Genomic DNA, 55,268 nt, shown 5'->3' with positions numbered 1-55,268 from the left:
CTGCTGCTTCAGTCCTCTTGGCATGGTCGTACGTAGAGGCGTCTTTAACGGCCGCGATTTCTAGGTTGGAGTTTGGCGCTGAGGCCCCGAGTGGATCACCTCTACAGAACATTAAAATTCTAGAAAGTACTGGAGAGTTATCGCCCCAACAATTAGAGCTGCTGCACGATTTGCGTATTTTGAGAAACAAGTTAGCGCACGGCGGCTCGTCAACGAAACGTATCCGAACCGAACAAGCCTACGATTACGCGACGACTGCGGTGGAAATATCGAGATTCTTAGATTCTCTCGAACGCAAAAGAAAAATTTTCATGCTACCAGTCGGTAAATGGATAAAAACTCCGGAAGGCTTTTCCGAACAACCTAAGGATCGTCTCGCGAACTACTGGAGATATGACTGCATTACCCTTCCTGGGAAGAACATTACTGCAGGTTCGGGGCCATGGATAAGAGGAAGTGATATCGTTTACTTCGGAATTGACATAGAAATGCAGAGAAATAGAGGTAGTGCAGTTGTCGCGGAGTTATTAATCGGACTTGAGTACGTTGCTCAGGAGAAGTTGAAAGCGAGTGCAAACGAAATTGTTTCGTACGATGAGATGACCCATACGATTCGGTTTGATCTCGGGAAGTCGATCTTTGAGTATCAATTCGAATAAGGCGATGGGGTCAGGTCTTGCATTTTGCGTCAAGCCGTTGGCTTGCTCACGACGCGTCGGTAGCGCTTTTATCAAATGCGCCGCTTATTGACTGCGAGACGGCGGGGCGATTGAGTCAACGCTTTTCCCGGCCGATAACCGGCTCCCTAAAATCGAGTGTTGAATCGGCGGTTCAGGCGAATTTCGACTTGGGGTTTCGCGCTGCTGCGCGAGTGTCTTTTATTTGCTTGTCCAAATAAAAGTCACCAAAACAAAAGACACCCTGTCTTGCGCCGATGCTTTGCATCGGTGCCCTGCGCTGCTCGCCATGACGAGCGCAGCCGGAACTCGCTTCGCTCAGACATCCGGCTGCTTTTTCTCGTCCTGGCTCCGCTGCTCGGCGCTACGCCCAAGGGGCCCAATACAGGCAAGCTCGCTGTCGCTCGCTCAAGGTCGCGCTCTTTGTGTCGGATTAGGCCTTGGCCTAATCCGACGAGATCGGAGTCGCGTGCTGGACGTCGGCTGGGCGGGTTAGGTGACTCTCGTTCTTGGCTTCACGTCTGTATTCGGGCCCCGTTGCACGGCGACGGAGACACGTAGTGGCGACGGGTGTCCGGCGCACTGCGCCGGTGCGTACAGCATGTCAGAGGATCGCCAAAGCGATCCGAGTTCTGTACGCATCCCGTCGCCGCTGCGTGTCGGAGTGAACCGGCGTAGCCGGCGCTGTGCCCGGGTGTCTTTTTGTTTGCTTACTTTCTTTTGGACAAGCAAAAGAAAGTGAGTCGCACAGCAGTGCGAAACAAAAGGGCCGACGAACTCGTGAGCGCCGAAACACTCGTGGCCTGAAGCCGACAATTCTCGAATCAACGCCCAAAGTTCAACCGACTTGGAGTTTCACGCCGAGGCAAGGAAGCAGACGAGGATCGAACACAACAACGATCTGAATGCCAAACCCAACGTGCGTAGCATGTCGCGTTTTACGGCGGGTAGAGCACGGTAATGATGAGCGATTGGCTGTTTTCGGGCGCGATGCCCTTGTTATGGGTCGGATTCTGCACCGTGGCGCTGTACGCGCTGATCATCGTGTTTGCCCGGTGGTCAGGCGTGCGCAGCTTCGCCGAGATGTCGACGTTCGACATCGCGGTCACCATCGCATTGGGTTCGCTTATGGCCAGCGTTGTCGTCTCCAAGAACCCGCCGCTGGCCCAGGGCGCGGTAGCCGTGGCCACGCTTTATGCCCTGCAGCTTGGGGTGTCACGTCTGCGCTGCCGGTATCGCACCGTCGAGGCGATGGCTGACAACGCGCCGATCCTGCTCATGGGCCCGGGCGGCGAGATCAAGCACGAGAATCTGCGGGTGGCGCGCGTCACCGAGGACGATCTGCGTTGTCACCTGCGCCGGGTCAATGTGTCCGACCCGCGGCAAGTACACGCGATGATCATGGAGGGCACCGGCAACATCAACGTGTTGCACGGCGACCACCACGACCGATCCGATAATCCATGGATCATGCAGGGCGTGCGCGACTACGAGGCGCGCCCGACTTTCAATACGCAGCGGGCCTGAGCCCGCGTCTGCCGATCGTTCACCTCCGTGGTGTCGGCCCCCAAACAGCGGTCAGGCGCCCGCCAATTCTGCCGGGGTCATGCAGAAACGGCCGTAGTCGCGGCTGAGCGCTGGCTGGAACGGAGACCGGTCGCAGCCAACGCATCGGCGACCGCCCGGATGGCTTCCGCGTCGGTATCGCGGCGGCTATCTGCGATGACGATCGAAGCGAAGCAGTCGGGTAGGCGCGGCAGGCCGTCGCGGGATGTGAGTTCGCGAACATCCGGCCCGAGACGGTCGCGATCGAGGATACCGACCGCCACGCCGGCCGCGACCGCAGCTTCGATCGCGGCCATGCTTTCGCTGGTGAACATGTCCTCCCAGGCGCGGCCCTCGGTTTCCAGCGCGTCGAGACCGAGCGCGCGGTAGGGACAGTCCGGCGGGTGCAGGGCAAGCGGTAGCGTGCCCGGGCCGGGCGCGGGCATGGATGCGCCGGTGGCCCAGACAGGCCGGGTCCGCCACAGCGGCGTGCCGCGGTGATCGGCGTCCACGGGGGCCACGATTACGGCGAGATCCAGTTCGCCGTTGTCGAGCGCGCGGCGCAGACTGCCGCTGGCGCCGGTACACACCTGCAGCGACAGATCGGGATGGGCACGGCGCAGGCGCGGCAGCAGCGGGGTGAGCAGGCGCGGCGCATAGACTTCCGGCAGGCCCAGCCGCACGCGCCCGCCGGCGCTGCGATTGGCCAGGCGGTCAATCAGGTCGTCGTGGGCGGCGAGTACGGCGCTCGAATCCGCCTGCAGTTTGAGACCGTCGGCGGTGGGCGTCACGCCCTGACGGCCGCGTTCGAGCAGGCGCCGGTCGAGCAGGGTTTCGAGTCGCTTGATCTGCTGGCTCACCGCGCCGAGCGTGAAATGCCGGCGCTCGGCCACGGCCCGCAGGGTGCCGAGCTGGCATGCGAGCTGGAACGTGCGCAGCAGATCGATATCCAGTTGGCGATAGGCGGATGGGTTTAGCATTGCTTAACCATAACCCAAATATATATAGATTTCGTCTTTATCCGGCCGCGCGCAGGCTTTGTATTCGGTTTCTGCCCCGGATGTTTCATGCCTGCCTATCTCGTCATTCCCTTCGTCAGTCTTGGCCTGGTCGTCTGCTGGAGCTCGGGCTATATCGGTACCCAGATGGCGGCCGACGCGGGCGGTGACCCGTTCGCATTGTTCGGCTGGCGTTTTCTGTTCGCGGCGCTCCTGTGCCTTGCGCTCGTGGCAATCGTCGGTCGGCGGCCGGTGTGGTCGCCGCGCGCGATCGGACACGAACTGGTCGCCGGCAGTCTGAATGTCGGTGTGTATCTGCTCGCCGTGGTGTGGGCGATCCAGCTCGGCGTGAGCCCGGCGGTCACGGCGCTGGTCACTGCCTTGCAGCCATTGATGGCGACCCTGGCCATGAGCCTGCTGCGCGGCGAGCGTATTGCGCCGCTGGGATGGGCGGGCAGCGTACTGGCCGCGGCCGGTGTGGTTGTGTGTGCGGCGGGCGAGATGCGTGACGTAGGCGGCGCGCCGGCCTGGGCGTATCTGTTGCCGGTGGTGTCGGCCGTGACCCTCACCGTCGGCAGCCTGTGGTCCGAGCGCGCGCCGCGCACGCTCGGAAGTGTCGAACGGCTGCTATGGCAGTTGGCGGCGGCGGCCGTGGTGTTTGCGGTCGCCGTGCTGGTGCGCACGGGCGAACTGCCGGCATGGCCGGCCCGCGATGTGCAGGCCTGGCAGGCGATCGTGTTTCTCGTGGTGCTGTCGAGCCTCGGCGGTTACGGTTTCTTCAACGCGAGCCTGCGGCTACGCGGCGTCACCTATACGTCACTGATGTTCTATCTGACCCCGCCGACCACCGCGCTCTGGGCGGCGCTGCAGTTCGGCGATCGCGTCGGGCCGAGCGGCTGGGCCGGGGCCGTACTGGTCGCGGCCGGTGTGGTGTTGGCTTTGCGGGCACTGAATAGGAAATCGACAATCCCGCCGCGCTGCCGCCGTCCGGCTAGCGCCTGAGCGGGCGTGCCGGGGTGTCGGGCGGCTGCGGAACGAGCAATCGCTTGGCGCACGCCTCAGTGGCCGTGCTCGAGGGACGGGCTCGACTCGCCGAGGCGTTGCCTGAGGGCCGCGTTCTCGGTTTCCAGCTCCCGAACCCTCGCTTCAAGCTCGGCAATACGCCCCTGCGCCGAACCGCCACCGCCGCGATTGGCCGCCGCCTTCTCGGCGTGCGCCGCGATATCCACCGGCCCGCAGAGCTGATGCATCAACTCGGCTTCCTTGCGACCGGCGGTGCGCGGCAGCTGCACGAGCAGGGCGCTGTCGTCGTCGCCCATCAATTCGGCAACCGCAGCGGTTACGGCGGCGTTGTCCTCGAAGGTATGCAGCCGGCCGCTGCGCGCACGCAGTTCGCCGGGGGTCTGCGGGCCGCGCAGCAGTAGCAGGGTGAGCACGGCGTACTGGGCCTTGCTCAGCTGCAGATCGTTATAGGTGGTGTTGCACAGACGCTGCTTGTACTTCTCCACGCCGTTCTTGAAGTTCTCCTCGATGTGCACGAGGCTGCGATCGCGCAGGGCGCGGGCGGCGCGCTGCACTTCGGCAGGCTTGAGCGCCATGACAGGCTCGCGCGCTGACTTCTGGTTGCAGGCGTTGGTAAGCGCGTTGAGCGTGAGCGGGTACTGATCCGGCGTGGTGATGGATTTCTCCATCAGGCAGCCGATGACGCGGGCTTCGGTGGCGGTGAGCTGGGGCAGCATGGGTCTCTCGCAGACGTGGAAATCGACAACGGCGCGCGGTGCGCGGCTTCGAGTCTAACGCCTGTCGGGAGCGCCCATGCGCATACGCGTTAAAAAGAAAACGCCCGGACCGCAGGACGGTGCCGGGCGAAGCGGGTTGCTTGATGGTGCCGCTCGGGCGCGTCGGCGTCAGAGGCCCAGCTGCACGAAGAAATAGCCCCACAGCCCACCGGCCACGACGAGCATAGCGATCAACGCCATCCACACGCGCCGGTATTCGCGGATCAGCGTCGCGCCGCTCGCGTCGGCGGCGAGAAAGCGACCGATGGTGATCTCGGACATGCGCTGGCCTTTCATTTCGTTGAAACGCTCGATCTCGTAGGGGCTCGGATTACGCGCGAAGCACATGACGACGAGCGTGATCGTGCCGAGCGCGAAGGCGATCATCAGGTTGTCGATACCGGCCGGATACGAGATCAGCTCGTGGCGTTCGAGCTCGCCGAGCAGGATGAAGCTGATCGAGCCGACCAGCATGCAGGACAGCACAGCCGCGGCGTTGGTCCGCCGCCACTGCATGGCCGCCACGATCGTCGGCAACCAGGCCACGGCGAAGATCGAGCCGGCATAGATCGAGATCCAGTAGATACCGGCCGGGCGCGCGATTGCGATCACGCAGACGATGATCGACACGATCACCTGCGAGATACGTCCGGCGAGCACGCTGCGTTTTTCGTCCAGCTTCTTCTCGAACAGTTTTTCGTACAGATCCCGCGCCAGTGCGAAGCCGGTGAGCACGAACAGCGTCGACGCCGTGGACATGATCGAGGCCATTAAACCGGCCAGGCCCACGCCGGCGAGTACCGGATTCGTGTGATCCATGAAGCCGACGATCATGGCGCGATCGGCCGGCTCGATGCCGGGCTGGATCACCTGCATGGCACCCGCGGCGAGATAGACCATGAGCTGCATGGCCGGCGCGAAGAACACGCCGATGATGGCGACCTTGAGGATCACGAAATCGTTCTTGGCCGGGAACACGCGCGAGACCAGTGCCGGCGTGCAGGCAAAGAACAGGATCCAGACCAGGAACTGCGAGATCGACCAGCCCAGCGCGCGGTCGTTCGCGCCGGCCAGCGTCCAGTAGCCGGGCAGGGTGTCGCCCAGGCCGCGCAGGTTCTCCATGCCGGCATCGCCGATCAGCATGGGCGAGATCACGAACGCGATCGCCAGCATGGTGAAGAACATCATGGTGTCGGTGTAGACCACGCCGTACATGCCCGACAGGCTGCAGAAGATCATCAGCGCGAAGGTGAAGGCGATGATGATCACCGGGAACGGCACGTTGATGATCTCGGCGAGCACGAGCCCCGCGCCGATCAGCTGGATGATGCCGTAGCCGAGCAGCCCGATCACCATGAGGATGAGCGCGACCACGCTCACCCATTTGTTATTGAAGCGCCGATCGAAGAAATCCATCATCGTCCGGCATTCCATCGCCTTCATCTTGCGGCCGATGTAGACCACCGCGATCAGCGTGCCCAGCCACGCGCCGAAGGAGCCGAGCGCGCCGATCACCAGCGGGCCTTCGCTATAGGAGATGCCGGCGATGCCCATGAGCGTGACCGCGCTCAGAAAGGTCGCGGCCAGCGTGCCGGTGATCAGCAGCGTCGAACCCTGCTCGCCCATCACATAGAAATCGTCGCGATTCTTGATGAAGCGGGTCAGGCCGGCGGCCACCAGCACATAGGCGGCCAGCACGGTGACGAAGATGACGAGCGTGATGTTCATGATCGGGCCTCCTGTTCGGAAACGATGAGCAGCGCTAGCCGCGCTTGTTGGCGGCACGCTCGCGCTTGAGGCGCGCGATGGTGGGGCGGTATTCGCGCAGCAGGATCAGCCCGACCACGACACAGCAGATCACAGTGGTCAGCAGGGCATTGCCAAACAGCATCAGAACGTAGGGTTTGAAGTCCATGAGGTGTCTCCGGTGAGAGGCGAACCCGGCTCAGGCGCGGCCGGCGCGAGCCAGTGCGGCGTTGAGTAGCACGTCGGCGCCGATCTTTGCGTGTTCGGGTTCGATCGATTCGGCCTCGTGATGGCTGAGCCCGTCGGCACAGGGGATGAAGATCATCGCCGTCGGGCAGTGTCGTGCCAAATGAAAGGCATCGTGGCCGGCGCCGCTGATCATGTCCTGCCAGTCGCAGTCGAGCGCGGCGGCCGCGTCGCGTACCTGGGCCACGCAGTCGGCATCGAAGGGCAGGGCGGGGCTGCGCCAGTGCACGGACATATCGTAGGCGAGGCCACGGCGTTCGCAGATATCGTTGAACAGGCCACGCAATTCGTCGATCGCGGCGTCGACGACATCGTCCTGCGGATGGCGCAGGTCGAGCGTGAGGCGCAGATCGCCGGCGATGGTATTGCGCGAGCCGTGGTCGACATGGATCTCGCCGATGGTGGCGAGCAGGCCGGAGGTTTCGCCCGCGCGCTGTTCGACAACGCGCATGAGTTCGGCGGCCGCGAACATGCCGTCCCGGCGTACCGGCATCGGCGTGGTGCCGGCATGGCCGGCCTTGCCGGTCACGCGTATGTCCAACCAGCGGATCGCCTGCCCGCCGGTCACCACGCCGATCGTGTTGGCATTGTCTTCGAGTACCGGGCCCTGTTCGATATGCAGTTCGAAATAGGCATCCATATCGCGCCCCAGCCGCATGTCGCCGGCCTGTGCCGTCGCGGCCAGGCTGTCGGCCACGCTGGTGCCGTCGGCATCCACGCGAGCCAGCCCTTCGGTGAGCGTCATCGCGCCAGCGAACACGCTGGAGCCGAGCATCGCCGGCGTGAAGCGCGCGCCTTCCTCGTTGGTCCAGTTGGCGATCTCCAGCGGGGCCCGGGTTTCGATTCTCTTTTCGTTGAGCGTACGCACGGCCTCGAGTGCGGCGAGCACGCCCAGCACGCCGTCGAAGCGTCCGCCTTTCGGCTGCGTGTCGAGATGACTGCCCAGTACCACCGGGGCACGATCCTCGCAGCCGGCCCGGCGGGCGAACAGGTTGCCGATGGTATCGCGCACGACCGTCAGGCCCTCGGCGACGGCCCATTCGACGAACAGCGCGCGCCCGGCTGCGTCCTCTTTACTCAGGGCGAGACGGCTGCTGCCGCCGTTGGCGGTGGCACCGATCTCGGCCATCGCCATCAGGCTGTCCCACAATCGTTCGCCGTTGGTTTCGAGCATGTAACTCCCGGTAATCCCTCGCACACACGGTGGTGCGGCGTTGGTCTGTCGTTTTGTTCGTGATCCCCCCGGATCGCGGCGCATTGCCGCGCGTGGGCCGTCGCGAGCGTTTTTTCGCCTCTCGCTACAAGCGCGACCCGTGTCTTATCTAGCGGCAGAGCGCGACAATTAGTCAAAGCACGCGATATTATTCATATGATTAGCTCTGCTAATAATCGTGAGAACGAGGACGGACGATAACGATGGGCGACCCACCGCAGGAGCACGGCCGGGCGATCGGGCATGGACATCGCGCACTCGCCGCACGCCTGGACTGGAATCTGATTCGCACCTATCTCGTGGTCGCCGAGGAGCTGAACCTCAGTCGTGCGGCGGCGCGGCTGTTCGTTACCCAGCCGGCGGTCAGCCAGGCGATCAAGCGGCTGCAGAGCCAGCTCGGCTATACGCTGATCAAGCGACGCGGCCCGCGTATCTCGCTGACCGCTGCCGGGGAAGAGGTCTTTCGTATCGCCCGTAGCGTGCTTGTCGATGTCTCCAGTCTTGAGATGCCGGCGCGCGGCATGGTCGATCAGATCGTCGGCCGGGTGAAGCTGCTGAGCGTAAGCCGCGTGCATTCGGCGCGCTATAACCAGTTTCTCGTGGATTTCCATCGCCGCCATCCGCGCGTGGAGCTGGAGATCGAGGTGATGCGCGGCCACGATCTGCTGCTCGCGCTGCGCCAGAACGCCGCGTCTTTCGGTATCGGGCTTTGCCGGGTGGCGACGCGCCAGATCGAACGCCGGCTGATCATCCCGCAGCGCTATGCGTTGTTCTGCGGGCAGTCGCACCGCCTCTACGGCGAACAGCACATCAATATCGACACGCTGCTGTACGAGGATCTGGTCACCTTCACCGGCGATCATCTCGGCGACACGCTCTCGCCGTTGACGCTGTTTCGCGAGAACCACGGCTTCCAGGGCCGTCTGGCCGCGTCGTCGTCGAATCTGGAAGAGGTCTGCCGATTGATCATGTGCGGCTACGGCATCGGCTTTCTGCCGGAGGACGCCTTCCGGCGCGAGGTCGAGGTCGGCATGCTGCGCCGCTTGCCGCCCGAAGACGGGCTGGCCGACGTCGATATCCATCTGCTGTGGAACAGCGAGCGGCCGATGCGTCCGGCCGAAGCCGTGTTTCGTGACGAACTGCTGGCTGCTTTCGAGCAGGGCTGAGGCGGCTACTCGCGCGCCGCGGCGCAGTCCAGGCAGCGCAGGGTGGTGGGGTCGTGCAGCAGACGCGCCGGCGCGATCGGCTCGTCGCAGTCGGTACACAGCCCGAAATCCGGGCTGCCGAGCCGCTTGCGCGTGCCGGCGATGCGCTGCAGCGCCTGGTTGGCGCGGTTGCGCGCTGCCTTGCTCATCGCCTGGGCCTGCATGGCATCCATGCGCGACAGTCGGCCCTGGCGGGTCTGATCCAGTTCCACGGCGTCGTCGGCGCTGACGCTATCGGCGAGATAGGCGCGCGTCTGCGTTTCCAGTTCGTCGAGCCGGGCGGCAAGCTGTTGCGGAGGCGGGTGTGAGGTCGAATTGGCCATGATTCGAGACTGCCCCAACGGGCGTGGCTTTCATAGCAGCGCGAAGGGGTCGCATCCATGCCGCACCTCGGGCAGAGTCGCGCTCATGCTTAACTCCTATCGCCCTGTGCGGGCGCTCGCTGTCGTGGCCCTGCTGGGGCTGGCCGGCTGTGCATCGCTGCGCACGCCCGAAACACCACGCCGACCGGCCGCCGACGTGCGCGCTGAACTGATCGCCCTCATGCCTGCCAGCGTGGCCGACCGCGCCGGCTGGGCGGCCGATATCGAAACCGCCTTCGCGGCCCAGAACATCGAGGCTTCGTCGGCGAATCTCTGCGCCACGCTGGCGGTGATCGAACAGGAATCCACCTATCGGGCAGACCCGGCGGTGCCCGGGCTGTCGCGTATCGCCCGCGAGGAAATCGAGCGGCGCGCGTCCGCGGCCCATATCCCCGGCTTTCTGCTCGACAAGGCGCTGAGTTTGCGCTCGTCGAACGGCCAGACCTACGACACGCGTCTGGATGCGGTACGCACGGAGCGCGAACTCAGCGATCTGTTCGAGGATTTCATCCGCAAGGTGCCGCTCGGGGGCTCGCTGTTCGGCGGCCTAAACCCGGTGCATACCGGCGGGCCGATGCAGGTGGCGATCGATTTCGCCGAAGACCACGCCGAGGATTACCCCTACGACGACGCCACCTCGGTGCGCGACGAAGTATTCAGCCGGCGCGGCGGGCTGTACTTCGGTATCGGCCACTTGCTGGGCTACGAAGTGGATTACCCCAGCCCGCTGTATCGTTTCGCCGACTTCAATGCCGGCTGGTATGCCAGTCGCAACGCCGCCTTCCAGCGCGCCGTAAACCAGCTTGCGGGCACCGATTTGGCGCTAGACGGCGATCTGATCGCCTACGGCGCGTTCTCGATCAGCCAGACCGAGCGGGCTACCAAATCGCTGGCCGGGCAGCTGGACATGGGCGAAGGTCCGATCCGGCGCGATCTCACCGAAGGCAGCACGCCTGATTTTCCCGATACCACGCTTTATCGCAGGCTCTATGCCCTGGCCGATGAACAGGCCGGCGAACGCGTGGCGCGCGCGATCCTGCCCGGAATCAAGCTGGAAAGCCCCAAGATCACGCGCGACCTCACCACCGCCTGGTTTGCCGAGCGCGTGCAGTCGCGTTGGGAAGACTGCATGAGCCGAGCCGGGCCGCGCTGAGGCGACAACCGGTCGATGGGGCCCCGAATATGCGAGCTTGTGGCGCTGGACGCTGCTGCCCGCGTTGCACGCGATGTGCTGAAACAGACGAGCCGGCTGTCATACCAGCCGGCTCGCTGTCCTCGCCGTTTTCGAAAAGCCGCCGCGGTCTAACGGCCGCGGCGGCGTTCGCCTGCCGTCTGTCTACGGCGTGACCATGTTGAAGCCACGATTCGGGGCTTCCAGCAGCGAGAAGAAACGGCCGAGGCTGGCCCGGTCTCCGTCCACCTCGAGCTGCTTGGGTGACAGTTGGCCGCCGATCAGGGCGAGCAGGGCCGGGTGGGTCAGATGCACGGTGGCATCGGCATCGTCCGCGGCGGGGCGTTTCCAGTGATGCAGCACGCCGTTTTCGATCTGCAGCACATGGTTTTCGTCGCGATCGGTGAAGTCGAAGTTGATCGTCAGATCGTTGTTCGCGGCCTCGGGGCCTTTCAGGCGGGCGGCCATGGCATCGAAGAAACGCTCGATCGGCACCTGGCGCAGCAGGCCGATGCCCTTGCGCAGATCCAGCGACGTGCCTTGGGCGCCTTCGCGCAGTTCCTTGGCGCCGGTGAGATAGAAATCACGCCACGGACCGGATTCCGCGCGGTAGCCGAGCTGGTCGTAGGTCTTGGCCAGCAGTGTCTTTGCCGCGGCGTTGTCGGGTTCGGCGAACACCACGTGGTTGAGCACTTCGGCGGTCCAGCGGTATTCGCCGGCATCGAAGGACTGCTGTGCCTGTTCGATCACGCGATCGGCGCCACCCATGAACTCGACGTACTTGCTGGCGGACTCGGCCGGCGGCAGCGGGTTCAGGTTGGCGGGGTTGCCGTCGAACCAGCCGAAATACCACTGGTATACGGCCTTGGAATCGTGACTGACCGTGCCGTAGTAGCCGCGGTTGTGGAACGACTGCTGCAGCGAGTCGGGCAGGGTGAGCTCCTCGGCGATCTCGCGCGGCGTCATCCCGGCGTTGGCCATGCGCAGGGTCTGGTCATGGATGTACTTGTAGGTGTCGCGCTGGATCTTGAGATAGTCGACGATCTCGTCGTGGCCCCAGATCGGCCAATGGTGGCTGTTGAACACCACTTCGGCGCGGTCGCCGTACCGTTGCAGCGCTTCGTCGATATAGCCGCTCCACTTGAGTGCATCGCGCACCTTGGCGCCGCGCAGGGTGTAGAGATTGTGCAGGTTGCGGCTGACCAGTTCCGCCCCGCAGAAGGCCTTGAGCTGGGGCAGGTAGAAAGTCAGTTCGGCCGGCGCTTCGGATTCGGGGGTGTACTGGAACTCGAAGTCCAGCCCGTCGACGGTGAGCGTCTGGCCGGTGTGGTCGATCTCGTCGGTGGGCGCGAGGATGCTGAAATGGCCTTGGGCCGGGGCCTTGCCCAGGCCGGAGCCGACATGCCCGCGCGGGCTGCGTTCCAGCGCGCCGCCGAACATATAGGTCGCGCGGCGGCCCATGGCCGGGCCGGCGAGCAGGTTCTCGCTGGTCGACTCTTCCATGAAGCCCTTGGGCGCGATGATGCGCACGCCGTTTTTCTCTGCCTGCTCGGCGCTGATCACGCCTTCGATACCGCCGAAATGATCGACATGGCTGTGGGTGAAGATGACGGCGACGATCGGCTTGTCGCCGATGATGTGCTCCTTGGCCATCTGCCAGGCCGCGCCGGCGGTCTCGGCCGTAATCAGCGGGTCGACCACGATCCAGCCGCTGTCGCCTTCGATCAGGGACATGTTCGACAGGTCGTAGCCGCGTAGCTGATAGATACGGTCGCTGACCTTGTACAGGCCGTGCAGATTGTTGAGCTTGGCCTGGCGCCAGAGGCTCGGATTGACGCTCGCCGGGGCGTCGCCCTCGATGAAGTCGTAGGCGGGCATGTCCCAGACGGTCGAACCGTCTTCTTCCTTGATGACGAGATTGTCGTCGCGGGCGATCAGGCCGCGTTGGGCGGCGTCGAAGTCGCCCTGATCGTCGAGCGGCAGCTGCTCGGCGACCGTCGCGTTGGCTTTTTGCGTCGTGGCGGTGGCTTCGGTGGGCGCGGCGCCGTCCTGGGCCAGCGCGGTGGCGAGGCTGCCGGTCAGGCCGATGCCGGCGAGTGCCGCGATCAGCGCCGTGGCACGGATAGGTTTGTTCATGGTTGTCCTCCGGAGTGGCGGGTTCGCGGGTCGGGCCGCTGGCGCTTGCAGGCCGGCTGTGGCGGTCTGCGATGGCCGCCCGCGATGTTTTTCTATCGAGAGCAGCCTTAATGATCGCGCCGGCGCGTTCGGGCGTATTGACAGTTCGCGCCAATCTTTTAACTTCTGGTGACAAGCGGCAGACGGACTCCGGCATGACGAGCCTGGTCAGAAACAGCGCCCTGGACGGCTTCGGCGCGCTCGTGCACGAATTAGGCGGCGAACCGGGCCGGTTGCTCGCCGTCTGTGGCATCCCGACCGATATCGAAACGCAGGAAGACGCCTTCCTGTCGTACCGGGCGCTGATCGCGCTGCTGGAGTTGTGTGCCGAGCGTCTGCACTGCCCGGATTTCGGCATGCGTCTGGCGCGTCTGCAGGGCATGGAGATCCTGGGGCCGCTGGCGGTGGTGATCCGCCATGCGGCCACGGTCGCCGAGGCTATCGAGCAGGCAGCGAAGTATCTGCACGTGTTCAATCCGGGCCAGCGGATCACCGTGCGGCGCGACGGTGCGCAGGTCTGTCTGCGTTTCCAGATCGTGCTCGACAACGTGCCCTACACCCGCCAGGCCAACGAGCGGGCGCTGGTCTTTCTCAAGCGCACCATCGAACTGGGCGGCGACGTTCCGCCGCCGCGCCGCGTGCTGTTCAGCGACAGCCGGCTTGCGTCCCTTGGCGTTTACCGGGAAGTATTCGGGACGACCGAACTGCACTTCGAGCAGGCGGTCTGCGGGCTGGATATCGACGCCGCCACCATGCAGGCCTCGCTGCACCGCTCGAACCGGCATATCCGGTCGATGGCGATCGCCTTTCTGGAACAGACCGGCGGTGTACGTGAGCGCCAGGTGTCGATGCGCGTGCGCGAGATATGTCGGCGTCTGCTGCCCGCGCGGGGCGTGAGCATCGATCTGGCCGCGGAATATCTCAATCTGAATCGCCGCACGCTGCAGCGCCGGCTGGTCGCCGAGGGCACGAGTTTTTCAGCCGTGCTCGACGACGTACGCGCCGACCTCGCGAGCCGCTATCTCGCCGAACGCGACCTGCCGCTCAGCCACGTTGCGGCGCTGCTCGGCTATACCGAGCAGAGCGCTTTCAACCGGGCCTGCCGGCGCTGGTTCGCGGCGACCCCCCGGATGTGCCGGGAACAGATCCTGGAAACTGATCAGAACGTAAGCCGCTGAGTGACCGTCGATATGCGGGCGACAGGCGGGCGGGGCGCCGATATGGAGCCGCATGCCGTGCGAATGTCGCATTGCTGGGCATGGGCGCCAATATGGCAGACTCGTTGCAGGGGAAACCCCGCTAATCACAGGGAGCAAGGAAATCGTGAAATCATTAATCGCCCGCCCGGGCCGAATTGCCGTATTCGTTTGTGCCGGGGTGATGGCTCTGACGCTGTCCGCCTGCAGCCAGGACAAGGGCGGCACTGTCGACGGCATCGAGCTCGTCAACGCCGAAGCGCTGACCGTCTGCACCCATCTACCGTACAAGCCGTTCCAGTTCACGGATTCGAGCGGTGAAGTCGTCGGCTTCGATGTCGACCTCGTGAAGCTGCTGGGTGATGATCTGGGTGTGGAAACCAACGTGATCAGCACCGACTGGAACCAGATCACCTCCGGCGCGGTACTCGCTGCCGGCAAGTGCGACCTGGCCATGGGTGGCGCGACCATCACGCCCAAGCGTCAGGAAGCGGTGCTGTTCTCGGCGCCTTATTTCAACGCCACCCAGGCGCTGTTGGTGAAGAAGGACAGCGGTTATGAAGGCCTGGAAGATCTGGACGGCAAGCGCGTGGGCGTGCAGACCGATACCACGGGCGCAATCTATGCCGACAAGCACGCCGAGGAGCACGGCTACACCACGGTGGTCTTCGATGATCTGTCGCTGGAGACCACGGCCGTGAGCGCCGGCAAGATCGATGCCGCCATCAACGACAACGGCCCGCTTTATCAGTACGCCTCCGACAATCCGGATACCGAGATTGCGGCCGAGTTCGATACCGGCGAGAACTACGGCTTTTTGGCCAAGAAGGATGACGAGAACGCCAAGAAGATGATCGATCGTCTGAACAAGCTGATCGCCGAGTCCAAGGAAGACGGCACCTACGACGAGATCTTCAAAAAGTGGTTCGGCCAGGTGCCGGGCAACGTCAACGAGTAAGCACACCGGATGACGACCTCTGAAAACGGCGCGCCGCGGCGGCGATTGAGCCCCCGGCGGCGCGCCCAGCGCATTCGTGCGGTGCAGTATGCGGTGCTGATCGCCGCGATCGGCGCCGCTGTGATGTTCGCCGACTGGTCCCAGGTCGGGCGCACCTTCTTCGATCCGGGCCTGATGCGCGATACCGTCGCGCACGGGCTCTGGCGTGCGCTCTGGAATACGTTGGTCTACACCGCCGGCGGCTTCGTCATCGGCCTGGTGGCGGGCACGTTGCTGGCGTTGATGCGGCTGTCGGACGTGGCACCGTATCGCTGGCTGGCCACCCTCTATATCGAGTTCTTTCGTGGCCTGCCCGCGCTGGTGGTGTTCATGGCGTTCTCGCTTTTGCCGCTGGCCTTTCCCGGCCTGGCGATGCCCTGGCCGCCGTATGGCACCGTCTGGGCGGCACTCGGCATCGTCGGCAGTGCCTACATGGCCGAGACCATCCGGGCCGGTATTCAGGCCGTGCCCAAGGGCCAGATCGAGGCGGCGCGCTCATTGGGCATGTCTTCGGGGCAGGCGATGTGGCGGGTCACGTTGCCGCAGGCGTTTCGCATCATGATTCCGCCGCTGACCAACGAACTGATCATGCTCATCAAGGATTCTTCACTGGTGTTCATCGTTGGCCTGTCGGCAGCCAATTTCGATCTCACCAAGTTCGGCCGCGCGGCGGCCAACAGCAACGTCAACATCACGCCGCTGGTGGTCGCCGGGTTGGGTTATCTGATCATTACGCTGCCGTTGTCGATCATCGTGCGACGCATGGAAGCTGCGGCTTCCAAAGGGCGCTGAATATGGCGGGCAGCGATCCACTGGTCGACATACGCGGCCTGAACAAGCACTTCGGCAGCAATCACGTGCTGCGCGATATCGATTTCAGCGTGTCCGCCGGTGAGGTGGTCTGTGTGATCGGGCCGTCCGGTTCCGGCAAGTCCACGCTGCTGCGCTGTATCAACCTGCTTGAGGAGCCGCAGGGCGGCACGGTTGTCGTCAACGGCGAGGATCTCACCGATCCCGACTGCGATATCGACGCCGCGCGTCGGCATATCGGCATGGTGTTCCAGCAGTTCAACCTGTTCCCGCACCACAGCGCGCTCGACAACTGCGTGCTGGCCTTGATGACCGTGCTCAAGAAGAAGCGCCCCGAGGCCGAGCGGATTGCCAAGGCAAATCTCGAACGGGTGGGCCTGGCCGAGAAGATGGATGCGTATCCGGGGCGCCTGTCGGGCGGTCAGCAGCAGCGCGTGGCCATTGCGCGGGCGCTGTCGATGGGCCCCGATCTCATGCTCTTCGATGAGCCCACCTCCGCGCTGGACCCGGAGCTGGTCGGCGAAGTGCTCGCCGTCATGCGCCGACTGGCCGACGAGGGCATGACCATGATTGTGGTTACCCACGAGATCGCCTTCGCCCGCGAAGTCGCCGATCGCGTGGTGTTCATGGACGGCGGCGGCATCGTCGAACAGGGCAAGCCCGCCCAGCTGCTGTCCGACCCGCGGGAGCCGCGTACACGCGACTTCCTCAAGCGCGTGCTCAAGCCCGCCGAAACCGACGATTGATCGGGTTCTGGTGGGCTGTCGCGAAGTTGGCGGCTAAGTCGCTGGCACCCTGTATGATTCGATGCCGGCCGCAACGCCGATAGCGTCGACACCTGTGTCAGGGAGAAGAGAACGATGGGTTCCAAGCAGAAATCGCAGCAGAAGCTTCCCCGGCAGAGCCTCAAGGGCATCAAGGATGCCGAGCGCGGCAAGAAGCGGCCGAAGAACCAGAGCAAGTATGGGTTCCACGGCTATCGTTGAACGCAGAGCCGCCGGCTGAAACGGGCCTGCGTGCTCCGTGGTTAGTCCAGCGGACAAGCAAGGCGTGACTGGCTCAGCGCGCAGCTAGCCGGCATGGTGTCCGAATTACCCGCCGGAGATATCCCATGCGCGCCCCGATTCTTGCTATCGCCAGTCTGCTGACCTTGGCTGCCTGCACGGCCGCCCCCGATTCCGTGACGGATGGCTCGGAACAGCCGGCGGACACACCCGCAGCACAGATTATCCCCGAAACGATCCAGGGCCGCTGGGGACTGGTCCCGGCCGACTGCGAGCCGGGCCGCGGTGACGCCAAGGGCCTGCTCGTCATCGGCCCGACACAGCTACGTTTCTATGAATCGACCGGCACGCTGGGCAGGATCGCTGAACGCGACGCCAGCCGGATCCGTGCGGAATTCGCGTTCCGCGGCGAGGGCATGACCTGGCGCCGTGACGAAGTGCTGGACGCGCAGGAGGACGGCCAGACGCTGATCCGTCGCGAATATGGCGAGGGTGCCGCGCCCGGGCCGTTCGAATACCGTCGCTGTCCCGCCTGATATCGCCGTCGTGCAGGATGAATGATCCTTGCTGGCGGCTCCCGGCTTTTCCGCCGAATCGCGGTCTGCTCCGAGCTACGGGCCTAGACCAGCTGCCGCAGCTTGCCGCTCCAGGCCTTGAGATCCAGCAATAGCTGCAGCTTGGCCGGCTCGCCCTGGACGCGTTCCATGAGCTGGGCGACGACGTCGTCGTAGTCGTCCAGAGTCAGGCCGCCGTCGGGGGCGAACTCGAGCCGCTTGGACAGCCAGCTGTTCCAGTCGTCCCGCTCGGCGTCGACCAGCGTGTCCGGATAGTGGCGTGCGCGGTAGCGGAAGAGAAGCTCGTTGAGGCGGTTGTCCTTGAACACGATCGCGCCGTCGGCCAGGTCTTTGGCAGACGTCCGACGAACCTGGTCGGCGAGCTTTCGGTCGTCGTTACCGAGAAAGCCGTCGTAGAGCGCGGCTTCGGCATCCCCGTCGGGTTCGAAGCTGTGGGCGTCGAACACGGCGGTGGCCTTGGCTTCGACTTCGCCCAGCTTGTCGTGAATCGCTTTCCAGTTGCGCCGGCACTGGTTGATATCCAGATGCAGCCGCTCGGCTTCCGCCTCTCGCATCATCTCGAACGGTGCGAGTACCGGGCATTTGTTCAGGTGCACGCCCTTGAGCGCGACGCGCGGGGTGTCTTCCGGCAGGTCGGCCGTGGGCGTGAAGATACGCTCGAAGATCTCGTCCGGCGGCAGTTCCAGCAGCGGGGCCGGGTCGACGCGCAGGTCGTAGACGATGATCGCGTTCTTGTTGCTCGGATGCGCCGCGATCGGCATCACCGGCGACAGGCAGCCGTTGGATGCCGGGAACTTGGACGTCACATGTAGCGCGGGCTTGCGCGTGTCCATGTCCAACAGCTTGCGGGCGCTGTGCTTGTCGCGGTTGTTCACGACATAGTCGAACAGCTTGGGCTGCTTGTCGCGGATGAGTTTCGCCAGGCCGATCGTCGCGTGCACGTCCGACAACGCGTCATGCGCGCGTTCCTGCAGTAGGCCGTTGGCGGTGGCCAGATGTTCGAGCTTGAAACTGGGCGCGCCGTCTTCGCGCTGCGGCCATTCGATACCGTCCGGACGCAGGGCATAGGCCAGGCGCACCATGTTGATGATGTCCCAGCGCGAGCAGCCGTTCTGCCATTCGCGGGCATACGGGTCGAAGAAGTTGCGCCAGAGGGTATGGCGGGTGACTTCGTCGTCGAACTGCAGGCTGTTGTAGCCGACGCTGCAGGTCCCGGGCGTGGCCATTTCGGCGACGATGGTTTCGATGAACTCGGGTTCCGGCACGCCGCGTTCGAGTGCGACCTGCGGCGTGATGCCTGTGATCAGCGTGGCTTCCGGATGGCCGAGCATGTCGACCGGCGGCTGGCAGTAGAGCACGACCGGATCGCCGATGACGTTGAAGTCCAGATCCGTGCGGATGCCGGCGAACTGGGCCGGCTTGTCGCGCCGCGGATCGGCGCCGAAGGTTTCGTAGTCGTGCCAGAAATACGTCGGCTGGCTATTGCTGGCGCCTGCCATTACGCGGCGCTCGCTTTCTGGGCTTCGAGTGCTTCGGCGTTCTCCATCCAGACGGCTTCGGCCTTGTCGAGCTGCTTGCGCAGCTTGCCCTGTTCCTGGGACAGCCGCGCAATCTCGGTCTTGTTACCGTAGACGCTCGGCTTGGCCATTTCCTTTTCGATGGCCGCGATCTTCTCCTCGAACTTGGCCATGTCGGCTTCGGCCTGCTTGATCGCCCGGCGCATTGGTTTCTCTTTCTCGCGCTGGGCGGCCGCATCGCGACGCGCATCGGCGCCGCTGCCGCCGGCGGTGGTGGCTTTCTTCGGCTTCTCGCTGCCTTCCTTGGCCGAGTTCTGTCGGCTGAGCCACTTGGAGTAGTCGTCCAGGTCGCCGTCGAAGGGCATCAGCGTGCCGTCGTCCACGCGCCAGAGCTGGTCGCATGTGGCATCGATGAGATGGCGATCATGCGCGATCATGATGACCGCGCCGGTATAGCCGGCGAGCGCGGTTTCCAGCGCGTGGCGCATGTCCAGGTCGAGATGGTTGGTCGGCTCGTCGAGCAGCAGCAGGTTGGGCTTGTCGTAGACCACCAGTGCCAACGCCAGCCGGGCCTTCTCGCCGCCGGAGAACGGGGCGATCGGTTCCAGTGCCTTGTCGCCATGGAAATCGAAGCCACCGAGGAAATTACGAATCTCCTGCTCGGAGGCGCGCGGTGCCTGGCGCTGCAGATGCGTGGCTGCACTCGCGTCGTCGTCCAGCACTTCGAGCTGGTGCTGGGCGAAGTAGCCCACGCGGGTGTACTTGTCGTGTTGCACGTCGCCGCTGATAGGAGCCATCTCGCCCGCCAGCAGTTTCATGACCGTCGATTTACCGGCACCGTTGCGGCCGAGAATCGCCAGCCGATCGCCGGCGTCGATCTGCATCTTGATGCCGCCCACCAGCGGTACGCCGTCGTAGCCGGCATCGGCGTTATCCAGACGCAGCAACGTATCGGGCAGACGATCGGGCTCGCGAAAGCCGAACGAGAAGGGCGTATCCCAGTGGGCCGCCTCGACCTTTTCCATGCGCTCCATCTGCTTGAGCTTGCTCTGCGCCTGGCGCGCCTTGGTGGCCTGGGCACGGAAGCGGTCGACGAAGCCCTGCAGCTGGGCGAGTTTCTTCTGCTGGTTCTCGTAGGCCGCCTGCTGCTGCAGCTTGGCCTCGGCGCGCATCGTCTCGAACTCGGAATAATTACCGGTATAAAGATTGGCGCGCCCGCCTTCCAGATGCAGCGTGTGGCTGATCAGCGCATCGAGAAAATCACGGTCATGTGAAATGATGATGAGCGTGGCAGGATGGCTCGCGAGATAGTCCTGCAGCCAGAACACTGCATCCATGTCGAGATGGTTGGTGGGCTCGTCGAGCAACAGCAGATCGCAGCGGCGCATGAGCGCAGCAGCGAGGTTCAGGCGCATACGCCAGCCGCCGGAGAACGAATCCAGCGGAGCGTCGTGCGTGTCCGGTGCGAAGCCGAGGCCGTGCAGCAGCTTGGCTGCGCGCGCGACGGCGGAATAGCCGTCGATCTCGGCCATGCGGCCGTGGAGTTCGGCCATGGCGTTGCCATCGACTTCTTCTTCGGCCTTGGCGAGCCTGGCTTCGACTGCACGCAGTTCGGTATCGCCGTCGAGCACGAAATCGAGTGCCGACTGATCGCCGGCCGGCGTGTGCTGCCGCACGGTGGCGATGTCCAGATGATTCGGAATCTCGGCTTCGCCGGAGTCGGGCGACAACTCGCCGAGCATCATGGCGAACAGGCTGGACTTGCCGGTGCCGTTCTGGCCGACGATGCCGATACGCTGGCCGGGCTGGAAACGCACGTTGACGTTTTCCAGCAGCTTGCGCGATCCGCGACGAAGAGTGAGGTCTTTGAAAGCGATCATGGCGTTCTATTGTAAAGCAGGGCGCGAAATGAAACGGCCCGCGCGAGGCGGGCCGTTTTGCAGCTACGGGAGGCGGTCGATCAGGACTGGCCGCGACCGCCGCCGCCACCGCCGGAACGGTTGCCGCCCCGGTTGCCGCCGCGGCTGCGGCGCCGCTGCTGATTACGGCCCGGCGCGTTGTTGCCGCCCCCGCCGCGCTTGGGCGGGCGGTTGCCGCCGTTGTTGTTCGGCCGACGCGCAGGCCGGTCGTCCGCCTCGTCTTCGGGCCCGGCGCGCAGGTCCACGCCCTCGACCGTCATGCGCTCGATCTGCTGACCGATGAGCTTTTCGATGTCCTTGAGGAACTTTCGCTCGTCCGGGCCGACCAGCGATACCGCCTCGCCCGAGCCGCCGGCACGGCCGGTACGGCCGATACGGTGGACATAGTCCTCGGAGATGTTCGGTAGCTCGTAGTTGACGACATGCGGCAGCGAATCGATATCGATACCGCGGGCGGCGATATCGGTGGCGACCAAGACCTGGATCTTGCCGTTCTTGAAGCCTTCGAGCGCCTTGGTGCGGGCGTTCTGGCTCTTGTTGCCGTGCAGTGCAGCCGACGGCAGGCCGTCGGTTTCGAGCTGCTTGCACAGGCGATTGGAGCCATGCTTCGTGCGGGCGAAAACCAGCACCTGGTGCCAGCCGTTTTCCTTGATCAGGTGGCTGAGCACCGCGCGCTTGCGCGATTTTTCGACCATCACGACCTTCTGGTCGATGCGATCGGCGGTGGCGTTGCGCGGCGCGACGTCGATCTCCACCGGCTTGTTCAGCAGGCCCGAGGCGAGCTTGCGGATATCGTTGGAGAACGTGGCCGAGAACAGCAGCGTCTGGCGCTTGGCCGGCACGTACTTCAGCACCTTCTTGATGTCGTGGATGAAGCCCATGTCGAGCATGCGATCGGCTTCGTCGAGTACCAGCGTCTCAATGTTGGACAGATCGGCATGGCCCTGCTGGAGCAGATCGAGCAGGCGGCCCGGCGTGGCGACGACGATATCCACGCCTTTCTTGAACTGTCCGATCTGCGGCTGATAGCCCACGCCGCCGAAGATCACGGTCGAGCGAATCGCGCCGGACTTGCCGTAGGTCTGCACGGACTCGTTGACCTGGGCGGCCAGTTCGCGGGTCGGTGCGAGTACGAGCACGCGCGGCTTCTTCTGCTGGGTCTCGCCGAGGCGATGCAGCAGGGGCAGGGTGAATGCAGCGGTCTTGCCGGTGCCGGTCTGAGCGGCGGCAAGCACGTCCTGACCGTTGAGTACGGCCGGGATGGCCTTGGCCTGAATGGGCGTGGGTTCGCTGTAACCGGCGGCGGCGACGGCTTCGAGAAGCGACGGCGCCAGGCCGAGTTGATCAAAGGGCATAGATTCGTTTTCCGTTGAACTGCGGCACATCATGAACACGAAACATCCGCTGCCGCATGGCATGATGGCGTGGGTCGCAGCCCCTTCGGCGAATCCGTGGCGCTGCAGCGGTCGAAGGCTCGGTGGAGCCGGCTTTCGAGGGCGCGCAACAGTGCGCGGGCGATCGACCGAATCGACCATGATACGCGCAGCGCGCTTGCAACGATAGCGACGCCGTCGAACCATTGGACGCATCGCCTGTCCCAAAGGCTGGGGTTCAGACACAAACACACGCACGTGCGCTGGATGGCGCGTGCCGGTAATAGCTTGAATGGCACTACTTTTCGTCTATCTCTTTCTCGCCCTCGGCGTGTCCTTTCTGTGCTCGGTGCTGGAGGCAGTGCTGCTGTCCATCACGCCGTCCTACATTGCGCTCATGCAGAAGGAAGGCGGGCGCGTGGGCGCGCGGGTCGATCGGCTGAAAGCGGATATCGATCGCCCGCTGTCCGCGCTGCTGAGCCTGAACACCATCGCGCATACGATTGGTGCGGCCGGCGTGGGCGCGCAGTCGCAGGCAGTGTTCGGTAACGGTTATCTCACCGCCACATCGGTGGTGCTAACCCTGCTGATCCTGGTCGTCTCAGAGATCATTCCCAAGACGCTGGGCGCGACCTACTGGAAACAGCTGGCCCCGAGCGCGGCGCTGGTGCTGCAGTGGATGACCACGGCGCTCTATCCGCTGGTGGCGTTGTCGATGGTGATTACCAAACTGCTCACGCCGAAGCATTCCGGGCCGACCTTCTCGCGCGACGAATTCCAGGCCATGGCCGATCAGGGCGAGGCCGACGGCGTCTTCGATATCGAGGAATCGCGCATCCTGCGCAACCTGCTGCATTTCCAGTCGTTGCGGGTGAAGGACGTGCTCACGCCGCGCGTGGTGATGATGGCCTTCACCGAAACCCAGAGCGTGACCCACGTGTTCGACACGTTGGGTACGCGTCGCATCTCGCGATTGCCGGTGTTCTCGGAGGATCGCAAGGAGATCACCGGTTTCGTATTGCTGTCCGACGTACTCAGCGAGATCGCCCGCGATCGCCACGACACGCCGCTATCGGCGATCCAGCGCGATGTGCTCGTGGTGCCCGAATCGCTGTCGCTCTACGGCCTGTTCCGCAACCTGCTCGAACGCCAGCAGCAGCTGTCCGTGGTCGTGGACGAGTACGGCGGCATCGTCGGCGTGGCGACGATGGAAGACATCGTCGAGACCATGCTCGGCATGGAGATCATGGACGAGGGCGACAAGGTCGAGGACATGCGTGTGATGGCCCGCGAGCAGTGGGAACGCCGCGCGCGCAAGCTCGGCCTCATCGACGAAGACCTAGACGAGGACGAAGCGGATGCGCGTCGCGAGGCCGCGTCGCGCCACGAATCATCTGCCGGTCCGGCAGTATGAGCTGCGTGCGGCGCTAGAGCCCCATCTGACGCACCGCAAGGTCGCGCATGATCTCCTCGGCGCCGCCGCCGATGGCGTTGACCCGGACCTCGCGATAGATGCGCTCGACCTTGGCGCCGCGCAGGTAGCCGGCGCCGCCGAAGATCTGCACGCCTTCACGGGCACAGAATTCCATGGTCTGGGTGGCCTGGTTCTTGAGCAGGCAGACATCGGCGACCGGGTTGTCGCCCTGTTCGACACGCCAGGCGACCTGTTCGAGAAAGGCCTGGGTCGCACGGATACGCTGCGCCATGTCGGCCAGCTTGTGACGGATCGCCTGGTGGCTGATCAGCGCCGCGCCGAAGGTTCGACGCTCGCTCGCATAGGCCGCGGCCTCGTCGAGACAGACCTGGGCAAAGCCGTTGCAGGCGGCGGACATCCACAGCCGTTCGCTGTTGAAGTTGTTCATGATCAGCCGGAAACCCTCATTCTCGACCCCGAGCAGATGCCCTGTAGGCACGCGACAGTCGTCGAAATAGAGCGTGGCAGTATCCGAACACCACCAGCCCATCTTGCGATCCAGCGGCGTGCGCGAGAAGCCGGGCGCGTCGGTGGGCACGAGTATCAGTGATACGCCGGCATGGCCCGCGCCGCCGGTACGGACCGCTACGGTGACGTAGTCGGCCCGTATCCCGGAAGTGATGAAGGTCTTGGCGCCGTTGATGACGTAGTGATCGCCGTCGCGCACGGCGGTAGTCGCAACGTTGGCGACATCGGAGCCGGCACCGGGCTCGGTGATCGCCAGCGCGCTGATCTTTCGACCGGCGAGGATCTCCGGTACGACCGCCTGCCTGAGTGCCTCGCTGCCGCCTTTCACGATCGGCGGCGTGCCGATGTTGTGGCTGAGCAGGCTGGCGGACAGGCCGCCGGCGCCGGCTCGCGCCAGTTCCTGGGCGCCGATGATCACGAAGAACATATCGGACTCGATGCCGCCGTACTGTTCCGGAAAACCGAGCCCGAGCAGGCCGATATCGGCGGCGCGTTGGTAGAGCTCGCGCGGGAAGCTACCGGCTTCGTCCCATTCGTCGACATGGGGGGCGATCTCTTCGGCCACCCAGCGCCGCAAGGTGTCGCGATAGAGCGCGTGGGCCTCGGTATAGGCCGGATGCGTTTCGATCATGGTCGACCGTCCTGTTCAGTCGTCGCGCAGCAGACGCGGTGTTTCGGCCAGATGGAAGCCGTTATAGGCCGGGGCCTTGTCGTGGTCGGCCATCGGCCAGTTGGCGCGCGCGTTGGGTACCGCGCCGTCGACCCGGATACAGCTGCCGGAGATGAAGCCGGCGGCTTCCGAAAGCAGGAACACGATCGCTGCCGAGACTTCCGATTCCGTGCCCCAGCGCTTGAGCGGCACGAACTGCGGCAGCGCGCGTAGCATCGGCTTGATCTCTTCGGGGTAAGTGTCCATGCCGGAAGAGGCGATCCAGCCGGGTGCGACCGCGTTCACGCGCACGCCCGCGTACTGCCATTCGACGGCCGCGGTTTCGGTCAGGCTGAGCATGCCGGCGCGGGCCGCACCCGAGTGGCCCATGCCGGGCATCGAACACCACATGTCGGCAATGATGTTCACGACCGACCCGCCGTCGTCTTCCATCCACTGGGTGAAGCATTCGCGCGCCATGAGAAAGCCACCGGTGAGGTTGTTGCGCACCACCGTGTCGAAGCCTTTCTGCGAGATATGCTTGAGCGGCGCGTGGAACTGGCCGCCGGCGTTGTTCACCAGGCCGTCGATACGGCCGTGTTCGGCCAGCACCGCGGCAACGGTTGCCGTAACGGCCTCTTCGTCGCGGATATCGCAGCTATGGGTGCTCGCTGACGGGCCGCCGGCTTCGGCGATTTCTTCGGCCACCGCGACGAGCTTGGACTCGGTCCGGCCGATCAGGGCCACGCGCGCGCCGAGTGCCGCCAGCTCGTGGGCCGTGCAGCGGCCGATGCCGCTGCCGCCACCGGTGACGATGACGTGCCGACCGGCAAACAGATCGGGACGGAAGACAGAGGAATAGGTCACGGTTTCTCCTTCGCGTAGTCGCCGGCTAAAGTGCGGCGATCAATTGTTTTATGTTGCGGGCCGCGGGGCGGCGGGATAATGCTGCCATCAGTCGATGGCATCATTTCAGTAATCGTAAATACATGCACGACCCGCATCGCGATCCGGCACGCGGCCAGCCCGGTTTGTGGCATCTTGGCGGCCTTTGCATGCCGACCGGTAATTTCTCATGAGCGACGCCTTCGCAGCTCTGCATATCGCGGTACTCACCGTATCCGACACGCGTACCGAAGCCGACGACAAGTCGGGCCGGGTACTTGTCGATCGCCTGGAAGCCGCCGGCCATGTGCTGCACGAAAAGGCGATCTGTGCCGACGACGTGCACGAGATCCGCGCCCGTGTCGCGCGCTGGATCGCCGACGACAGGCCCGATGTGGTGATTACCACCGGCGGCACTGGCCTGACCGGGCGGGACGTCACCCCGCAGGCCCTCGAAGTGCTTTTCGATCGACGTATCGACGGCTTTGGCGAGATGTTCCGGATGCTGTCGTACGAGTCGATCGGCACGTCGACCTTGCAATCGCGCGCGCTCGCGGGCGTATCCAAGGCGACCTTCATCTTTTGCCTGCCGGGTTCCTCCGGCGCCTGCGCCGACGGCTGGGACAAGCTCATCGCGGCACAGATCGATGCCCGCACCAAGCCCTGCAATCTGCAGGAGCTGTTGCCGCGGCTGACCGAACGCTAGCTGCGAGTAGCAAGGCTCGATCAGATACCCCCGGGTCGGCCTTCGCTATGCATCGTGTGCCTGCGCCATGCCGGTGCGGGTTTTTGGCCGTGCATTAGAAAGTATTCGTATTCGACTGATGGTTAAGTCAAATCCCGAGACTGCATTATGTATTTTTTGTAGTATGGCGGCGTAGCGTGGGGCTACATACCGTTCAGGGGAGTATCATGAAGACATCAAACGCATGGCGTGCACGCGTGATGACAGCCGTGGTCGCGAGTGCCGCGGTCTATGGGCCCACGGCCGCGATCGCCCAGACCAGTAACGATGAGCTCGCCGATCTGGTGCGCCGTCAGGCCGCCCAGATCGAACGTCTGGAAGGCCGTATCCAGGCCCTCGAGAGCGACGAGCAGGGCACTGCACCGAGCAATGCCGGCATGGCCTCGCAGTCCGACAGCGCGGCGCAGGACAGCAGTCGCAACGTGGTCGACAGCCGCCAGCAGCCGAAATCGGGCCCCGGCGCGACCAGCCCGCAGGCGTCGACCGGCTCCATGGCGAGCATGCAGGAGCAGATCGATACGCTGAAGCAGAACAGCGTGCAGGTCGACTGGAAAACCGGTTCGCCGAAGTTCTCCAGCCGCGATGGCGATTTCACCTTCCAGCCGCTCGGCCGTTTGCAGTACGACTATTCCACCACCGACGGTTCCCGTTATGCCGATCGCGAGATCGACGGCAGCGAGTTCCGGCGCCTGCGTATCGGTTTCCAGGGCCAGCTCATGGAGCCGATCCTCTACAAGGTCGAGTTCGACTTCGCCGAGGAGAACGTCGGCGTGCGCGATGCCTATATCGCCACCAAGAAGGACTTTGCACTCGGCCAGGGTGTGGTCTATGTGGGTAACAAGTTCGCCGATCGCAGCCTCGATGGGGCGACCTCGTCGAAATACATCTGGTTCCTGGAGCGCAACCCGGTCGCCAACGCGATCATCCCGGAATCCGGCTACTACAACCTTGGCGTCACCAGTGCGTTCTACGGCAAGGACAACTGGCACGTGTCGGCCGGTGTGAGCAAGGGCGATCTCGGTAACAGCAACACCGAATCGGACAACACCACGCTGATCTCGCGTGCCCATTTCAACCCGTTCGTGACCGACAACGCGATGATGCACGTCGGCGCCTGGGGCTTTTACGAGGACTTCGCCCGCGGCAACCAGGACGACCTGACCGACAGCGAGCGCTTTGCCTCCCACTTCAACGACAACGTCCGTGTCTATTCCGACACCATCGACGAGCCCGAAACCAGCACCGGCTACGGCGTCGAGCTGGCGGGCCTCGCGGGGCCGGTCGCGGCCGGCGCCGAATACGGTCGCCGGACCATCGATACCCGTGCCGGCGACGACACCGACTACGATGCCTACTCGGCCCAGATCGGCTACTCGCTGACCGGTGAGCAGTTTGGCTACTCGACCAAGAACGGTGCCTGGAGTGCGCCCACGATCGACAACCCCGTCACCGACGGTGGTTGGGGTGCCTGGCAGGTCATGGCCCGTTACGACGCGCTGGACTACGAGAACAACGGCCAGTTTGCCGGCGGCACTGGCCACGGCACGACGCTGGGCGTGAGCTGGTATCTCAACAACTACACCCGCTTCATGCTCAACTGGATCAACTGGAACACCAACAACCGCGTGCCGATCGCGGGCGATCCGACCGATCGCGACTTCACCGGCTCGGACGATGGCAACACCATCAGCGCCCGGGCCCAGGTGATCTTCTAGGCCCCGGTAAAACCACCGGGCATATAAAAGCCCCCGTCCGGTTCGCCGGGCGGGGGCTTTGTTTCGACGGGCCGCAGTGTTTTATACCGCGGCTGTCGGATCGCTGCGATTCAGCCCTTGTTGTAGGCCTCGATCGACTTGGTGATCTCGGCCTTGGCTTTCTCGACGCCTTCCCAGCCGGTGATCTTGACCCACTTGCCTTTCTCTTCGTCCTTGTAGTGCTCGAAGAAGTGGTGGATCTTGTTCTTCAGACGATCGTCGATGTCGTCGAGATCGCGCACGTCCTTGTAGTAGTCGGTGCTGATCTTGTCGGTCGGCACGCACAGGATCTTGGCGTCCAGGCCGGACTCGTCCTCGGTGCCCAGCACCGCGACCGGGCGGCACTTGATCACCGCGCCCGGCACGATCGGCTCGGGGGTGAGTACCAGCACGTCGACCGGGTCGCCGTCGTCGTACAGGGTCTTCGGCACGAAGCCGTAGTTGGCCGGATAGTGCATGGCCACGTTCATGAAGCGATCGACCATCAGACAGTTCGTGTCCTTGTCGACCTCGTACTTGACCGAGCTCGAGCCTTCCACGATCTCGATGATGACGTTGATTTCCTCGGGCGGATTCTTGCCCGGGGTGAGTGCTTCATAACCCATTGCGAAACCCCTGTAATGGTGGATATTGCTTGAATTCAGGTGCGACAGTGTAACCGAAGAGGCGCGCGGCCCGCGTAGCCAGCCGTGCGCCGCCGTCTGCTAGACCTCGAAGCCTTCCGACAGTTTCTTCTCGACCGCCACGTTCTTCAGGCGGGCGTACTGCGGCAGGCCTTCGGCATAAGGCGGATAGGATTCGCCGGCAATCAGTGGCTTGAGGTAGCGGCGGGCGGCATCGGTGATATGAAAGCCGTCCTCGCTGATGAACTCGCGCGGCATCATCTTTTCGACGTTGGCGACTTCATCGAGCGGTGCTTCGCCGATCGTCCATTCATAGGGTTCGTCGGATTCGCGCACGATCGAGACCATGATTCCAGACTTGCCCTGGACCGCGTATTCGACCGCGGCCCGGCCGACGGCATAGGCCTGGTCGACGTCGGTCTGCGAAGCGATATGCCGTGCGGCGCGCATCAGATAATCGGCGATCGCGTAGTGGTACTTGTGGCCGAGCTTGGTCTGGATGAGTTCGGCGAGTGTGGGCGCCATGCCGCCGAGCTGCTTGTGGCCGAAGGCATCGGTGTTGCCCGCGTCGGACAGGAACTCGCCGTCGGCGTTGCGCACGCCTTCCGAGGCGACGATGGTGCAGTAGCCGTGGCGCTTCACGCAGTCGTCGACCTTGGCAAGGAATTTCTCCTCGTCGAAGGTGATCTCCGGAAACAGCAGGACATGCGGGTCCTGGCCCTCGGACTCGCTGGCCAGCCCGCCCGCGGCCGCCGTCCAGCCCGCGTGGCGGCCCATGACCTCCAGGATGAACACTTTGGTCGAGGTCTTGCACATGCTGGCCAGGTCGAAACCGGCCTCGCGGATGGACACGGCCGTGTACTTGGCGACGCTGCCGAAACCGGGTGAGCAGTCCGTATGCGGCAGGTCGTTATCCATGGTCTTGGGCACATGGATCGCCTGAATGGGATAGCCCATCTTTTCCGAGAGCTGACTGATCTTGAGGCAGGTGTCGGCCGAGTCGCCGCCGCCGTTGTAGAAGAAGTAGCCGATGTTGTGGGCCTTGAAGACCTCGATCAGGCGTTCGTACTGTTCGCGGTTTTCTTCCAGGCCCTTGAGCTTGTAGCGGGCGCTGCCAAAGGCGCCGGCCGGCGTGTGCTTGAGCGCGGCGATGGCGCCGGCGGATTCTTCACTGGTATCGATCAGATCCTCGGTCAGGGCGCCGACGATGCCGTCCCGCCCGGCGTACACCTTGCCGATCTTGTCGCCGTGTTCGCGCGCGGCTTCGATCACGCCGGCAGCGGAGGCGTTGATGACGGCAGTCACGCCGCCGCTCTGGGCATAAAAGGCATTCTTCACGGTCATGGATCCATCCTGGGCTGATCAGATGGGGGCAAAGGATACGTCAGACGGGCGGGTCTCGAAAATTGACTTGCCTTATGGGAATCATTAACGTCGAGCGTTCGCTTGCGCGCGCCCATGGGTGGCCTGCGCGCAGCGACGCTGAAACACCCGATTTTAATAACGTCATTAGCCGTTCGCGGAGAGATCATGCTGAAAATCGTGCTGCTGGGTGCCCCCGGCTCGGGCAAGGGAACGCAGAGTGAGAAGCTGGTGGCCGAATTCGGCGTACCTCAGATTGCGACCGGCGACTTGCTGCGCAGTGCGGTAGCCAACCAGACCGAGCTCGGCAAGCAGGCCAAGGTCGCCATGGATGCCGGGGAACTGGTGTCCGATGATCTCGTCGTCGGCATGATCCGCGAGCGTCTCAAGCAAGGCGATACCGAGAACGGCTTCATCCTCGACGGGTTCCCGCGCAGCCTTGACCAGGCCAAGGCGCTGGACGAACTGCTCGCCGAGATGGACCGCCCGCTGCAGGGTGTCGTGCACATCAAGGTCGACAACGAAGAGATCGTGCAGCGCCTGATGGCCCGTGGCCGCTCGGACGACAACGAAGACACGATTCGCAATCGTCTGAAGGTCTACCAGGAACAGACCCAGCCGCTGGTGAAGTTCTACGAGGACAAGGGCCTGTTGACCGCCGTCGCCGGTGTAGGCGAGATCGACGATATCTACGCCCGCATCAAGGCCGCGCTGCCGGCCGGCTGACCGCATTCGGCGCCGTAACAGGCGCCGGTTGCGCTACTGATCCGGTACGCCGGAGCCGTCCGCGGCTTCGGCGTTTTTTATGGCCGCAAGTACCGGCTCGCCTGCAACCCCGGCCCGCCAGCCGGACAGCAATCGTACATCGCGTGCCCCGTCGACCATGGCTGCGATTTCCTTGCGACTGGCCAGCGCCGACGCGGCGATACCGTAGTCCTCGGCGCGCTGGCCGAGCGTGTCCATGCCGGCCTTGATGCGCCGTTTTTCGGCATTGGTCGGTGGCTCGGGCTGCGGCGCAAGCGCTGCCGGCTCGCGCTCGCCCGCAACGCGCAGAGCTTCCAGCAGCGCGTCGCCGTGCCGGCTCGCGGTCTTGCCGGGCAGGGCGCGAATCGCAGCCAGTCCGTCCGCGTCGCGCGGTCGACGCCGCGCCAGTTCCACTACGGCATCGTCGCCGAGAATCCAGCGCCGGGGCCGGTCGGCGCCCATGGCTTCGCGTTCCCGCCAGTCGGTGAGGGCTGCCAGCGCTTGTTGCTGGCCCACATCGAGCTTGTGCCAGCTCTTGATGCGCCGCCAAGCCTGGCCGGGATCGACGTCGAACCGCCTGGGTTCCACCAGACGTTCGAAATCCTCGACTAGCCAGTCCTCGCGGCTCCGCTCGGCCAGCATCTGCCCGATCGCGTGATAGGCCACGGCGAGATAGCGGACGTCGTCGGCAGCATAGTCGAGCGCGCCGGGAGGCAGTGGGCGTTTGCTCCAGTCCGTCCGGGTATGGCTCTTGGCCAGATCCACGTCGAGCAATGCCTTGATCAGGCGCGCATAGCCCATCTGATCGTCTAGGCCGACCAGGGCGGCCGCGACCTGGGTGTCGAAAAGCGGCGCCGGCATGACCCCGAAACGCTGGTACAGCACTTCCAGATCCTGCTCAGCGGAGTGGAACACCTTGAGAATGGCCGGGTCGCCGAGCAGGGTGGCCAGCGGCGCGAGGTCGTCGATCGCTAGCACGTCGATGAGGCCGACTTCATCGGCGTCGGCGATCTGTACGAGGCACAGCTTCGGGTAGTAGGTGGATTCGCGCAGAAACTCGGTATCGACAACGATCCAGTCGCGCTCGCGCATGCGATCACAGAAGGTGGCGAGGGTCGCCGAGTCGGTAATCGTGGCGACGTCCTCCGGCGGCTTCGGTATCATGCCTGCTGCTCTAATAAGCTTCGCTTTCATAAGGATGCGTCGTCCATGGTTTTTGCGCGCCGGGTTATCGAACTGATGCTGCTGCGTCGCGGCCCCCAGGATATGCCCGGGGATTCGACGACGCTCGTCGGCTGTGCAGCGGCCTATTGTATCCTGCTGTTTCTACAGGTCGGGCTGATCATGCCCGCCGGTCCGGCCGCGTTACAGGCCGGGCTCGCTACGGCGCTACTGGCGTTGTACATACGCACGGTCCTGCGTATCCGCAAGCTGCCCAACCGCTATAACCAGACCGCGATCGCTCTGTTCGCTGCGGGCGCGATACTTACACTGGTGATGCTGGCGCCCACCCACGTCATGGCACCGTACCTGCACGCGATTGCCGAAGCGAGCGACCCGCAGAGCGTGCCCATGCCGCCGAGCTTCGTGACGCTGGCTTATGTCGCGCTCGGGCTGTGGGGGCTGGCGATTTACAGTCACGTCTATCGCAATGCGCTCGACGGCAGTCTGTGGCTGGGCGTCGGTGCAGCGATCGCCTTCGAAGTGCTGCTGCTGGTGATCTTTTCGGTGATCGGCTGATGCATATTCATATCCTCGGTATCGGCGGCACCTTCATGGCCGGCGTGGCTCTGCTGGCTCGTTCGGCCGGCCATAAAGTCACAGGTTCCGATGCCGGGCTCTATCCGCCGATGAGCACGCAGCTGGCCGATGCCGGCATTGATGTGATGGACGGCTATGCCGCGGAGCATTTGAAGCCGGCGCCGGACCAGGTCGTGATCGGCAATGCCATGACCCGTGGCAACCCGGCGGTGGAGCATGTGCTCGATGCCGGCCTGCGTTATGTCTCCGGCCCGCAGTGGCTGGCCGAAAACGTGCTCGAAGGGCGCTGGGTGCTCGCGGTCGCCGGCACGCACGGCAAGACCACCACCTCGAGCATGCTCGCGCACGTGTTGCAGCATGCGGGCATGGCGCCGGGCTATCTGATTGGTGGCATCGCTGCCGATCTGGGCCAGTCAGCGGCGATGGGCGAGAGCGATTTCTTCATCGTCGAGGCAGACGAATACGACACTGCGTTTTTCGATAAACGCTCAAAGTTCGTTCATTACCGCCCCCGCACGCTGATTCTCAACAACCTGGAATTCGACCACGCCGACATCTTCGACGACCTCGAAGCCATCAAGCGTCAGTTTCATCATCTGGTGCGGACGGTACCGGCCTCCGGGCAGATCGTGCATAACGGTGCCGACGAACACCTCGGCGAAGTCCTGACGCGCGGCTGCTGGACGCCAACCGTGTCGTTCGACGCGGCGGATGCGGGCGGCTGGCACGCCAAGCCGCTTGCGGCCGATGGCAGCTGCCTGATGATCCATCATGGGGGCGAGCCCGTGGGCGAGCTCGAGTGGGCGCTGACCGGCGAACACAACGCAGCCAATGCGCTGGCCACCATTGCGGCGGCGCGCCATGTCGGCGTCTTGCCGGCGATGGCGATCGAAGCGCTTTCAGTGTTCCGCGGCGTCAAGCGTCGTATGGAGCTGCGCGGCACGCCCAACGGCATACGGCTGTTCGACGATTTCGCCCATCATCCGACGGCGATCCGTACCACGCTCGCAGGCCTGCGTGCGGGCAACGGCAGCGGCCGAATCCTGGCGGTGTTCGAGCCGCGTTCTAACACCATGCGTCGCGGCGTGCACGCAGACACGCTCGCGGCTAGCTTCACCGATGCCGACCATGTGTTCGTCTATGACGCCGATCTGGACTGGGATGCGGCGGCCGTATTCGAAGGCCTCGGCGATGCGCAGACCAGCCGTTCGGATCTCGATGCATTGGTCGCTGAGGTTGCCGAGGCCGCGCGTCCCGGCGATACCGTCATCGTCATGAGCAACGGTGGCTTTGGCGGCATCCACGGCAAGCTGCTGGCCGCCTTGGAATCGCAGGCATAAAAAAACCGCCGAAGCGGTTTCTTCATCTCCGGGGGAGGAGAATTTCGCCAAGGCCGGACCGAACCACGTCGAGGCACGAGGGGGGACCGGGAGACGCCGGCCCGACCAAAGCGAAAGCGGTGGACTGTGCACGAAGACAGCCCCTGTAAATTTCGCTTTGGCCGGACCGAACTACGTCGAGGCACGAGGGGGGACCGGGAGACGCCGGCCCGACCAAGCGAAAACTTGGGCGCCCATCCAGCGGATGAGCTGATTGTTAAATTTCGCCAGAGCCGGACCGAACCACGTCGAGGCACGAGGGGGGACCGGGAGACGCCGGTCCGACCAGGCGAAAACTGTGTGCAGCTAACGCTGCCTAGAACTCCTTATTCGTCGTCGCTGTTCTGCGACGCCTTCATATCCTTCATGTACGTCTGAAACTCTTCCTTGGTCACTTTGCCGTCGCCGCTTGTATCCATGTCGTCGAACGTGGCTTCCCACGGCGTACCGGCGACTTCCTCGGGAGAAAGCGCGCCATCCGCGTTGGCATCCATCGTGGCCCAGGAGGCAGCTGCGGTTTCCGCGGCAAACGCCTGACTGGTCGACAGGGCGGTTCCGAACGGAATCGCGAAAGCGATGCCGGCGACCACTGCGTAACGTCTTTTCATCTATCGACTGCGTATCGTTTCAGCTCTTGAAACGTACTAGAGCAACCGCCGTGCCAAGATATAAAAAACGTTTTAATACAGCATGATAAGGGTGTTTAGAGTTGCTCTGACCGAGCGGTGCATGCAGAAGTGCCGCAACGCCGCCGAAAGGCGTTGCCTGCAGACGACGCATTGGCCGTAATAAGCGCAAGCCGCTGATTTTGAATGCATAAAATTGTCGCCAAATAGCGACATAAAGCGGCTTGAGACGCTTCGCCGGTGTCGCTAAACGGCAACGCGGCGGATTTAGCGCTTGTAGTCGGCGGGGTCGACTTCGTGTCGGTTGAGCAGCTTGTAGAACTCGGTCCGATTGCGTTTGGCGAGTCGGGCACTGCGGGCCACGTTGCCCTCGGAGATTCGCAACAGCTGAATCAGGTAGTCGCGCACGAAGGCATCGCGTGCCTCGGCCAGCGGTTGCAGGGTGGCGGCCGTGGCCGAACGCCGGCCGTGTCCCGAAAGCGCCTTGTCGACCGACTGCGGCGATATGACGTGGCCGCGGGTGAGAGCGACATTCTGTTCGACGACGTTGGACAGCTGGCGGATGTTGCCCGGCCAGTCGTGTCGGCACAGCCGCTCCATGGCATCGGGCGCATAAACGCGCGCGCGCCGGCCGCTACGGCGCGCGATGCCGTCGAGAAAATGCCGGGCCAAAGGTGCGACGTCTTCGGGCCGCTCGCGCAGGCTCGGCAAGGCGAGCGTGACCACCGCAAGGCGGTAATAGAGATCCTCGCGAAACTGCTGCTGTTCGATCGCCTCCGAGAGGTCGCGGTGCGTGGCCGAAAGCACGCGCACGTTGACCGGCAGTGAACGTTGCGCGCCGACGGGACGCACCTCGCGTTCCTGCAGTACGCGCAGCAGCTTCACCTGCAGTGCCAATGGCATGTCGCCGATCTCGTCCAGAAACACGGTGCCGCCTTCCGCACTGCGAAACAGGCCCTGCTGAGCCTGCTTGGCGTCGGTGAATGCACCTTTCTCATGGCCGAACAGTTCGGATTCGAGCAGCTGTTCGGGCATGGCGCCGCAGTTGATGGCCACAAAGGCGCTGTTCGCGCGTGGGCTGGCATCGTGGAGCGCGCGCGCCAGTACTTCCTTGCCCGTGCCCGACTCGCCGGTGATCAGTACGCTGGTGTCGGTCTCGGCGACCAGGCGTGCCTCTTCGAGCAGGCGGTGCATGAGGGGCGAGCGGGTGACGATCCGCGAACGCCAGACCTCGCGCCAGTCGCCCCCGGCTACGCCGGCCTGGTCGAGTGCCTGGTCGACGCGCGCAAGCAGCACGTCCTTGTCGACCGGCTTGGAGAGAAAATCCAGCGCGCCGCGCTGGGTCGCTGTCACGGCTTCGGGAATCGTGCCGTGCGCGGTGAGCAGAATAACCGGCAGCGTCGGGCGATCGTGGCTCAGGCGTTGCAGCAGGTCGATGCCATCCATGCCATCCATGCGCAGATCGGTGATCACACAATCGGCGTTGAAGCGTTCGAGTGCGCGCAGGGCCGCGGCGCCGCTTTCGGCGGATTCGACATTGTGGCCGGCGCCTTCGAGCCGGAGGGCGAGCAGCCGTCTGAGGCTCGGATCGTCGTCGACGAGCAGGATATTGCCTTGGCGTGCCATGGCAGGTCAGGAACCCGTTTCGCTCAGGCGGTCTTCGATATCGGCGAGTTCACGCAGCTTGCGGTGGGCCTCGTCGAGCTGTTTCTCGAGTGAGCGCACACGCTGTTTGTCCGGCGAGCTGGCTTGCGTTGTCTCCGGGGTAGGAGGCGACGGCGGCGTATCACGACGGGCGACCGTGGGCACCGTGGGCGCGACAGGCTGTGGCTGGCGGGTGATCGTGGCGTAGAGCCGGGCGTAGTCCGCCAGGTACTGCCGCCCTGCAGGGCTCCATTCGATATCGTCGGCTTCGAGTGCCCGCTGGGCATAGCGCGCCGCTTCATCCGGCGTATAGCGCGTCTGGCCGGGGGTGCCGAAGGCCACGGCGAGACGCGCAAAGCTCATGCCGCCCGGCGTTTCACTGGCGCTCGCACGGGCATCGGCCACCGCCTGGGCGCGCGCCTCCGGGCTCGCGTCGTGCAGCTGACCAGCGTAGTCGAGGAGATCGAGAACCGGGTCACGCTCGTGGGTGATCGTGGCGGCCGGCGAAGTCTGAATGTTGTCTTCATACGCGGGGCGAGGCGAGCTGTTCACGCAGCCGCCGAGCATCGCCACGGCGATCAGTGCGATTGGCAGGGCACGGCCGGAGATGGAAAGATCAAAGCGCATGACGATCCGGGATCTCGACGCTGAACCGTGCGCCGCCGCCCGGCGCGTCCTCGACATCGATATGCCCGCCATGGGCCTGGACGCATTCACGTACCACCGATAGGCCAATGCCCGTGCCGCGCAGCGCGCCCTGTGCGCTCGCCTGGGTGGTGGCGCTTTGATAGAAAGCGTCGAAGATGGCGTCGCGTTCGTCCTTGGGCACGCCGGGGCCCTGGTCGCAGACGCGCACCAGCGTGGCGTCCACCAGGCGCTCGGCTTCAAGCGCAACGGTGGAACCCGCAGGCGCGAACTTCACCGCGTTCGCGAGCAGATTGTCGATGATCAGATGCATACGGTCCCGGTCGGCCGTGACGTGTATCGGCTGGCCCGGCGTCGTGACGTCGAGCTTCTTCCCCTCGATCGTGAGCCGTTGCCGGGCCACGATCGCCTCGAAGAGCGCGTTCAGGTCGAAGCGCTCGTACTCAAGTTTAGCGTGTTGTTGCTGCCAGGCTGCAAAGTCGAGCAGGTTGTCGATGAGCTTGGCCAGCTCGAGACTGTTCTGCTGCAATATTTCCGCGACATCGGCCTGCGCACTCGTCAGTTTCCCGACCGTACCGTCGCGCAACAGTTCCGCGCCCTCGCGGATACTGGCCAGCGGCGTCTTGAGCTCATGGGACATGTGGCGAATGAACTGCTGCTTCTCGTTTTCCAGCGTCGCCAGACGGCGGCGCATCCAGTCCAGGCGGGCGCCGAGCGCGTCGAGCTCGGCAGTCGGCGCAACCACACGGATCTGCTGGGAGAAATCACCGTCGCCCATGCGCGTGACGGCGCCTGCGATCTGGCGCAGCGGCCGGGAGATTACTGCGACAAAGAATGCGGTGAGGGCGAGCACGCCGGGGATCAGGGCGAACACGCACAGGAGCAGGAATGTACGCGCGTCTGCGGCAGTCGTCTGCAGCCGGGCGAGTTCACGATCGATGAACAGATTCCCCTGATCGGTAATCAGGTCGGTCTCGCGTTGCATATCGCCGATGTCGCCGATCAGACCGCGGACCTCACCGGGACGTGCGGCGAGCCGTTTCGAAAGCGTGCGGGCTTCGCGGCGCAGCGCATCGAGATTCCAGTCGGGCAGGGTGTCGAGTTGAAGCCCGCCGAGCGCGTCGAGCATTTGATCGAACTCGCGGGCCTGGCGTTCGAAGCGGTCGATCAGTTCCTCGCTTTCCAGCACACCGTACTGGCGCGCGCTGCGTTCCATGCCGATGAGCAGGGTGCTCAGGCGCTTGCTGTAGCGGGTCACTTCCACGCCCTGCAGCACCAGCCGTTCGCTCTGGTTGGTCAGGCGATCGACATAAAGCACACCGAACACGATGGCCACGATCAGTGGCAGCGCCACCAGGCCGAAACTGGTGAGCAGTAGGCCGGTGATCGAGCGCGGTCGGATGAATAGCCCGCGCTTTCGGGTCTGGGCGCGCGGTGTGTCGTTGGCAGCAACGGCAGGTCGTGACATGGCGCTAGCATACCGTGGTGTGCGTCATACGTTGCGTGTGCGCATCAGCCAGCGCTAGTGTTCGCGCCAGATTCACCTGTTAGAGAGACGCCCGCCATGGCCGAGCGCCAGGATATCGAGAACACGTCGGATGCCGCCGAGCGCAGCCTGCCGGAACTGGACTGGCTGAAAGGCCGGACCGAGGAACTGCTGGCGCAGGCAAGGGCCGGCGGGGCAGATCAGGCTGAGGTGGCGTTGTCCGCTTCGCGCGCGTTGTCCGTCACCGCGCGGGCACGCGAGCGCGAATCGGTCGAACACGAAGGCGATCGCGGCGCGAGTATCACGGTCTATTGCCAGCAACGCAGCGGCAGTGCTTCGACTACCGATCTTACCCCCCAGGGGTTGGCCTCGGCGCTGGAGCAGGCCCTTACCGTCGCGCGTTTTACCGAAGCCGACGAGTACGCCGGGCTTGCGGACGACGATCTGATGGCCCGCGACTGGCCGGACTTGTCCTTGTCGCATCCGTGGGCTCTGAGCGCCGAGCATGCACTCGACATGGCGCTGACGCTGGAAGCCGCTGCACTCGATCACGACCCGCGCATCGTTCAGACCGAGGGCGCAACGGTGGCCAGTCAGGACGGCGTGAGCGTCTACGGCAACAGCCACGGCTTCGTCGCCGGCGAGCGCGCCAGTCGGCACGCCATCAGTTGCCAGCCTCTGGCTCGCGTCGGCGAGGGAATGCAGCGTGAGATCGCCTTCTCGCAAGCGCGCCATGCGGATGATCTGGATGATGTCGCCGCCATCGGGCGGCTCGGCGCCGAGCGCGCACTCGCGCGGCTCGGCGCGAAGACGCCGCCGACCACCACCGCGCCCGTGCTGTTTACGCCCCGAGTGGCGCGCAGCCTCTGGAGCCATGTGGTCGGTGCGATCAGCGGCGGCACGCTCTATCGCAACGCCAGTTTTCTCAAGGACCGGATCGACGAGACGATCGCCGTCGATCGGCTGACGCTCACCCAGCATCCGCATCGCCCGCGTGGCTTGGCCAGCGCCGGTTTTGACGGCGACGGCGTGGCCACCGCCGAACGCACGCTGGTCGATGCCGGTGTACTGCGTGGCTACCTGCTCTCGGCCTACACCGCGCGTCGGCTAGGCATGACCAGCACCGGCAATGCGGGTGGCGTGTTCAATCTCGACGTGTCCCCCGGTAACGATGATTTCGATGCACTGGTGGCCGGCATGGGCAGCGGGCTGGTTGTTACTGAGCTGATGGGGCAGGGCGTGAATCTGGTCAACGGCGACTATTCGCGTGGGGCGGCCGGTTTCTGGGTCGAGAATGGTGAGATTGCTTACCCCGTGGAGAACGCCACCATCGCCGGTAACCTGGCTGATATGTATCGCAATATCGATGCGTTCGGTAGCGACGTTGAGCTGGGCAGCGCGTTGCGTACGCCGTCGGTGCTTATCGGGTCGATGACGATTGCGGGTAGCTAGCTGAATCTCGGTCGAGGTTTGCCCATACCGAGTAAACGAGTGTCGTTGATTTGAGAAGTGATGGCTTCGGGTCGCGAGTCTTTCGGCGCTCACGAGTTTGACGGGGCTTTGGTTTCGCACTGCCGTGCGACTTTCTTTCATTTGCTTGTCCAAAAGAAAGTAAGCAAAGAAAAAGACACCCGGCACGGCGCCGGCTGCGCCGGTGCACTGCGATGCTCGCGCCGAAGGGATGCGGCCAGAACTCGGGCCGCTATGGCGGCCGTCAGACAGGCTGGCCGCACCGGCGCAGTGCGCCGGACACCCTTCGCCGCTGCGCGTCTCCGTCGCCACGCAAGGGGAGCGAACACAGGCGGCGAGGCTGCACCCTAAGCTCTAACGGCTGCGGTGGTGAAGTTACCGCGAGCGCCCATGTTCCTGCCGGATTACGCGGATTGCGACTCGGCCTTTAGCGAGCGATAGCGAGCTTGTCTGTATTGGGGCCCCTTGGGCGCAGCGCCGAGCAGTGGAGGCCGAAAGAGATAAAGACAGCCGGATGTTTGAGTCGCGCGTAGCGCGACGAGTTTCCGGCTGTCCTCTTTCGGCCGGAGCCGCGCAGGGCATCGGCGCGAAGCGCCGACGCAAGACAGGGTGTCTTTTGTTTTGGTGCCTTTTATTTGGACAAGCAAATAAAAGACACTCGCGCATCAGCGCGAAACCCCAACCCGAATTCGCCCAAGTCGCTGATTCAGAGCTAGGCAGTTCCGGCTTGCGAGTTGTTTGTCACCAAGAAAACCACGACGCTTGTGGCGATGTATGGAGAACCCTCCGCCCGGCTGCGAAGGCCTGATCAGCGCAGCAGAAACAGCGTCCCGAGCCCGAGAAAAGCCCCGAACCCGATTACGTCGGTGATGGTCGTAAGCACCACCGAGCCAGCCAGCGCCGGGTCGATACCCATCTTCTTCATCGCCAGCGGAATGGTCACACCGGCGATCGCCGCGCCGATCTGGTTGAGTACCAGCGCCACGGCGATGATCACGCCGAGGGTCGGGTCGCCGAACCAGATCTGTGCGACCACGCCGACGACCGCGCCCCAGAGCACGCCGTTGATTACCGCGACCGCCAGTTCCTTGACCAACAGAGTCTTGGCGTTGCCGAAACCGATCTGGCCCATGGACAGGCCACGGATCATGAGTGTGAGCGTCTGCGAGCCGCCGATACCGCCCATGCTGGCCACGATCGGCATCAGCACCGCGAGCGCCACCACTTCCGAAAGAGTCGCCTCGAACAGGCCGACCACCTGGGCGGCGAGAAAGGCGGTGAGCAGGTTGGCGCCCAGCCAGGTCGCCCGGCGGCGTGCGCTGCGCGCGATCGGCGCGAAGACGTCTTCTTCTTCGTCGAGGCCGGCCATGCTCATGATCGAGTGCTCGGCCTCGTCGCGAATCACGTCGACGACGTCATCGATGGTGATCCGGCCCAGCAGTTTTCCGTTCTCATCGACCACCGGCGCGGAGATCAGATCGAGATCCTGGAACCGCTTGGCGACCTGGGCCGCGGCCATGTCCACCGGCAGAGCCTCGAGGTCGGTGTTCATCACCTCGGACACGTCGCGCTCGGGGTCGAGGGTGACCAGCTTGGCCAGCGTAAGCATGCCGAGGTACCGCCCGTAGCGGGAGACCACGAACAGCGATTCGGTATCGTCGGGCAGCGTGCCGCGCTGCTGCAGGTAGCGGCTGACCACGTCCAGCGACACGTCCGGGCGAACCGTGATCGTATCGTTGTTCATCAGGCCGCCGGCGGAATCCGACGGATAGGACAGCACCGCTTCCAGACGTTCGCGGTTGTCCACGTCCATCGAGTGCAGGACTTCGCGCGTGACCTGCTCAGGCAGATCCTCGATGAGATCGGCGAGGTCATCGATCGGCATGCCTTCGGTGGCTGCCAGCAGGACCTCGTCGTCGAGGGCCTCGATCAGTTCCGAACGGACCTCGTCGTTGACGTGGAGCAGCGTCTCGCCGTGGTCGTCCTCTGGGACGAGACGCCAGACCAACTCACGCTTGGCGCGCGGGATCGATTCCAGCAGAAGACCGATCTCGGCCGGATGCAGCGAATGCAGCATCGGCTTGAGGCGGCGCATCCGCCCGGATTCCAGCGCCTCGTTGAGATGCGCGAGCCGCGATTCCATCTGCTCTTCAGTGGTCTTGGCGTCGCTCATGGAAGCGCGGTGTCCAGGCAGGGAAGTGGGCTTTTAGAAAATAGCAGAAAAATCCGGATTTTCCTGCGATTTCTTAATCAATTCTCAGGCGCCGAGTTCCTCGCTCAAGGTATCGAGCGCGTCGCGGTAGGCGTGCGAGTCGGTGAGCGCCAGAATTTCGCGCGTGCGTGTCTTCAGGGCGCTCACGTCGGCGCCCATGATTGCGCGCTTGACCTCGAGCACGCTGGCGGGATGCATGGAGAACTCGGTCAGGCCGAGGCCCAGCAGCAGCGCGGTATAGCGTTTGTCCGAGGCCATTTCGCCGCACATCGAGACGCTGATGCCGGCGGCATCGCCGGCTTCGATGGTCATGCGGATCAGCTGCAGCACCGCCGGGTGCAGCGGATCGTAGAGATAGTTGATCTCGTCGTCGATACGATCCATAGCGAGCGTGTACTGGATCAGATCGTTGGTGCCGAGCGAGAAGAAATCGCAGTACTGCGCGAGTAGCGGCGCGGCGAGGGCGGCGGCCGGCACCTCGATCATGGCGCCGACCGGCAGGTTGGCGTCGAAATCCAGACCGTCGCGGCGCAACTCTTCCTTGAGTTCGCTGATCAGATGGCGCGTCTGGCGCATCTCCTGGATATTGGAGACCATCGGCAGCATCACCCGCAGATCGCCCTCGGCCGAGGCCCGCAGCAGCGCGCGCAGCTGGGTCCGGAACAGGTCGGTCTCTTTCAGGCACAGCCGGATCGCGCGCAGGCCCAGTGCCGGATTGCTCGACGTCTTGCCGGTATTGCGACCGATCGTCTTGTCGGCACCGAGATCGAGCGTGCGGATGGTCACCGGCCCCTCGACCGAGCGCAGCACGCGGCGGTAGGCGGCCAGCTGCTCTTCCTCGCCGGGCGTCTCGTCGCGGTTCATGTAGAGGAATTCGGTGCGATACAGGCCCACGCCCTCAGCGCCGACCTCGGCCGCGTCGGCACTGTCGTCGGGTAGCTCGACGTTGGCCAGCATGCGGATTCGAACGCCGTCGGTGGACAGCGCGACTTCGTCCTTGAGCATGCCGAGCATGCGGCGGTAGCGCGCGTCGCGTTTTTGCCGGTGCCTATAGAACTCGAGCGCGGCCGCGTCCGGTCCGGCGAGCACATGACCGGCTTCGCCGTCGACCACGACCGTTTCATCGTCGAGCAGCATGCGTCGTGCCGAGTGCATGCCGACAATCGCCGGTATACGCAGGCTGCGGGCGAGAATCGCGGAATGCGACAGCGGGCCGCCATGTTCGGTCACGAAAGCGGCCACGCCCTGCTGGTGGAGCAGGATGATGTCGGCCGGGGTGAGTTCGTCGGCCACGATGACCGGCGGCGGAGCGTCCTTGGCCTCGCTGGTTTCGATGGTGCGTTCCTGTTTGAGCAGGATGCGCTGGATGCGCGCGGTGACATGGGCGACGTCGTCACGCCGCGTGCGCAGGTAGCTGTCGTCCATCTGGTCGAACACCGCGGTCAGGTGCTCGGCCTGCATCTTCAACGCCCATTCGGCGTTGCGCTGGTGTTCTCGAATCAGCGCGCAGACCGTATCGGTGAGCGCGCTGTCCTGCATCATCAGCAGATGGGTTTCGATGAAGGCGCCGATCTCGGAAGGCGCATTCGCCGGTATCTGTTCGCGAATATCGGCGAGTTGCGCGCGCGCGTCGGCAAGCGCGCTCTGGAAGCGCTCGACTTCAGCATCCAAGTGGGCGGGCGTGACCGAATACTCGGGGATATCCAGGTCGGTCCCATGCACGCGATGCACGGCACCGATCGCGACCCCGCGCGAGACGCCGATGGCGGCCAGCCAGAGACTCATGTCGGCGCGCCGCGATTTCTTGCCGAAATATCCATCACTGACCTTCGCCGAACCGGTCGCGCACCAGTTCCTCGAGCGCGTCGAGCGCGGCCTCGGCGTCGTTGCCTTCCGCGCTGACGTCGATCCGTGAACCGCGCGCCGCGGCCAGCATCATTACGCCCATGATCGACTTGCCGGAGACTTCACGACCGTCCTTCTCTACCCGTATATCCGCCTCGTACTGTGAGGCGACGGTCACGAACTTGCTGGCGGCGCGCGCGTGCAGGCCGAGCTTGTTGACGATGGCGAATTCGCGAGTGGGCATAACTTGGATCGGTTCGGTTGGAAAGAGAAGGGGTGGGTTGGGGGTTAGCGATCAGCCTGCGACGGGCAGGCCATCACTCCGGCGCGGCCCGCCTCGATGGCAGACGCGGCCAGATCGTCGAGAGCGAGTTGCGGGTAATTGTAGACGCGCACGAGCATCGACAGGTTGATGCCCGCCACCACGCGCGTGCCGTTGCTGCTGGCGGCCCGGGTGGCGATATTGCTCGGGGTGGAGCCGAACGCGTCGGTAATGATCAACACCCCATCGCCTTCGTCAAGTCGCGACAGAGCGGCCGCGGCGGCTTCGCTGCGTTCGTCCGGGTCATCGTGACGGTGGACTTCGAGCACTTCGGTGGGCCGCGACAGATCACCGATCATGCCGGTGACGGTCTCGACGAAATGCGAGCCCAGCTTGCCGTGGGTGATCAGTAGTACGCCGATCATGACAAGCGTTCCGGGAAGCGCGCGTCCATGCGCCAGTCAGTGCAGTTCATTGTGTCGTACCAGCGTCTGGGCATAGGTCTCGCGCAGTCGGCGGGCCAGCTGTTCGATGATATACACCGAGCGGTGTTTGCCGCCGGTGCAGCCGACCGCAATCGTGACATACGCCCGGTTTTCGCGTGCGAAAGAGGGTAGCCAGCGCGCTAGAAAGCCGTGGATATCGTCGAGCATGGCGCCGGTTTCCGGCTGTGCTTCGAGATGCTCGGCTACGGGCGCTTCGAGGCCCGTCAGCGCGCGGAGTTCCGGAATCCAGTGCGGATTGGGCAGGCAGCGCACATCGAATATGAAGTCGACTGCCTGGGGCAGTCCGTACTTGAAGCCGAACGATTGCAGCAGGATCGACAACTCACCGGTGCTGCCGCCTTCCACCCGGTTGCGGATGATGTCGCGCAGCTGGTGGATGTTGGTATCGGTGGTATCGATCGAGACATCCGCCGTCTCGGCGATCGGCTTGAGCAGGCGACGGTCGGCATCGACAGCATCGATCAGGGATGTGTCGGCATCGCTGAGCGGGTGCTTGCGCCGGGTTTCGGAGTAACGCCGCAGGATCGTGTCCTTGTCGGCGTGCAGGTAGATGACCTCGATATCGATGCCGCCCTCGCGCAGCGCCTCGATACGGTCGGGAAAGCCCGCAATCTCGCCGCGCCGAGAGCGGGCGTCGATGCCGACCGCAAGCCGGTCGAAGTCCAGGCCCTGACGATGCAGGGTATCTGCCGACACTTCGCTGAGCAGGCCCAGGGGCAGGTTGTCGATGCAGTAGTAGTCCAGGTCCTCGAGCATATGCAGCGCGACCGACTTGCCGGAGCCGGCCAGTCCGCTGACGACGATCAGCCGCATGACTCACCTTTGCGATGAAGAACGCCCGTCGGGCAGTGGTGACCATATTGTGGCGAAGCATTTGTCTGCGTGCGAGTGCCGAAGGATGTGGCGCGGCTTGCGCAGGTCGGTCGTCGCCTTGCGCGCGCCATGATCACGGTGTCTCGGGGTCGCCGTTGCCCATGGCCAGACGCTGGCGCTCGGCGAACTGTTCGTCGCTGAACTGGCCCTGCATGCGCAGTAGATGATCGCGACATGCCGCCTCGACGAGTACGGACAGGTTGTGCCCGACGGCCACGGGCAGCGTGATCTCGGGAATCTCGACGTCGAGCAGGCTACGGATCGTACGGGTGCCGGTCAGCCGATCGGGCGGGTTTGCAGCGCCGGACTCCGGTCGCACCAGACGAATGATCAGGCCGAGCTGTTTGCGGCGCTTGATCGCTGCCTCGCCGAACATGGCGCGAATATTGAGAATACCCAGTCCTCGCACTTCAAGGAAATCCTGCAGCACGGGCGGACAACCCCCATTGAGATCGTCCGGGCCGAGCAGGGCGAACTCAGGCGCGTCGTCCGCAACCAGTCGATGGCCGCGGTTGACCAGTTCGAGTGCGAGCTCGCTCTTGCCGACGCCGGAATCGCCGGTCAGCAGCAGGCCGATCGAAAGCACCTCGAGGAACACGCCGTGCACCGTGATCTGGCGCGCCAGGGCTTCGCCCAGGAGATGGCGCAGGCGATAGGCCGCGCGGTGCGCGTTCGCGGCGGTTTCGAAGATGGCGATGCCGGCTGCATCCAGTGCTTTGCGCATGGCCGGCATCAGCGAACGCCCGTCTGCGACCACCACGAGTTTGGTCGCGCCCGAGGTCAAGCGTTCGAGTACGTGATCGAGCAGTTCGGGGTCGATGCCGTCCAGATAGGCCGTTTCGGGTTCTCCGATGACCTGGACCTGGGGCGGATGGATGAAGTTGAGATACCCCACCATCGGTACACGGCGCCCATCCAGACGGGTGGCGCCCAAAGTGGCGCTGCCCCCGGCGCAGGGGGCAGGCCAGTGCAGGCCGAGCGACGATTTCAGACGGGCGAAGACGTCCTCGACCGCGACGCGTCGCGTCGTGAGCGATTCATCGAACAGATCGTCGCCGGTTAGCGCCACGCTCGGCTGCGTTGCTCAGGCGTCGCTGACGTCGCGTGCGACCAGCAGCTTGTGCAGGGTTTCGTTATCGGGTGCATCGCGCAGCTCGGCCAGCGCCTGATTTTCGGAGAAGATCTCGGCCAGCTTGCGCAGCAGGTTGAGATGTTCTTCGGTCGACTTCTCGGGCACGAGCAGACCGAAGACCAGATCGACCGGCTGCTCGTCGTTGGATTCGAAATTGACCGGCTGGGGCAGCCGCATGAAGGCACCGATGCAGTCATCGGTGCCCTTCATGCGTGCATGAGGAATGGCCACCCCGTCGCCGATGCCGGTGCTGCCGAGCTTTTCGCGGGAGATGAGCCCGTTGAAGATTTCACTGGCGGTGAGATAGGGCGTCCCCTGGGTGAGAATCTCGGCCAGCTGCTCGAGCGCGCGCTTCTTGCTCTGGACGTCGTCTGCAAGACGTACCCGTTCCGGAGCGACGATATCGGCGATGTTCATAGACTTCCTTTCAACAATGCAAAAAAGCGTTCAACCGGCGTCCAGATTGACGTGGCGGGCCTGCCGGTTGTGGTGATCCTTTTCCTTTTCCTTGTGCTTGAGCGTCTGGCGATCAAGCTTGTCGATCATGCTGTCGATCGCGGCGTACATGTCTTCCTGGGTGGATTCCGCGTGCAGCGTGGCACCGCGCACCTGCATGGTGACTTCGGCCTTGTGGCGAACCTTTTCGACCTCGAGTACGACCTCGGCATCGATCACGTGATCGAAATGGCGCTCGACGCGTTCCATTTTTGAAGCCACATAGTTGTGCAGGGCTTCGGTCATGTCGATGTGATGCCCGGAGATGTTCAGGTTCATTGGGTACTCCTTGTCGGCTTGGGGAATCGCATGAAAAAGGGTCAGTCAGCTGGCCTGTCGGCGGCGCTCGTGGGAGGGCGCGATCGACAGGGCCTCGCGATACTTGGCCACGGTGCGTCGCGCGACCTGGATGCCGTTTTCCAGCAGCATCTCGGCAAGCTTGCTGTCGGAAAGCGGCTTGCCGGCGGTCTCGGCGGCGACCATGCGCTTGATCATCGCCTGGATCGCGGTGGCCGAAGCGCTGCCGCCATCGGTGGTCGACACGTGGCTGGAAAAGAAATACTTGAGCTCGAAGATGCCGCGCGGCGTCTGCATGTACTTGTTCGCGGTCGCGCGTGACACGGTGGACTCATGGATCTCGAGCTGTTCGGCCACATCACGCAGCACCAGCGGTTTCATTGCCTCCTCGCCGTATTCGAGGAAGGCACGTTGGGCTTCGACAATCGTCTGCGCGACCTGCAGCAGCGTGTCGTTGCGGCTTTTGAGGCTGTTGAGGAAGAACCGGGCTTCCTGCAGATGTGACTTGAGCGTGGTCTGATCCGCGCTCTTGTCGGCACGCTTGATCAGCGCGAGGTACTGGCTGTTGATCCGCAGCCGCGGCGCGATGTCGGCATTCAGCGAGACCTGCCAGCGCGCGGACTGACGCGTGACGAAGACCTCCGGCACCACGTAGCTGGATTCGTGATCGGTGAATGCCTCGCCGGGGTGCGGTTGCAGCGTCTGGATCAGCGCGATCGCCTGTTCCAGGTCGGCCACCTCGATTCCCAGCCGGCGTGCCACCGGCGCGCGGTCGCGCGAGGCCAGGCATTCCAGCGGCTCGTTGTCGACGATACGCATGGCCAGATCACGGGCGGGGGTCTCGTCCGGCATCTGATGCAGCTGGATGCTCAGACATTCGGCCAGCGAGCGGGCGGCCACGCCGGGCGGGTCGAACTGCTGGATGGCGGCGAGCACGGCCTCGATGGCGGCCGTGTCGGTTTCGAAATCCTGCGTGAGGCGGGCGGCGAGCTCTTGCCAGTCGTCGAGCAGGCCATGCTCGTTGATCGCGTCGATCAGATGATCGGCGATCGCCCGCTGGGTTTCGTCGAAGCGGTGCATGTCCGCCTGCCAGGTCAGATGCGCATGCAGGTCGGGCGTGCTGGTCAGGTTCGCCTGGCGATAGTCCCAGTAGTCGTCGTCTTCGTTGCTCGGCGCCGGGGCGGCCGGCGCGGCGCTGCCGGCATAGATATCGTTCCAGTCGGCGTCGACCGGCAGATTCTCCGGAATTTCCGCCTCGCTGCCGCTGCTGGGACGCTCGGTTTCAGTGGTCTCGGCCTTGGTCGCTTCGCGGGTATCGATCTCGCCGTGGCCGTCGTCGGCCTCGAGCATGACGTTCGATTCCAGCGCCTCCTGGATCTCGGTTTTCAGATCCAGCGTCGAAAGCTGCAGCATGCGAATTGCTTGCTGCAGCGCAGGCGTCATCGTGAGGCTCTGCGACAGATTGAGGTTAAGCGACTGTTTCATAGTCGGAAATCCTCGCCGAGGTAGACCTCCCGTACTTTGCGATCCGCCAGGATCTCGTCGCCGGTGCCGTCCGCGATCACCGCGCCATCGCTGAGGATGTAGGCGCGTTCGCAGATGCCCAGTGTCTCACGCACGTTGTGATCGGTGATCAGAACACCGATGCCGCGATTCTTGAGATGCGTGATGATGCCGCGGATATCGCCGATCGAGATCGGGTCGATACCGGCAAACGGCTCGTCGAGCAGCATGAACTGCGGTTCGGCGGCCAGCGCTCGGGCGATCTCGACGCGCCGGCGTTCGCCGCCGGACAGATTCAGCCCTTTCGAGTCGGCGATATGGCCAATCGAGAGTTCATCGAGCAGGGCATCGAGCTCGCGGTCGATATCGGCCGTCTTGAGTCCCGGCCGTACCTGCAGGATCGCGCGGATGTTGTCCGCGACGGATAGCTTGCGGAATACCGAAGCTTCCTGCGGCAGGTAGCCGATGCCCAGCTGTGCGCGGGTATGCATGGGCAGGCCGACGAGATTGCGCTCGCCGAGCGTGATCCGCCCCGAATCCGGTGTGACCAGGCCGACGATCATGTAGAAGGAAGTGGTTTTGCCGGCCCCGTTGGGGCCGAGCAGGCCAACCACTTCGCCCTGCGCCAGAGACAGGCTCACATCCTGTACGACCGCGCGGCCCTTGTAGCGCTTGCTGAGGTTTTCGGCGACCAGACGCTGGCCGGTGCGTGCTGCGGGGGCTGCGTCGGCGTTCATGATTGATCGCCCTTGGGTTGGATCGTGATGCGCACGCGCTCGCTGTCGCCGGAACCCCGTTCGGCCTGGGTACGGCCGGTATCCACGTTGTGCCGGATGACCTGGCCATGAATCTCGTCGCCACCGCGGCGTACGACCGCGTCTCCGCGCAGCAGGACGGTCGAATCGTTGTTGGTGTATTCGATCTTGCTCGCGTCGCCGGTGACGACGTCGTCGCCTTCGCGGTCGGGTTGCTTGTCCAGCTTGGCCGGGCTGCCGTTGAGCACCGCCTTCACGTTGCCGCGGTCATTGATGCGGGTGATGACCAGCTTGTAGCCGGTCAGCGTCAAGCCGCCACGGGTGAGCACGACGTTGCCGGTATAGGTGCTCACCCCGTCCTGCTGCGACAGGTCGGCGTCGTTGGATTCGATACGAATCGGCAGCGGCTTCTGCTGCGCATAGGCGGTCGTGCCGGCCACCAGCGCGAGGCCGAGTACCGCGGTGGCGGCTAGGCGCAGCCTACGGCGTGTAGGTGACTTGTACATTGTTCAGCAGTCTCAGCTTGTCCGTTTTCAGGTTGACCTCCATGCCGTCGCCTTCGACACGCTGGCCGGGCTCGACCGCGGTCACGTGGGCCTCGGTGTCGATCCGATTCGAATCGGGCCGCACCCAGGCGTTGTCCGTCGTTACGTTGACCACGTTGCCGTTGGGCTTGGGATGGCGGCCCTTCACGCCATCGTAGAGATAGATGTCGCGTTTGCCCGGCGGTACGCGGCCCTTCTCCGCGGTGACGTCCCAGTAGGTCTTCGTACCTGCCAAATAGTGTACGTCAATATCCGTCATGCGAGCCGAGTCGTCCGGGAAGTGCAGCGTCTCGCCCAATGTCATGCGGTAGGCAAGGCCGCCGTTGTCGTCCATCTGGTGCACGGTGGCTTCGGTCATGTAGTAGTCGCTGTTGTCCGGCGTGGACAGGCGCGGCTCCGACGGCGTGCCGATTTCGGGCCGATCGAGCGCGCGTATGCCAAGCAACACGGCGCAGATCACGAGCAACACGGCAACAACTCTGAGCATGGCCCGGCCTCCTAGTGGGCGTTGCGCGCCGCGATGATGAGTTCGCAGGCTTCGCGCACGGCGCCTTCGCCGCCGTTGTAACGACTCACCCAATGGGCGGTGTCGATCACATCATCGACCGCATCGGCGACACAAAGTGCCAGCCGGGCCTGCCGCATGAGCCCCAGATCGGGCAGATCGTCGCCCATCACCGCAGCCTGGTCGGCGGTGAGCTCGAGTTCGGCGAGCAGGGCTTCGAAATCGAGCTGCTTGTCGCGGCTGTCGAGATAGATGTAGTCGATGCCCAGGTCATGCAGGCGGGCGGCTGCGGCTGGCGACGGGCGGCCGCTGATCGCGGCGACGGCCACGCCGGCAGCCTGCAGACGCTTGAGCCCAAGGCCGTCGCGCACGTGCATGGTCTTGATCTCTTCGCCGTGGTCGTAGAGATAGAGCTTGCCATCGGTCATCACGCCGTCGACATCGAATATCGCGACCCGGATATCGGCGGCGCGGCGCTGCAGTTCGTCGGCGCTCAATTTGGCGCTGAGTTTGTTGTCGTCAGTGCTCATATCACTCCGGCGCGCAGGAGATCCTGCATGTTGAGGGCCCCGACGGGCCGGTTGTCGTCGTCCACCACCATCAAGGCACCGCCACCGATGCGATGTTCCTCAAGCAGGCGCACGGCTTCGGCAGCAAGCATGTCGGCAGTCACGGTCTTGGGCTGGCGAGTCATGAACTCGGCGATGGTCGCCTGCTTGATATCGACGTCTCGATCCAGTGTGCGACGCAGATCGCCGTCGGTAAACAGACCCGCCAGGCGGCCGTCTTCGTCGACCACGCCGGTCATGCCCAGGCCCTTGGTGGTCATTTCCAGCAGTGCTTCGCGCAGGGCGGCATCGTCGCCTATGAGCGGCAGTGCGGCGCCGGTATGCATGAGGTCGGCCACGGTCAGCAGCAGGCGACGGCCGAGCGACCCGCCGGGATGCGAGCGGGCGAAATCCTCGGCGGTGAAATGGCGTGCCTCGAGCAGGGCGATCGCCAGCGCATCGCCCATGGCGAGACAGGCGGTGGTCGACGAAGTCGGCGCGAGTTCGAGCGGGCAGGCCTCGATCTCGACACCCACATCCAGGTGGACATCCGCGCGCTGCGCCAGCGTGGAGTCGGCATTGCCGGTCATCGCCACCAGCGGCACGCCGAGGCGCTTGAGCAGCGGCAGGATGGTGAGGATCTCGCCGGTCTCGCCGGAATAGGACAGGGCGAGCACCACGTCCTGCGGGGTGATCATGCCCAGGTCGCCGTGGCTGGCTTCGCCCGGATGCACGAAGAAAGCCGGCGTTCCGGTGGAGGCGAGCGTGGCAGCGATCTTGCCGCCGATATGGCCGGACTTGCCCATGCCGGTTACCACGACGCGCCCCTCGCATTCGAGCAGGCGGTCGGCCGCAGCGGCGAAGGTCTCGTCTATCCGGGACTCGAGGGCAGCGACCGCCGCCGCCTCGATGCCGATCACGCGTTGGCCCGCGTTGATGATCTCGTGGCTGTTCATGGCTTCATTCTAGCCTAGCCGGCCGGCGCCAACATATTGCTGTCACAGTCTTTGGCGTCAGCCGCGCTGCAGGCCGGCTTCCTGTCATATGCAGGTTTTGCGCCACGCCGTATAATGCGCGCCCTTTTGATTATCGAGCACGGCCTCATGAGCGAACCGGCCATTGCCATTCAGAACGTCGAAAAGCGCTATGCGAGTACGCATGCGCTCAAGGGTGTGTCGTTCGATATCCGGCGCGGCGAGTACTTCGGCCTGCTGGGGCCGAACGGCGCCGGAAAATCGACCCTGATCAGCATCATCGCGGGGCTGACGCATGCCAGTTCCGGCAACGTCGCCGTGCTCGGCCACGACGTGCGCCGCGATTTTCGCCAAGCCCGGCGCAGCCTCGGCGTAGTCCCGCAGGAACTGGTCTATGACCCGTTCTTTCCGGTGCGCGAGATGCTGCGCATTCAGGCGGGCTATTACGGCTGCGGGCGGGATCACTGGCCGTGGATCGATGAACTGCTCGAGCGGCTGGATCTTACCGACAAGGCCGAGGTATCGATGCGCGCGCTTTCCGGCGGCATGAAAAGGCGCGTGCTCATCGCCCAGGCGCTGGTGCACAAGCCGGACGTCGTGATTCTCGACGAGCCGACCGCCGGCGTGGACGTGGAGCTGCGGCGCACGCTCTGGCACTTCACCCGCGAGCTCAACGAGGCCGGGCACACGATCGTGCTCACGACGCACTATCTCGAAGAGGCCGAGGAGCTCTGCGATCGCATCGCGATTCTCGACCACGGCGAGCTGTCCGTGCTGGAAGACAAGCGGGCGCTGCTCAATCGCCACCCTTATCGATTCCTGTCGCTGGAGCTGTCCGGCAACGGCGGGCCGCTGCCGGAATCCGTCGAGCGGCTGATCGAGGATCGCCACGAAGACACGCTGGAACTCAAGCTCGAGCAGGGGCGCGATTTCATCGCCGACGTGATGGAGGCGATCCGCGGCGCAGGCTATCGCATCCAGGATGTGCGTACGCGCGAGCCGTCGCTCGAGAATATCTTCGTCGAGCTCACCACCGATCACGACAAGGACGCGGCATGAATTGGCACGGTTGCTTCACGCTGTTCTTCAAGGAGATTCGGCGGTTCTACAGCGTAATTCTGCAGACCGTTGGTGCGCCGGTCGTCACCGCACTCTTATATATGGTGGTGTTCGGCCAGGTGCTGCAGGGACAGACGATTCAGGGCGTCCCGTCTTCGGCATTTCTGGTGCCCGGGCTGATGATGATGAGCATCATCCAGAACTCGTTCGCCAATACGTCGTCGAGCCTCACGCAGTCGAAGATCAACGGCAATCTGGTGTTTCTGCTGATGACGCCGCTCTCGGCCTTCGAAATCTATCTGGCCTATATCGGCGCGTCGCTGGTGCGCGCGACGCTGGTGGCAGTCGTGCTCTATCTGGTCACGCAGCTGTTTGTCACCGTGCCCATCACGCATCCGTTGCTGGTGCTGACGATGCTGGTGTTCGGTGGCGGCACGCTGGCCGTCATGGGGCTGATCGCCGGGATTCTGGCCAACAAGTTCGACCATCTGGCGGCATTCCAGAATTTCTTCATCATGCCGCTGTCGTTCCTGTCCGGCGTGTTCTATTCGATCCACTCGCTGCCGGAGTTCTGGCAACACGCGTCGCGCTTCAACCCGGTCTTCTACATGATCGACGGCTTCCGTCAGGGGTTCTTCGGCGTCGGCGACAGTGACCCGCTGCGCAGCGTGGTCGTGGCGGGCGTGTTCTTCGTGCTCGTATCGTCGATCTGTATCACCATGCTCTCGCGTGGCTACAAGATCCGCGGCTGACCGCGCGGCGTCGTTTTCGAACCGGGTCTGGAATGCCTGCTCGTGCTAGCATTTCGCGCCCGAATTCAATCAGTGATCGTGATGTACAGCGCCGAAGCCATACGCGAACTCATTCAGGCCGGACTGCCCGACGCCAACGTCGAAGTCATGGGTGACGACGGCCAGCATTTCGCCGCCCGCGTGATCAGCGCGAGTTTCTCCGGCAAGGGCATTGTCGAACAGCACCGCATGGTCTACGCCACGCTCGGCGAGCGCATGGGCGGCGAGATCCATGCGTTGTCGCTCAAGACCATGACCCCGGAACAGGCGGGCATGGCCTGAACGACAAGGCCGGCCTTTAACCGATAACGCGAACAGGACCTAGCGTGATGGATCTACTGCGCATCGAGGGCGGCCCGCCGCTCAATGGCGACGTGCGTGCCTCTGGCGCGAAGAACGCGACCCTGCCGATCATGACCGCGGCGCTGCTTATCGACGAGCCATTGCTGGTCGAGAACGTGCCGCATCTCGAGGACGTGACCACCACCAACGTGCTGCTCGCACATATGGGCGTGTCGGTCACCATTGGTGACTACATGGTGGTGGAGGCGGATGCCTCGACCATCACCCGCTGTGTCGCGCCCTATGATCTGGTCAAGACCATGCGTGCGTCGATTCTCGTGCTGGGCCCGCTGCTGGCTCGCCACGGCGAGGCCGAGGTGTCGCTGCCGGGTGGTTGCGCGATCGGCGCACGCCCGGTGGATATTCATCTGCGCGGGCTCGAGGCCATGGGCGCCGAGATTC

General features: G+C 64.1%; 56 protein-coding genes (2 of these 56 only partly in view). 22 read left to right on the top strand and 34 right to left on the bottom strand.

Annotation, left to right across the window (positions count from 1 at the left end; all coding sequences use genetic code 11):
* Together SADO_RS03955 and SADO_RS03950 are read left to right on the top strand one after the other, a co-directional pair.
* Positions 1-659 carry the 3' portion of a hypothetical protein gene (locus SADO_RS03955; protein WP_353109396.1) on the top strand. Its footprint begins 295 nt before the window's first position, so 659 of the gene's 954 nt are visible here — the last part of the coding sequence; its start codon lies off the left edge, out of view; its stop codon occupies positions 657-659.
* A gap of 978 nt (positions 660-1,637) precedes the next feature.
* Positions 1,638-2,204, top strand: coding sequence for a DUF421 domain-containing protein (locus SADO_RS03950; RefSeq protein WP_353109394.1), 567 nt, complete (start codon positions 1,638-1,640; stop codon positions 2,202-2,204).
* A 77-nt stretch (positions 2,205-2,281) separates the two neighbouring features.
* Here SADO_RS03950 and SADO_RS03945 read toward each other — a convergent pair whose 3' ends face one another.
* Positions 2,282-3,202, bottom strand: a complete 921-nt coding sequence (locus SADO_RS03945) for a LysR family transcriptional regulator (protein WP_353109392.1) — start codon at positions 3,200-3,202, stop codon at positions 2,282-2,284.
* Between the two features lie 87 nt (positions 3,203-3,289).
* Here SADO_RS03945 and SADO_RS03940 point away from each other — a divergent pair, with 87 nt between their 5' ends.
* Complete coding sequence (locus SADO_RS03940; RefSeq protein ID WP_353109391.1) at positions 3,290-4,222, top strand: DMT family transporter; 933 nt, start codon at positions 3,290-3,292, stop codon at positions 4,220-4,222.
* A 56-nt stretch (positions 4,223-4,278) separates the two neighbouring features.
* On the opposite strand, the gene SADO_RS03935 is transcribed toward SADO_RS03940, so the two are convergent.
* From SADO_RS03935 to SADO_RS03920, 4 genes are all read right to left on the bottom strand, one after another.
* Positions 4,279-4,959, bottom strand: coding sequence for a YceH family protein (locus SADO_RS03935; protein WP_353109389.1), 681 nt, complete (start codon positions 4,957-4,959; stop codon positions 4,279-4,281).
* Positions 4,960-5,127: 168 nt separating this feature from the next.
* Complete coding sequence (locus SADO_RS03930) at positions 5,128-6,726, bottom strand: sodium:solute symporter family protein (protein WP_353109388.1); 1,599 nt, start codon at positions 6,724-6,726, stop codon at positions 5,128-5,130.
* Between the two features lie 34 nt (positions 6,727-6,760).
* Positions 6,761-6,913, bottom strand: coding sequence for a hypothetical protein (locus tag SADO_RS03925; protein ID WP_353109387.1), 153 nt, complete (start codon positions 6,911-6,913; stop codon positions 6,761-6,763).
* Between the two features lie 30 nt (positions 6,914-6,943).
* Entirely contained in the window at positions 6,944-8,164 is a 1,221-nt protein-coding gene (locus SADO_RS03920; protein WP_353109385.1) for a Zn-dependent hydrolase, read from the bottom strand.
* A 242-nt stretch (positions 8,165-8,406) separates the two neighbouring features.
* Between SADO_RS03920 and SADO_RS03915 the strand changes: the two genes are divergently transcribed.
* Positions 8,407-9,369, top strand: a complete 963-nt coding sequence (locus tag SADO_RS03915; protein WP_353109383.1) for a LysR family transcriptional regulator — start codon at positions 8,407-8,409, stop codon at positions 9,367-9,369.
* Between the two features lie 5 nt (positions 9,370-9,374).
* Here the strand turns inward: SADO_RS03915 and SADO_RS03910 are convergent, their stop codons facing one another.
* Positions 9,375-9,731 carry a TraR/DksA family transcriptional regulator gene (locus tag SADO_RS03910; RefSeq protein ID WP_353109381.1) on the bottom strand — a complete coding sequence of 119 codons (357 nt, stop codon included), beginning with the start codon at positions 9,729-9,731 and terminating at the stop codon, positions 9,375-9,377.
* 85 nt (positions 9,732-9,816) lie between these two features.
* Here SADO_RS03910 and SADO_RS03905 point away from each other — a divergent pair, with 85 nt between their 5' ends.
* A complete protein-coding gene (locus SADO_RS03905; RefSeq protein WP_353109380.1) occupies positions 9,817-10,923 on the top strand; it encodes a DUF1615 domain-containing protein in 1,107 nt (368 codons plus the stop codon).
* Between the two features lie 183 nt (positions 10,924-11,106).
* Here SADO_RS03905 and SADO_RS03900 read toward each other — a convergent pair whose 3' ends face one another.
* Entirely contained in the window at positions 11,107-13,077 is a 1,971-nt protein-coding gene (locus SADO_RS03900; RefSeq protein ID WP_353109378.1) for an alkyl/aryl-sulfatase, read from the bottom strand.
* Positions 13,078-13,271: 194 nt separating this feature from the next.
* On the opposite strand from SADO_RS03900, the gene SADO_RS03895 reads away from it, so the two are divergent.
* The 6 genes from SADO_RS03895 (at position 13,272) to SADO_RS03870 (ending at position 17,659) form a co-directional block, all read left to right on the top strand.
* The gene (locus tag SADO_RS03895; RefSeq protein ID WP_353109376.1) at positions 13,272-14,294 is read left to right on the top strand and encodes an AraC family transcriptional regulator; all 1,023 of its coding nucleotides are present in this window, start codon (positions 13,272-13,274) and stop codon (positions 14,292-14,294) included.
* Positions 14,295-14,496: 202 nt separating this feature from the next.
* On the top strand, positions 14,497-15,270 hold the full coding sequence (locus tag SADO_RS03890; protein ID WP_491731545.1) for an ABC transporter substrate-binding protein: 774 nt from the start codon (positions 14,497-14,499) through the stop codon (positions 15,268-15,270).
* 9 nt (positions 15,271-15,279) lie between these two features.
* Complete coding sequence (locus SADO_RS03885) at positions 15,280-16,101, top strand: amino acid ABC transporter permease (RefSeq protein ID WP_353109373.1); 822 nt, start codon at positions 15,280-15,282, stop codon at positions 16,099-16,101.
* Positions 16,102-16,103: 2 nt separating this feature from the next.
* A complete protein-coding gene (locus SADO_RS03880) occupies positions 16,104-16,865 on the top strand; it encodes an amino acid ABC transporter ATP-binding protein (RefSeq protein WP_353109371.1) in 762 nt (253 codons plus the stop codon).
* Between the two features lie 114 nt (positions 16,866-16,979).
* The gene (locus tag SADO_RS03875; RefSeq protein WP_353109370.1) at positions 16,980-17,105 is read left to right on the top strand and encodes a hypothetical protein; all 126 of its coding nucleotides are present in this window, start codon (positions 16,980-16,982) and stop codon (positions 17,103-17,105) included.
* 125 nt (positions 17,106-17,230) lie between these two features.
* Positions 17,231-17,659, top strand: coding sequence for a hypothetical protein (locus tag SADO_RS03870; protein WP_353109369.1), 429 nt, complete (start codon positions 17,231-17,233; stop codon positions 17,657-17,659).
* Positions 17,660-17,742: 83 nt separating this feature from the next.
* Here SADO_RS03870 and sbcB read toward each other — a convergent pair whose 3' ends face one another.
* The 3 genes from sbcB to SADO_RS03855 form a co-directional block, all read right to left on the bottom strand.
* The gene (gene sbcB / locus SADO_RS03865; protein WP_353109367.1) at positions 17,743-19,197 is read right to left on the bottom strand and encodes an exodeoxyribonuclease I; all 1,455 of its coding nucleotides are present in this window, start codon (positions 19,195-19,197) and stop codon (positions 17,743-17,745) included.
* Positions 19,197-21,095: an ABC-F family ATP-binding cassette domain-containing protein gene (locus tag SADO_RS03860; protein WP_353109366.1), complete on the bottom strand. Its 1,899-nt coding sequence runs from the start codon at positions 21,093-21,095 to the stop codon at positions 19,197-19,199. Before SADO_RS03860 ends, sbcB begins: the two co-directional genes overlap by 1 nt.
* 80 nt (positions 21,096-21,175) lie before the next feature.
* Entirely contained in the window at positions 21,176-22,489 is a 1,314-nt protein-coding gene (locus SADO_RS03855) for a DEAD/DEAH box helicase (protein WP_353109364.1), read from the bottom strand.
* A 310-nt stretch (positions 22,490-22,799) separates the two neighbouring features.
* Here SADO_RS03855 and SADO_RS03850 point away from each other — a divergent pair, with 310 nt between their 5' ends.
* Positions 22,800-23,921 carry a CNNM domain-containing protein gene (locus SADO_RS03850; protein WP_353109362.1) on the top strand — a complete coding sequence of 374 codons (1,122 nt, stop codon included), beginning with the start codon at positions 22,800-22,802 and terminating at the stop codon, positions 23,919-23,921.
* A gap of 13 nt (positions 23,922-23,934) precedes the next feature.
* On the opposite strand, the gene SADO_RS03845 is transcribed toward SADO_RS03850, so the two are convergent.
* Genes SADO_RS03845 through SADO_RS03835 form a run of 3 tightly spaced genes read right to left on the bottom strand, consistent with a single transcriptional unit; the run spans position 23,935 to position 26,138 of the window.
* Positions 23,935-25,080, bottom strand: a complete 1,146-nt coding sequence (locus SADO_RS03845) for an acyl-CoA dehydrogenase family protein (protein ID WP_353109360.1) — start codon at positions 25,078-25,080, stop codon at positions 23,935-23,937.
* Positions 25,081-25,095: 15 nt separating this feature from the next.
* The gene (locus SADO_RS03840; protein ID WP_353109359.1) at positions 25,096-25,965 is read right to left on the bottom strand and encodes an SDR family oxidoreductase; all 870 of its coding nucleotides are present in this window, start codon (positions 25,963-25,965) and stop codon (positions 25,096-25,098) included.
* Positions 25,962-26,138 (bottom strand): hypothetical protein, encoded by a 177-nt coding sequence (locus SADO_RS03835; protein ID WP_353109357.1) that lies wholly within the window; start codon positions 26,136-26,138, stop codon positions 25,962-25,964. The genes SADO_RS03840 and SADO_RS03835 overlap by 4 nt, the downstream gene beginning before the upstream one ends.
* A gap of 35 nt (positions 26,139-26,173) precedes the next feature.
* Here SADO_RS03835 and moaB point away from each other — a divergent pair, with 35 nt between their 5' ends.
* Positions 26,174-26,689: a molybdenum cofactor biosynthesis protein B gene (moaB, locus tag SADO_RS03830; RefSeq protein ID WP_353109355.1), complete on the top strand. Its 516-nt coding sequence runs from the start codon at positions 26,174-26,176 to the stop codon at positions 26,687-26,689.
* A gap of 206 nt (positions 26,690-26,895) precedes the next feature.
* On the top strand, positions 26,896-28,443 hold the full coding sequence (locus SADO_RS03825) for a porin (RefSeq protein ID WP_353109353.1): 1,548 nt from the start codon (positions 26,896-26,898) through the stop codon (positions 28,441-28,443).
* Positions 28,444-28,553: 110 nt separating this feature from the next.
* Here SADO_RS03825 and ppa read toward each other — a convergent pair whose 3' ends face one another.
* Together ppa and SADO_RS03815 are read right to left on the bottom strand one after the other, a co-directional pair.
* A complete protein-coding gene (gene ppa / locus SADO_RS03820) occupies positions 28,554-29,087 on the bottom strand; it encodes an inorganic diphosphatase (protein ID WP_353109351.1) in 534 nt (177 codons plus the stop codon).
* 99 nt (positions 29,088-29,186) lie between these two features.
* Entirely contained in the window at positions 29,187-30,449 is a 1,263-nt protein-coding gene (locus SADO_RS03815) for a 6-phosphofructokinase (RefSeq protein ID WP_353109349.1), read from the bottom strand.
* Between the two features lie 186 nt (positions 30,450-30,635).
* Between SADO_RS03815 and SADO_RS03810 the strand changes: the two genes are divergently transcribed.
* Entirely contained in the window at positions 30,636-31,193 is a 558-nt protein-coding gene (locus tag SADO_RS03810) for an adenylate kinase (protein ID WP_353109347.1), read from the top strand.
* Positions 31,194-31,226: 33 nt separating this feature from the next.
* On the opposite strand, the gene rnd is transcribed toward SADO_RS03810, so the two are convergent.
* Complete coding sequence (gene rnd / locus SADO_RS03805) at positions 31,227-32,375, bottom strand: ribonuclease D (RefSeq protein WP_353109345.1); 1,149 nt, start codon at positions 32,373-32,375, stop codon at positions 31,227-31,229.
* A 45-nt stretch (positions 32,376-32,420) separates the two neighbouring features.
* Between rnd and SADO_RS03800 the strand changes: the two genes are divergently transcribed.
* Both SADO_RS03800 and mpl read left to right on the top strand, forming a co-directional pair.
* On the top strand, positions 32,421-32,951 hold the full coding sequence (locus tag SADO_RS03800; RefSeq protein ID WP_353109343.1) for a hypothetical protein: 531 nt from the start codon (positions 32,421-32,423) through the stop codon (positions 32,949-32,951).
* Entirely contained in the window at positions 32,951-34,312 is a 1,362-nt protein-coding gene (gene mpl / locus SADO_RS03795; RefSeq protein WP_353109341.1) for a UDP-N-acetylmuramate:L-alanyl-gamma-D-glutamyl-meso-diaminopimelate ligase, read from the top strand. The genes SADO_RS03800 and mpl overlap by 1 nt, the downstream gene beginning before the upstream one ends.
* 365 nt (positions 34,313-34,677) lie before the next feature.
* Here mpl and SADO_RS03790 read toward each other — a convergent pair whose 3' ends face one another.
* The 4 genes from SADO_RS03790 to SADO_RS03775 form a co-directional block, all read right to left on the bottom strand.
* Positions 34,678-34,959, bottom strand: coding sequence for an EF-hand domain-containing protein (locus SADO_RS03790; RefSeq protein ID WP_353109339.1), 282 nt, complete (start codon positions 34,957-34,959; stop codon positions 34,678-34,680).
* Between the two features lie 285 nt (positions 34,960-35,244).
* Positions 35,245-36,603, bottom strand: a complete 1,359-nt coding sequence (locus SADO_RS03785; RefSeq protein ID WP_353109337.1) for a sigma 54-interacting transcriptional regulator — start codon at positions 36,601-36,603, stop codon at positions 35,245-35,247.
* A 6-nt stretch (positions 36,604-36,609) separates the two neighbouring features.
* Positions 36,610-37,248, bottom strand: a complete 639-nt coding sequence (locus SADO_RS03780) for a hypothetical protein (protein ID WP_353109335.1) — start codon at positions 37,246-37,248, stop codon at positions 36,610-36,612.
* Positions 37,238-38,734, bottom strand: coding sequence for a sensor histidine kinase (locus tag SADO_RS03775; RefSeq protein WP_353109334.1), 1,497 nt, complete (start codon positions 38,732-38,734; stop codon positions 37,238-37,240). Before SADO_RS03775 ends, SADO_RS03780 begins: the two co-directional genes overlap by 11 nt.
* 96 nt (positions 38,735-38,830) lie before the next feature.
* Between SADO_RS03775 and pmbA the strand changes: the two genes are divergently transcribed.
* On the top strand, positions 38,831-40,204 hold the full coding sequence (pmbA, locus tag SADO_RS03770) for a metalloprotease PmbA (RefSeq protein ID WP_353109332.1): 1,374 nt from the start codon (positions 38,831-38,833) through the stop codon (positions 40,202-40,204).
* A gap of 826 nt (positions 40,205-41,030) precedes the next feature.
* Here pmbA and mgtE read toward each other — a convergent pair.
* The 14 genes from mgtE to SADO_RS03700 form a co-directional block, all read right to left on the bottom strand.
* Positions 41,031-42,395 (bottom strand): magnesium transporter, encoded by a 1,365-nt coding sequence (gene mgtE, locus SADO_RS03765; RefSeq protein WP_353109330.1) that lies wholly within the window; start codon positions 42,393-42,395, stop codon positions 41,031-41,033.
* 84 nt (positions 42,396-42,479) lie between these two features.
* Positions 42,480-44,219 (bottom strand): phosphoenolpyruvate--protein phosphotransferase, encoded by a 1,740-nt coding sequence (ptsP, locus tag SADO_RS03760; RefSeq protein WP_353109328.1) that lies wholly within the window; start codon positions 44,217-44,219, stop codon positions 42,480-42,482.
* 34 nt (positions 44,220-44,253) lie between these two features.
* Positions 44,254-44,523 carry an HPr family phosphocarrier protein gene (locus SADO_RS03755; protein ID WP_353109327.1) on the bottom strand — a complete coding sequence of 90 codons (270 nt, stop codon included), beginning with the start codon at positions 44,521-44,523 and terminating at the stop codon, positions 44,254-44,256.
* A 44-nt stretch (positions 44,524-44,567) separates the two neighbouring features.
* Positions 44,568-44,966 carry a PTS sugar transporter subunit IIA gene (locus SADO_RS03750; protein ID WP_353109325.1) on the bottom strand — a complete coding sequence of 133 codons (399 nt, stop codon included), beginning with the start codon at positions 44,964-44,966 and terminating at the stop codon, positions 44,568-44,570.
* A 36-nt stretch (positions 44,967-45,002) separates the two neighbouring features.
* Positions 45,003-45,860, bottom strand: coding sequence for an RNase adapter RapZ (rapZ, locus tag SADO_RS03745; RefSeq protein ID WP_353109324.1), 858 nt, complete (start codon positions 45,858-45,860; stop codon positions 45,003-45,005).
* 133 nt (positions 45,861-45,993) lie between these two features.
* Complete coding sequence (hprK, locus tag SADO_RS03740; protein ID WP_353109323.1) at positions 45,994-46,989, bottom strand: HPr(Ser) kinase/phosphatase; 996 nt, start codon at positions 46,987-46,989, stop codon at positions 45,994-45,996.
* Between the two features lie 15 nt (positions 46,990-47,004).
* A complete protein-coding gene (locus SADO_RS03735) occupies positions 47,005-47,469 on the bottom strand; it encodes a PTS sugar transporter subunit IIA (protein ID WP_353109322.1) in 465 nt (154 codons plus the stop codon).
* A 30-nt stretch (positions 47,470-47,499) separates the two neighbouring features.
* Positions 47,500-47,826: a ribosome hibernation-promoting factor, HPF/YfiA family gene (gene hpf / locus SADO_RS03730; protein ID WP_353109320.1), complete on the bottom strand. Its 327-nt coding sequence runs from the start codon at positions 47,824-47,826 to the stop codon at positions 47,500-47,502.
* Between the two features lie 45 nt (positions 47,827-47,871).
* Entirely contained in the window at positions 47,872-49,329 is a 1,458-nt protein-coding gene (locus SADO_RS03725) for an RNA polymerase factor sigma-54 (protein ID WP_353109318.1), read from the bottom strand.
* Positions 49,326-50,084 carry an LPS export ABC transporter ATP-binding protein gene (lptB, locus tag SADO_RS03720; RefSeq protein ID WP_353109317.1) on the bottom strand — a complete coding sequence of 253 codons (759 nt, stop codon included), beginning with the start codon at positions 50,082-50,084 and terminating at the stop codon, positions 49,326-49,328. The genes SADO_RS03725 and lptB overlap by 4 nt, the downstream gene beginning before the upstream one ends.
* The gene (gene lptA, locus SADO_RS03715; RefSeq protein ID WP_353109316.1) at positions 50,081-50,608 is read right to left on the bottom strand and encodes a lipopolysaccharide transport periplasmic protein LptA; all 528 of its coding nucleotides are present in this window, start codon (positions 50,606-50,608) and stop codon (positions 50,081-50,083) included. The genes lptB and lptA overlap by 4 nt, the downstream gene beginning before the upstream one ends.
* Positions 50,583-51,134 carry an LPS export ABC transporter periplasmic protein LptC gene (lptC, locus tag SADO_RS03710; protein ID WP_353109314.1) on the bottom strand — a complete coding sequence of 184 codons (552 nt, stop codon included), beginning with the start codon at positions 51,132-51,134 and terminating at the stop codon, positions 50,583-50,585. Before lptC ends, lptA begins: the two co-directional genes overlap by 26 nt.
* Before the next feature lie 11 nt (positions 51,135-51,145).
* Positions 51,146-51,682: a KdsC family phosphatase gene (locus tag SADO_RS03705; protein ID WP_353109312.1), complete on the bottom strand. Its 537-nt coding sequence runs from the start codon at positions 51,680-51,682 to the stop codon at positions 51,146-51,148.
* A complete protein-coding gene (locus SADO_RS03700; RefSeq protein WP_353109310.1) occupies positions 51,679-52,656 on the bottom strand; it encodes a KpsF/GutQ family sugar-phosphate isomerase in 978 nt (325 codons plus the stop codon). Before SADO_RS03700 ends, SADO_RS03705 begins: the two co-directional genes overlap by 4 nt.
* 147 nt (positions 52,657-52,803) lie before the next feature.
* Between SADO_RS03700 and SADO_RS03695 the strand changes: the two genes are divergently transcribed.
* From SADO_RS03695 to murA, 4 genes are all read left to right on the top strand, one after another.
* Positions 52,804-53,733: an ABC transporter ATP-binding protein gene (locus SADO_RS03695; protein ID WP_353109309.1), complete on the top strand. Its 930-nt coding sequence runs from the start codon at positions 52,804-52,806 to the stop codon at positions 53,731-53,733.
* Complete coding sequence (locus SADO_RS03690; protein ID WP_353109307.1) at positions 53,730-54,485, top strand: ABC transporter permease; 756 nt, start codon at positions 53,730-53,732, stop codon at positions 54,483-54,485. The genes SADO_RS03695 and SADO_RS03690 overlap by 4 nt, the downstream gene beginning before the upstream one ends.
* Positions 54,486-54,566: 81 nt before the next feature.
* Positions 54,567-54,806, top strand: coding sequence for a BolA family protein (locus tag SADO_RS03685; RefSeq protein WP_209062259.1), 240 nt, complete (start codon positions 54,567-54,569; stop codon positions 54,804-54,806).
* 47 nt (positions 54,807-54,853) lie between these two features.
* On the top strand, positions 54,854-55,268 hold the beginning of the coding sequence (murA, locus tag SADO_RS03680) for a UDP-N-acetylglucosamine 1-carboxyvinyltransferase (RefSeq protein WP_353109305.1). Its footprint extends 878 nt past the window's final position; 415 of the gene's 1,293 nt are visible here — the first part of the coding sequence; the start codon lies at positions 54,854-54,856; its stop codon lies beyond the right edge, outside the window.

Source organism: Salinisphaera dokdonensis CL-ES53, assembly GCF_040361215.1.
Taxonomy (GTDB): Bacteria; Pseudomonadota; Gammaproteobacteria; order Nevskiales; family Salinisphaeraceae; genus Salinisphaera; species Salinisphaera dokdonensis.
The sequence above is the reverse complement of the archived record's forward strand: the minus strand, read 5'-3'. Positions and strand labels throughout refer to the sequence as shown.

Bases quoted from the DNA above. Each gene is read 5' to 3' on its own strand.
- SADO_RS03950 (WP_353109394.1), top strand. From the start codon at position 1,638: ATGATGAGCGATTGGCTGTTTTCGGGCGCGATGCCCTTGTTATGGGTC.
- SADO_RS03945 (WP_353109392.1), bottom strand. From the start codon at position 3,202: ATGCTAAACCCATCCGCCTATCGCCAACTGGATATCGATCTGCTGCGC.
- SADO_RS03940 (WP_353109391.1), top strand. From the start codon at position 3,290: ATGCCTGCCTATCTCGTCATTCCCTTCGTCAGTCTTGGCCTGGTCGTC.
- SADO_RS03935 (WP_353109389.1), bottom strand. From the start codon at position 4,959: ATGCTGCCCCAGCTCACCGCCACCGAAGCCCGCGTCATCGGCTGCCTG.
- SADO_RS03930 (WP_353109388.1), bottom strand. From the start codon at position 6,726: ATGAACATCACGCTCGTCATCTTCGTCACCGTGCTGGCCGCCTATGTG.
- SADO_RS03925 (WP_353109387.1), bottom strand. From the start codon at position 6,913: ATGGACTTCAAACCCTACGTTCTGATGCTGTTTGGCAATGCCCTGCTG.
- SADO_RS03920 (WP_353109385.1), bottom strand. From the start codon at position 8,164: ATGCTCGAAACCAACGGCGAACGATTGTGGGACAGCCTGATGGCGATG.
- SADO_RS03915 (WP_353109383.1), top strand. From the start codon at position 8,407: ATGGGCGACCCACCGCAGGAGCACGGCCGGGCGATCGGGCATGGACAT.
- SADO_RS03910 (WP_353109381.1), bottom strand. From the start codon at position 9,731: ATGGCCAATTCGACCTCACACCCGCCTCCGCAACAGCTTGCCGCCCGG.
- SADO_RS03905 (WP_353109380.1), top strand. From the start codon at position 9,817: ATGCTTAACTCCTATCGCCCTGTGCGGGCGCTCGCTGTCGTGGCCCTG.
- SADO_RS03900 (WP_353109378.1), bottom strand. From the start codon at position 13,077: ATGAACAAACCTATCCGTGCCACGGCGCTGATCGCGGCACTCGCCGGC.
- SADO_RS03895 (WP_353109376.1), top strand. From the start codon at position 13,272: ATGACGAGCCTGGTCAGAAACAGCGCCCTGGACGGCTTCGGCGCGCTC.
- SADO_RS03890 (WP_491731545.1), top strand. From the start codon at position 14,497: ATGGCTCTGACGCTGTCCGCCTGCAGCCAGGACAAGGGCGGCACTGTC.
- SADO_RS03885 (WP_353109373.1), top strand. From the start codon at position 15,280: ATGACGACCTCTGAAAACGGCGCGCCGCGGCGGCGATTGAGCCCCCGG.
- SADO_RS03880 (WP_353109371.1), top strand. From the start codon at position 16,104: ATGGCGGGCAGCGATCCACTGGTCGACATACGCGGCCTGAACAAGCAC.
- SADO_RS03875 (WP_353109370.1), top strand. From the start codon at position 16,980: ATGGGTTCCAAGCAGAAATCGCAGCAGAAGCTTCCCCGGCAGAGCCTC.
- SADO_RS03870 (WP_353109369.1), top strand. From the start codon at position 17,231: ATGCGCGCCCCGATTCTTGCTATCGCCAGTCTGCTGACCTTGGCTGCC.
- sbcB (WP_353109367.1), bottom strand. From the start codon at position 19,197: ATGGCAGGCGCCAGCAATAGCCAGCCGACGTATTTCTGGCACGACTAC.
- SADO_RS03860 (WP_353109366.1), bottom strand. From the start codon at position 21,095: ATGATCGCTTTCAAAGACCTCACTCTTCGTCGCGGATCGCGCAAGCTG.
- SADO_RS03855 (WP_353109364.1), bottom strand. From the start codon at position 22,489: ATGCCCTTTGATCAACTCGGCCTGGCGCCGTCGCTTCTCGAAGCCGTC.
- SADO_RS03850 (WP_353109362.1), top strand. From the start codon at position 22,800: ATGGCACTACTTTTCGTCTATCTCTTTCTCGCCCTCGGCGTGTCCTTT.
- SADO_RS03845 (WP_353109360.1), bottom strand. From the start codon at position 25,080: ATGATCGAAACGCATCCGGCCTATACCGAGGCCCACGCGCTCTATCGC.
- SADO_RS03835 (WP_353109357.1), bottom strand. From the start codon at position 26,138: ATGCCACAAACCGGGCTGGCCGCGTGCCGGATCGCGATGCGGGTCGTG.
- moaB (WP_353109355.1), top strand. From the start codon at position 26,174: ATGAGCGACGCCTTCGCAGCTCTGCATATCGCGGTACTCACCGTATCC.
- SADO_RS03825 (WP_353109353.1), top strand. From the start codon at position 26,896: ATGAAGACATCAAACGCATGGCGTGCACGCGTGATGACAGCCGTGGTC.
- ppa (WP_353109351.1), bottom strand. From the start codon at position 29,087: ATGGGTTATGAAGCACTCACCCCGGGCAAGAATCCGCCCGAGGAAATC.
- SADO_RS03815 (WP_353109349.1), bottom strand. From the start codon at position 30,449: ATGACCGTGAAGAATGCCTTTTATGCCCAGAGCGGCGGCGTGACTGCC.
- SADO_RS03810 (WP_353109347.1), top strand. From the start codon at position 30,636: ATGCTGAAAATCGTGCTGCTGGGTGCCCCCGGCTCGGGCAAGGGAACG.
- rnd (WP_353109345.1), bottom strand. From the start codon at position 32,375: ATGATACCGAAGCCGCCGGAGGACGTCGCCACGATTACCGACTCGGCG.
- SADO_RS03800 (WP_353109343.1), top strand. From the start codon at position 32,421: ATGGTTTTTGCGCGCCGGGTTATCGAACTGATGCTGCTGCGTCGCGGC.
- mpl (WP_353109341.1), top strand. From the start codon at position 32,951: ATGCATATTCATATCCTCGGTATCGGCGGCACCTTCATGGCCGGCGTG.
- SADO_RS03790 (WP_353109339.1), bottom strand. From the start codon at position 34,959: ATGAAAAGACGTTACGCAGTGGTCGCCGGCATCGCTTTCGCGATTCCG.
- SADO_RS03785 (WP_353109337.1), bottom strand. From the start codon at position 36,603: ATGGCACGCCAAGGCAATATCCTGCTCGTCGACGACGATCCGAGCCTC.
- SADO_RS03780 (WP_353109335.1), bottom strand. From the start codon at position 37,248: ATGCGCTTTGATCTTTCCATCTCCGGCCGTGCCCTGCCAATCGCACTG.
- SADO_RS03775 (WP_353109334.1), bottom strand. From the start codon at position 38,734: ATGTCACGACCTGCCGTTGCTGCCAACGACACACCGCGCGCCCAGACC.
- pmbA (WP_353109332.1), top strand. From the start codon at position 38,831: ATGGCCGAGCGCCAGGATATCGAGAACACGTCGGATGCCGCCGAGCGC.
- mgtE (WP_353109330.1), bottom strand. From the start codon at position 42,395: ATGAGCGACGCCAAGACCACTGAAGAGCAGATGGAATCGCGGCTCGCG.
- ptsP (WP_353109328.1), bottom strand. From the start codon at position 44,219: ATGAGTCTCTGGCTGGCCGCCATCGGCGTCTCGCGCGGGGTCGCGATC.
- SADO_RS03755 (WP_353109327.1), bottom strand. From the start codon at position 44,523: ATGCCCACTCGCGAATTCGCCATCGTCAACAAGCTCGGCCTGCACGCG.
- SADO_RS03750 (WP_353109325.1), bottom strand. From the start codon at position 44,966: ATGATCGGCGTACTACTGATCACCCACGGCAAGCTGGGCTCGCATTTC.
- rapZ (WP_353109324.1), bottom strand. From the start codon at position 45,860: ATGCGGCTGATCGTCGTCAGCGGACTGGCCGGCTCCGGCAAGTCGGTC.
- SADO_RS03735 (WP_353109322.1), bottom strand. From the start codon at position 47,469: ATGAACATCGCCGATATCGTCGCTCCGGAACGGGTACGTCTTGCAGAC.
- hpf (WP_353109320.1), bottom strand. From the start codon at position 47,826: ATGAACCTGAACATCTCCGGGCATCACATCGACATGACCGAAGCCCTG.
- SADO_RS03725 (WP_353109318.1), bottom strand. From the start codon at position 49,329: ATGAAACAGTCGCTTAACCTCAATCTGTCGCAGAGCCTCACGATGACG.
- lptB (WP_353109317.1), bottom strand. From the start codon at position 50,084: ATGAACGCCGACGCAGCCCCCGCAGCACGCACCGGCCAGCGTCTGGTC.
- lptA (WP_353109316.1), bottom strand. From the start codon at position 50,608: ATGTACAAGTCACCTACACGCCGTAGGCTGCGCCTAGCCGCCACCGCG.
- lptC (WP_353109314.1), bottom strand. From the start codon at position 51,134: ATGCTCAGAGTTGTTGCCGTGTTGCTCGTGATCTGCGCCGTGTTGCTT.
- SADO_RS03705 (WP_353109312.1), bottom strand. From the start codon at position 51,682: ATGAGCACTGACGACAACAAACTCAGCGCCAAATTGAGCGCCGACGAA.
- SADO_RS03700 (WP_353109310.1), bottom strand. From the start codon at position 52,656: ATGAACAGCCACGAGATCATCAACGCGGGCCAACGCGTGATCGGCATC.
- SADO_RS03695 (WP_353109309.1), top strand. From the start codon at position 52,804: ATGAGCGAACCGGCCATTGCCATTCAGAACGTCGAAAAGCGCTATGCG.
- SADO_RS03690 (WP_353109307.1), top strand. From the start codon at position 53,730: ATGAATTGGCACGGTTGCTTCACGCTGTTCTTCAAGGAGATTCGGCGG.
- SADO_RS03685 (WP_209062259.1), top strand. From the start codon at position 54,567: ATGTACAGCGCCGAAGCCATACGCGAACTCATTCAGGCCGGACTGCCC.